Raw genomic sequence first — 57,671 nt, 5'->3', positions numbered from 1 at the left:
CATCAGGTTATCCAGCACCAATCGGTAATCGCACTTGGCATAGATGGTGCGGCCATCGCCGGCCCAGGCCGGGTCGTGCGCCCAATGCAGGTCGGGGATGAGCGCGGTGTCGGCCTGCGCAGGGTCGCCCGGCCAGATCCACACGTAGCGGTGCTTCTCGGCCACCGGAAAACTGCGCACGCAGGCGGACGGGTTGATGGTCTCCTGCGAGGGCATGTGCACGCAGCGGCCCTGGGTGTTGTAGACCAGGCCGTGATAGCCGCACACCACATCGTCGCCGCGCAGCTTGCCCATCGACAGCGGCACCAGCCGGTGCCAGCAAGCGTCTTCCAGGGCGACCACTGCGCCGGCCGTGGTGCGGTAGACCACCACTTCCAGGTTGCAGACCTTGCGTGGCGTCAGGGCGTGCTTGATTTCGTGGTCCCAGGCGACGGCATACCACGCGTTGAGGGGAAACAGCGGCTTGGACTGGGACATGACCGTGACTCCTGGGGTTTTTGTATACAACCTGGGATACGAATCGACGCACTGCGTCGGCCGGCAACCAGTTAGCGCGCATTCCAGCGCTGGCGTCTGCTTGCGAGCGAAGTTATGTATACACCGGAGACAATGTCGGAGCGTTATTGCCAGATGGAAATTGTGCGATTATCGAATTCAATCGCCGATAATCGTATTGACCGCGCTGTTCGGCCGGCTCTACCGTGGCTGCACGTTCGCAGCGCGGGGTGGTGCCATGGTCGAAATCGTCTCCCTGAGAGATGCGGTGTCCCACCTGATCGCCGACGGCGATTGCGTGGCGATGGAGGGTTTCACCCATCTGATCCCGCATGCGGCCGGCCATGAAGTGATCCGCCAGCGCAAACGCGAGCTGCGTCTGGTGCGCATGACACCGGACCTGATTTACGACCAGCTGATCGGCGCCGGCTGCGCATCGGCGCTGCGGTTTTCGTGGGGCGGCAATCCGGGGGTCGGCTCGCTGCACCGGCTGCGCGATGCGGTCGAACACGCCTGGCCGCAGCCGCTGCAGATTCGCGAACATAGCCATGCCGACATGGCCAACGCCTACGTGGCCGGTGCGTCGGGTCTGCCATTCGCGGTGCTGCGCGGCTATGTCGGTTCGGACCTGCCGCGCGTCAACGACAGCATCAAGTTCCTGCAATGCCCGTACACCGGCGAAACGCTGGCCACCACGCCGGCGGTGAACCCCGATGTCACGGTCATCCACGCACAGCAGGCCGACCGACGCGGCAACGTCTTGCTGTGGGGGATTCTTGGGGTGCAGAAAGAGGCGGCACTGGCCGCGCGCAAGCTGATCGTGACGGTGGAAGAAATCGTCGACACGCTCGACGCGCCACCCAACGCCTGCATCCTGCCGCGCTGGGTGGTCGATGCGGTGTGCCATGTGCCTGGCGGGGCGGCGCCGTCGTACGCGCATGGCTACTACGCCCGCGACAACCGGTTTTATCTGGCCTGGGACGCGATTGCGCGCGACCGCGCGCGTTTCCAGGCATGGATCCAGACGCATATTCTGGATACCGACGACTTCGCCGCATTCATGCGCGTGTATGAGCACTCGCAGCAGCAGGTGGCCGCATGAGCGCGTACAGCACCAACGAAATGATGACCGTGGCCGCGGCGCGCCGCCTGCCCGATGAGGCGGTGTGTTTCGTCGGCATCGGTCTGCCGTCCACCGCGGCCAATCTGGCCCGGCTCACGCATGCGCCGGATGTCACCTTGATCTACGAATCCGGCCCGATCGGCGCACGTCCGGACGTGCTGCCGCTCTCGATCGGCGACGGCGAGCTGGCCGAAACTGCCGACACCGTGGTCTCCACGCCGGAGATCTTTCGCTACTGGTTGCAGGGCGGCCGGGTGGATGTCGGCTTCCTGGGCGCGGCGCAGATCGATCGCCACGCCAACCTCAATACCACCGTGATCGGCGATTACGCCGCGCCAAAGACGCGGTTGCCCGGCGCCGGTGGCGCGCCGGAAATCGCGGCCAGCGCCAAGCAGGTGTTCATCATCATGCGGCAGTCCAAACGCAGCTTCGTGTCGGTGCTGGACTTCATCACCACTGTCGGGCATCTGGACGGTGGCGATGCGCGCACGCGTGCCGGCCTGCCCGGCACCGGCCCCACCGTGGTGGTCACCGACCTGTGCGTGATGGAGCCTGATGCGGTGACCCGCGAACTCACCGTGACTTCGCTGCACCCGGGGATCAGCCGCGAACAGGTCAGCGCGGCGACTGGCTGGCCGATCCGCTTTGCCGACGACCTCGCGCAGACCGCACCGCCCAGCACCACGGAACTGCAGGCATTGCGCGCGCTGCAGGCGCGTACCGACGCCGCACATGGCACCCACTCGGCGGGAGCGGAGGCATGAGCGAGGTCTATCTGATCGACGGCATCCGCACGCCCATCGGCCGTTACGGCGGCGTGCTGTCCAGCGTGCGTGCCGACGACCTGGGCGCGGCGCCGATTGCCGCGTTGCTGGCCCGTCATCCGCAGCTGGACCCGGCCGCCATCGACGACGTGTATCTGGGCTGCGCCAACCAGGCCGGCGAAGACAATCGCAATGTCGCGCGTATGAGTCTGTTGTTGGCGGGCCTGCCGAGTTCTGTGCCGGGCAGCACGCTCAATCGCCTGTGCGGTTCCGGGTTGGATGCGATCGGCACGGTGGCGCGCGGCATCCGCGCCGAGGAACTGGGCCTGGCGATCGCCGGCGGTGTCGAGTCGATGTCGCGCGCTCCCTGGGTGATGGGCAAGGCCGAAAGCGCCTTCGCCCGCACCCAGCAGCTGGAAGACACCACCATGGGCTGGCGCTTCATCAACCCGCGTCTGCAAGCCGCCTACGGCACCGAGTTGATGGGCGAAACCGCCGAGAACGTCGCGCAGCGCCATGCCATTTCGCGCGAGGATCAGGACGCTTTCGCATTGCGTAGCCAGCAACGCGTGGCCGCCGCGCAGGCGGCCGGTTTCTTCGATGCGGAGATCACCTCGGTGCCGGTGGCCGCACGCAAGGGCGGCGATGCTGTCACCGTCGAATACGACGAAGCGCCGCGCCCGAATACCACCGCCGAGATGCTGGCCAAGCTCAAACCGGTGTTCCGCCAGCCCGGCAGCGTGACGGCCGGCAATGCGTCCGGCATCAACGACGGTGCCGCCGCGTTGTTGTTGGCGTCCGCGCAGGCCGTGCAGACGCATCGGTTGACCCCGCGCGCACGCGTGCTGGGTTTTGCGTCGGCAGGTGTCGAGCCGGCCTACATGGGCATGGGTCCGGTGCCGGCCACGCAGCGTCTGTTGGCGCGGCTGAACTTGCGCATCGAGCAGTTCGATGCGATCGAACTCAACGAAGCCTTCGCCGCGCAGGCCCTGGCGTGCACGCGTGCGTTCGGGTTCCCCGACGATGCCGCGCATGTCAACGCCAACGGCGGCGCCATCGCGCTCGGTCATCCGCTCGGCATGAGCGGCGCGCGGCTGGCGCTCACCTTGCTGCGGCAATTGGAGGCGTGCAACGGCCGGCTCGGGCTGGCCAGCATGTGCGTCGGTGTGGGGCAGGGTGTGGCACTGGCGATCGAGCGCCTGTGAGCCAGCCCACTGCAACCACTGCGCCGCCACCGCACACCTACACCGCTTGACCATGCCGCAGTGCGGCGCAGGGAGATCTCACGATGCGCGATGCCCCCGATGATTCGACACTTGCCGACCCGCTGCTCGGCTACCGCCGCACCCGGCCGGGCACGCAGCCGGCCTATCTGCATCCGGCCTACGCCTCAACCGCCTTGCGCGGGCCGACGCACGCGCCCATCGATATCCCGGCCACGCTGTCGGAAGTCACCGGCCCGCGTTTGGATCGGCTCACCCTGGGCGAGCATGCTGCCGACCTCACCGCAGGGTTCAGTGGCGAGCCGCTGGGCGAGCGCATCATCGTTTCCGGCCACGTGCTCGACGAAAACGGCAAGCCGGTGCGCAACAGCGTGGTGGAAGTGTGGCAATGCAACGCGGCCGGCCGTTATCAGCATGCTGGCGATCGTCACGACGCACCGCTGGACCCCAACTTCCGCGGCACTGGCCAGGTGCTCACCGATGAGCATGGCCGCTACGTCTTCAAGACCATCAAGCCGGGCGCGTATCCGTGGCGCAATCACTACAACGCCTGGCGGCCGGCGCACATCCATTTTTCGCTGCATGGCGATGGCATCGGGCAACGGCTGATCACCCAGATGTATTTCCCGGGCGACCCGCTGCTGGCGCACGACCCCATCTACAACTGCGTCGACGATGCGCTGGCGCGCGAACGCATGGTGTCCAGTTTCGACTGGGAAAACGCCATCAGCGAATATGCCCTGGCCTACCGCTTCGACATCGTGCTGCGCGGCCGCAAGCAAACGGTCTGGGAGTGAATCGATGAGCCTGCACGCAACCCCTTCGCAAACCGTCGGCCCGTATTACCGGCTTGGGCTGGAACCGCTGTATCGCGACCAGCTCGCACCGGCGCAGGCCGCCGGCACGCATGTGCAGATCAGCGGCTGCGTCTTCGATGGTGCCGGCGTCCCGGTGGCCGACGCGGTGCTGGAACTGTGGCAAGCCGATGCCGCCGGTATCTATGCGCATGCCGCCGACAGCCGTTACCAGACGCACGACGCCAGCTTCGATGGCTGGGGCCGGGTGCCGACCGATGCGCAGGGGCGTTTTAGCTTCAGCACGGTCAAGCCGGGCTCCGTCGCCGGGCCGGAGGGCACGCCGCAGGCTGCGCATTTGAGCGTACTGGTGTTCATGCGCGGGCTGTTGCGGGGCGCATCGACGCGCCTGTACTTCGCCGATGACCCGCAGCTGGGCAGCGACCCGATCCTGGCGCTGGTGCCGGCCGCGCGCCGCGCCACCCTGCTGGCCCAGCCATCCGGCAATGGTGCCTATGCCTGGGATATCCATATGCAAGGCGACACGGAGACCGTGTTCTTCCGCTATTGATCCGTAGATCGGCGTACGTGCCGCACACGGCGGCCCGTGTCTGCACGTGCGCCGCTGGCCTGGCCAGGCGGCATGCAGCGCCGCGCACGGCAGCATGGCAGGTGCACAAGCGCACATCGGGGTGCCCAAGGCACGCATGCAAACCAGGCGTGCACGCTGTCACCTTCGCCCGCTGCGACCGCGCTGCGGGCGCTACGCGTATTGCCCTAACGTCTAGTTGGCACCCCCGTGCTTCGGTGCCATGCTGCCGGCACGCCAAGAGATGCGATGCATGAGTGCGACGTCTTTGTTGTTGGGATCCTTGTTTGGCGAGCCTGCGTGCGACGCATTGTTCAACGATGCGGCGCGTGTGCAGGCCATGCTGCACTTCGAATCCGCGCTTGCCCGCGCGCAGGCGCAGTGCGATGTCATTCCTGCCGAAGCTGCCGCGTCCATCGCAGCGGCCTGCGATGTGCAGCACTACGACATGGCCGCCTTGGCGCAGGCCACCGCGCTCGCCGGCAACCCCGCCATTCCGCTGGTCAAGGCGCTGACCGCGCGCGTCGCTGCGCACGATGCTGCGGCCGCGCGCTGGGTGCACTGGGGGGCCACCAGCCAGGACGTCATCGATACCGGCAGCGTGTTGCAGCTGCGTGCCGCGCTCGATTTGCTGCTGCCGCGCCTGCAGCGTCTGTGCGACACGTTGGCGGCGTTGGCCGCACGCGAGCGCGACACCGGTCTGCCCGGGCGCACCTTGTTGCAGCAGGCCGTGCCGGTGACCTTCGGGCTCAAGGTGGCCGGCTGGCTGGATGCCTTGCAGCGCGCGCATCGGCGCCTGCACGCGTTGCGGCACGACGCGCTGGTGCTGCAATTCGGTGGCGCGGCCGGCACCTTGGCCTCATTGCAGGCGCGCGGCCTGGACGTGGCCCAGGCGCTTGCCACCACCCTGGCGCTGCCCTTGCCTGCGTTGCCCTGGCACACCGCACGCGACCGCATCGTCGAGGTTGGCTGCGCGTTCGGCCTGCTCGCCGGCACGCTGGGCAAGATCGGCGGCGATGTGGTGCTGCTGATGCAATCGGAGGTCGGCGAAGCGTTCGAGCCTGCGGCGGCCGGCAAGGGCGGCTCATCGGCGATGCCGCACAAGCGCAATCCCGTTTCCAGCGTGGCGGCGGTTGCCGCGGCCACCCGCGTGCCCGGGCTGATTTCTACCTTGTTCAGTGCGATGGCGCAGCCGCATGAGCGTGCCGCCGGGCAGTGGCATGCCGAATGGGACACCTTGCCGCAAATCGTGTGCCTGACCGCCGGCAGCCTGGCGCAGATGCAGGCCTGCCTGGCCGAGTTGGAACTGGACCGCACGCGCATGCGCCAGCACCTGGACAGCCATGGCGGCGTGCTCTACGCCGAGGCGGTAGTGTTCGCGCTGGCCCCGCAGCTCGGCAAGCCGCAGGCGCACGCGCTGGTCGAACAGGCAGTGGCGCGTGCGCAGGCGCAGCAGCGGCATCTGCGCGAGGTCCTGGCAGAGGACGCGCAGGTGAGCGCGGTACTCACGCACGCGCAACTGCACGCGGTGTTCGATAGCGATAGCTGGCGCGGCATGTCCTCGGTCTGGATCGATCGCGTACTGGCCGCCTCTTCCTCCCGTTGACGGTGCTTCGATGGCTTATCTGCAATTGCCCACGCATCGCCTGCATTACCGTCTGGACGGCACCGACGGGCGACCCTGGCTGACCTTCTGCAATTCGCTCGGCACCGACATGCACATGTGGGACGTGCAGATCGAAGCCTTCGCTCCGCATTACCGCATCCTGCGTTACGACCGCCGAGGCCATGGCTATTCCGACTCTCCGCCAGGCCCCTACAGCGTGGCCGACCTGGGACAGGACGTGCTGGCGCTGTGGGATGCCTTGCAGATCGAGCGCAGCGATTTCTGCGGGTTGTCGATCGGCGGGCTGACCGGGCAGTGGCTGGGGCTGCATGCCGCGCAGCGGCTGCGCCGGCTGGTGGTCTGCGCCACCGCGCAGAAGATCGGTAGCACCGCCACCTGGGAAACCCGCATCGAGCAGGTGCGCAGCGAAGGCCTGCCGATGCTGATCGATGCCACGCTGCAGCGCTGGTTTACCCCGGAATTTTCCATCAGCCACGCGCAGCGCCTGGACATGATCGCCGCCGCCTTCGTCTCCACCTCCCCGGACGGGTATATCGCCTGCTGCCAGGCGGTGGCCGAGGCCGATTTCCGCGGCGCGCTGGATGGGCTGAACCTGCCGCTGCTGGCCCTGGCCGGCGACGACGACCCGGTGTGCCCGCCGCCGGACCTGCGCGAGATCGCCTACGCCGCGCCCGACGGACATTACGCCCAGGTACCGGGCCGCCATATCTGCAATCTGGAATCGCCGGCCGCGTTCAACGACGCGGTGCTGGGGTTCCTGCAAGCCGACTGATCTTTTCCGTATGACGAGGACGCCCCATGCACGAAGACGAACGCTATCAAGCCGGCCTGCGCGAACGCCGCCGTGTGCTGGGCGAAGCGCATGTCGAGCGCTCGCTGGCCGCACGCACCGAGCTCACCACCGAGTTTCAGGACCTGATCACCCGTTACGCCTGGGGCACCATCTGGACCCGCGACGGCCTGCCTGCGCATACCCGCTCGTTGATCACGTTGTCGATGATGGTCGCGTTGGGCCACGACGAAGAATTCAAGCTGCATGTGCGCGCCGCGCGTAACAACGGCGTCACCCCCGAGCAGATCAAGGAAGTGCTGCTGCAGGCGGCCATCTATTGCGGCGTCCCGGCGGCCAACCACGCCTTTGCGCTGGCCAAACCGATCCTGGAAGAACAGGCTGCCGAGACCTGACGCGGCCCGCATCGTCGTTTCCGTGTCTGCCTGCCATGCCGCGCAGCGTGCCCAGTCCACCGCGCCCATGACGAGATGCCGCATGACGTTCCGACCCGCCTACCTGCTCCTGCTGCTGTTGATCTCGCTGGCTGCCGGGGCACAACCGCAGCCCGGGCCCGGCACCCAGCTGGCGCAGGTGCGCGCCGACGATGGTCAGGCACTGGCGGTGTGGTCGCGCGTGCCGGCGCAGCCACGTGGCGCGGTACTGCTGGTGCATGGCCGCACCTGGAGTTCGCTGCCCAACTTCGACCTGCAGGTGCCGGGCGAAGCGGCCGATTCGCGCTCGGTGCTGGCCGCCTTCGCACAGGCCGGGCTCGCCGCCTACGCGGTGGACCTGCGCGGCTACGGCGGCAGTGCACGCGACCGCAGCGGATGGAACACGCCCGACCGCGCGGTGCGCGATGTCGCGCAGGTGCTGGCCTGGGTTGCCCGGCAATACCCGGGTCTGCCGCCACCGGCCTTGATTGGCTATTCCAACGGCGCGCGGGTGGCGCTGCTGGTCGGCCAGCAACACCCGCAGGCGGTGTCCGCGCTGGTGCTGTACGGCTTTCCCGACGATGTCGATGCACCGCCCACCGACGCGACAACACCTGCCCAGCCTTTGCGCGCACGCACCACCGCCACGGCGGCCGGCGAGGATTTCATCACTGCCAACGCGGCGCCCCCTGGCGTGCGTGCGGCCTACGTGTCGCAGTCGCTTGCGGCCGACCCGGTGCGCACGGACTGGCACGCGATGGCGCAGTTCGCGTTCCAGCCCGAGCAGGTCACGACGTTGCCGGTGCTGCTGCTGCGCGGCGTCGACGATCCCATCGCCACACAAGCGGATAACGCGCATTTGTTCGCACGCCTGGGCAGCCAAGACCGTAGCTGGATCACCTTGCCGCACGCCGATCATGTGGCGCATGTGGAAGACACCCACGCGGCCTGGGTGGAGGCGGTGGTGGGCTTCCTGCGTCGGCCGCGCTGAGCCCTGACGCGGGTGGCGGGTGCGTCGGGTGCATTGGGAGGGTGCAGGAGCACGCGACCAACGCGCTGCCTGCTGCATGCGAAGCAATGACATGCAGCTGTGCGCGAGGCGCACGTCACGCTTGTGTGCGGGACCCAGGCCACTCACAGCCCGAGGGTCTCAGCCGCTTCACTCAGGATCGAGACTGTTACAGCGCTCAAGACGCGCCGCACGCGCTAACTCAGCAACGCCCCCAAGCGCTGCGCCGCCAGCTTCAACGGCTCCAGCAACTGCGTCTGCATGGTTTGCAGGCTGACGCGCCCGGCCTGCGCACCGATATTGAGCGCGGCAATCACCTCGCCACGCAGGTTGCGCACCGGCACCGCGATCGAGCGCAGGCCGATTTCCAGCTCCTGGTCGGTCAGGCACATGCCTTCGCGGCGCGCGCGCGCCAGGACCTCCAGCAGCGCTGAGGCCTGGGTCACCGTCCGGTCGGTGCGCGGGCGCAGCGTGGTGCGCTCCAGGTAGGCCTGCAAGGTGTCGCCGGGCAGGGCCGCCAGCAGCACCCGGCCCATCGAGGTGCAATAGGCCGGCAATCGCGTGCCCGGGCGTAGCCCGATCGACATGATCCGCACCGTCTCCGCGCGCGCCACGTACAGCAGGTCGTCGCCGTCCAGTACGCCCAGCGAGCAGGACTCGTGCAGTTGGTCGCGCAGCCCGTCCAGCACCGGCTGGGCCGCCGCGGTCATCGCCGAAGACGCCGCATACGCGCCGCCAATCCCCAGCACGCGCGGCAACAACACATAGCCACGGCCCTGCTCGCCGACATAGCCCAGCTTGGCCAGCGTATGCAGCACCCGCCGCACCGCCGCGCGCGAGATGCCGGTTTCCAGGCTGATCTGCGACATGGTCACCTCGCGCGGGTGCTGGGCGAACACGCTCAGTACCACCAGCCCGCGCCCCAGCGAGGTCATGAAGTCCGGGTCGCCCTGGGCGGCGGCAATCTGCTGCATCAACTCGTATGGCAGGCCGCGCTCGCTCCCGGTCGCGGCGATGGCGGCGGGACGTTTGCGGCGGCTGGCGGTGGGCTCGGGCATCGGATCGCGCGTCAGGCAGGTCCACGCATGGTAAGCGCTCGCGCCAATGCCTGCTTCCGGTCGCACTGTGCGCCTCGCATGTAAGCACTTCATCCTGCTTGCCGCATAATCGCTGCCGACTTGTTTCGGATCGGTCCCCCTCGTCCATGAAAACCCCCAAGGGCCTGCAGCCGCTGATCGACGACGGTGTCATCGACGAAGTGTTGCGACCACTGAAGAGCGGCAAGGAAGCCTCCGTCTACGTGGTCAGCGCCGGCGCCGACATCCTGTGTGCCAAGGTCTACAAAGACATGGCGCAACGCAGCTTCCAGGCGCGCGTGCAATATCAGGAAGGCCGCAAGGTGCGCGGCAGCCGCCAGGCGCGCGCGATGGGCAAGGCCACCAAGTTCGGCCGTCGCGAAGCCGAGACCGCATGGAAGAACACCGAAGCCGACGCGCTCTATCAATTGGTAGATGCTGGCGTGCACGTGCCCAAGCCGCGCGGCTATTTCCATGGCGTGCTGCTGATGGATCTGGTCACCGACGCCGCCGGTCACAGCGCACCACGGCTGGGCGAAGTGGAGCTGGAGCCGGAGCAGGCGCACGCGTTCCATGTCAGCCTGATCGGCGATGTGGTCAAGATGCTGTCGCTGGGTCTGGTGCACGGCGATCTGTCCGAATACAACGTGCTGGTCTCGCCCGACGGCCCGGTGGTGATCGATTTCCCGCAGGTGGTCAGTGCCGCCGGCAATAATGCCGCGCGCGACATGCTGCTGCGCGATGTGCACAACTTGCGCGACTGCCTGGGCCGCTTCGCTCCGGAGCTGCTGGACACCCACTACGGCGAAGAAATGTGGGCGCTTTACGAAAAGGGTGAGTTGCGCCCGGACAGCGTGCTCACCGGCCGCTTCAAGTTCGACACCAAGCGCGCCGACGTGCGCGCCATCCGCGCCTCCATTGAAGACGCGCGGCAGGAAAACCTGATCCGCCAGCAAGGCCGCGAAGCCGCCGCCGAAGACGACGACTGATCGCTGCGTGCGCCACACGGCGCATTGCCTTGCTCGGCGGCCGCCGGCCGGTGGCACGGGGCCAGCCGTGGCACGGGCTGTACCTGTCCAGACGCGCGCGCATTGATGGGATTGAAGCGACGCGAGCCGGGGTGCGTCTAGAAGACGGCACTGCGATGAGGCGCGTTGCTGCTTCATGCCCCGCACGGTCTGCGCACGCGGCATGCGGTTGCGCATCCACGCGATGCAACGCAGCAATCGGCATTGCAGGTGGTCGCGTGCATGCCCGCAAGATGTAACGCGTTGCAGGTCAGAACCCTTGTGTATCAAGCCAGCACCGGCCTGCCCAGGCGATCGCGCGTCATTCGGCCAGGTAGTTATTTCATTTAATGGTTATTTAAAATAAGTATCAGGCAAACTCGGTAGTCCTCCACTGCCAACGAGACCGCCATGTTCGATCCCGATGTCGTTCGCCTGTTCGCTGTTCTTCAGCAGGCCGCCCAGCCGCCGATGGAAACGCTGCCCCTGGCAGACGCACGCGCAATGATGCGTGGGCTGGGCGCGCAGCTCGGCTTTCCGGTGCTGGAGATGGCGCAGGTGCGCGCCGTGCAGGCCGACACCGCTGTTGGCAAGGTGCCGCTCCGGTTGTATCGGCCGCCGGGCCTGAGCGACGCGCCCGCGCCAACCTGCGTGTTTGTGCACGGTGGCGGCGGCGTGGTGGGCGATCTGGAGTCGCATGACGATGTGTGCCGACAGCTCGCGGCACGCGCCGGTTGCCAGGTGCTGGCCGTCGATTACCGGCTGGCTCCCGAGCACCCCGCGCCGGCCGGCGTGGAGGACGTCATCGCCACTGTGCAGTGGCTGGCCGCGCATCCCGAGCAGGTCGGCGCAGATCCACAGCGGTTGGCGGTGGCCGGCGACAGCATCGGCGGCGCGATGGGTGCCGCCGCTGCAGTGGCGGCACGCGATGCCGGCATTGCGCTGCGCTGTCAGCTGTTGCTGTATCCGCTCACAGACGCACGCGAAGACAGCGGCGAGTATCCGTCCCGCACGATCAATGCCGACATTCCACCGCTGACCCGGCAGGCCACGCAGTTTTTCAACCAGCATTTCATCAAGGATCCAGCTATCGCCCTGGATTGGCGCGTCTCGCCGCTGCTTGCTCCGGATCTGAGCGGCGTTGCGCCGGCGCTGATCGTGCTGGCCGAGCGCGACGTTCTGCACGACGAAGGCCTGCGCTATGCCGAGCGCCTGCGCGCAGCCGGTGTCGAGGTCAGCGTGCACACCTTTCCCGGCATGGTGCACGGCTTCATCCATATGGCCAGCATCATCCAGGCAGCCGACAAGACCGTGGACCTGTTTGCCGAAATGCTGCGACAGCGGCTGTTGCCGGTGTAATCCGGCGTATTGCCGAGGTGTCGGCAATACGCGCAGCATCGTGGCGGGTTGGCGCACGGTGCGGATGCAAACGCGCTGCCGCTTCGGTCCACGCGAAGAAACTCCGGCGCGATCCGGCACTCGGTGCCGGTGCGCTACCGCGGCGTTTAGAAGTTGAAGCGCAACGTCGTCATCAATACGTGGTTTTCGCGGTCCACTGCACGCGTATTGACGAACTGGTTGAGATAACCAACGTCCATATTGGAAATGGCGTTGAATTTCCAGTTGATGCCGACGAAGACGCGGTTTTGGTCGATACCGCGGCGCGCACCCCATTGCGTCTGATCGAGATTGACGAACAGCTCGTTGAACAGCACCCAGGACAGTTGCGGACTGAATCCGCTCGGGCGGGTGGCGCGGATCATTTGCCGCACGCGGTAGCCCTCATCGCTGAAGTCTTCGCGGTGGCGCTGCTCCAGACGGGTGCGGCTGGTGATGCTGATCTCGGCGATCGGATCGAACTGATACTGAAACTGTCCCCACCAGCGATTTTCGCGGTTGGACGGCTGACCGGCCGGATGGCTGATGATGGTGTCATACCCCATCCAGACGCTGGCCTTGGGGTTGAGCCGGTAAAATACCGCAGGGCGAAGGATCAATTGATCGAACTGCTCGCCTTCCTCGCGCCAGCGCGGATGAATATCCATGCTCCAGTAAAGGTTCTCGACCGGCAATTTGCCCTGGGCGTAGATACTCAACCAATATCGGCCATCTTCTTCGGTATTGGCATGGGCGGTGGAGATACTTCCCAGCAGTAAAAACAGAACAGGACCGGCGATGCGAAACGTTGCGGTCCGTAGCGTGCCAAATGCGTTCATTTAGTGAAATGTGTCGGCGTTGGCAAATCATAGCAACATCTATCGCGTTTCCATCGACCGTCTGGTCCACCCGTAACGCCTCTGTTCGGCTGGGGCTTCGCTAATCGGGATACGCCATCGCTTCAGTGCATTCACTGGCAAGGTGTGCAGGCCTGGAGCCAAGTGACATGTCTGTGTTTGCCTTCTGTGAGACCAGGCCGATACGCCGACATCGCCAGCCCTGGGCTGCTCTGCAGTGACTGGCGGTCGATAGCCAGGCCGACAGCGCAACGCAATGTCTCAGGGCGATGCAGCGTCGTTGGAGAGCATCTGCCGAAACAAGGTGTCCAGGGCATCCGAACGCCCGCTGCCGGCCGGCAGCTGTGGCTGCGCCGTGCCCATGCGGTCGAGTTCTGCTTCGATAAAATCGCTGATCACCGCAATCCGTGGTCCATCTTCCACTTCTGTGGAGATGCGCTTGAGCGCCAGCAAACGCTCGATTTCCTCGCGCAGGTCTCCACTCGGCAGCAGTTCGTCCAGCAGCAATTCAAATGCCATCGGCGGCATGTCCTGGCGGCGCTCGATCCACTGACATGCCAGAATCGGGCGCAAAACGTACAGATATTTCTTGGTGCGAATCCGTTCACCGCGCAGGTAGCCGCGATAGTTGCTCTTGGCCATGTTGAAGTAATGCCACCAGGTGCCAAGCGGTGAATAGAAGTGCGTGGCGATCGCCCGCAACTGCTCGACAGCAACCGGATCTTGCCGATACACCACCGGCGAATGCAGCCATTCCAGCAGCGTCGGATTGGACTTGGAGACCAACCGCAGTGCCTTGCGCAGGTCCCAGCCGCTGACATCCAGATCGTCGGAGATCGGCAGCTCGATCACGTCGCGCTGCGGCTCGCCGGGACCGGTGCTTTCGTTGACGCTCAGATACCAGTCGCGCCGATGGACGTAGACAAAGCGTGCGTCGTAATCGCTGTCGGGCGACGAAAATCCCCAGCCGCGGCTGCCCGATTCGCACGCCAGCAGAATGCGGACCTCATGTTGCTGCTCGATCTCGCGCAACGCCGCCAGCACTGCCTCGCGTTTGTCCGCTGCGATGGGATGGATGTCCATGGGGTCGCTGTCCTTGTGCATGACGTGCCCCAATCATAACCAGCTCACGCAGATGCAGCCCGGCACACGACCAGATCATGCAACCTTGCTACGCCGCGCGCGTTCCAGATGCACCAGCAGCAGCGAGATCGCTGCCGGGGTCATGCCGGGAATGCGTTGTGCCTGGCCGATGTGTTGCGGGCGCACGCGTTCGAGTTTCTGCTGTACTTCGATCGACAGACCGCGCACGCCGGCGTAGTCGAAGTCTTCCGGGATCGGCGTATTTTCCTGGCGTTGCTGGCGTGCGATATCGTCGCGCTGGCGATCCAGATAACCGGCGTACTTGACGCTGATTTCGACCTGTTCGGCCACCTGCGTATCGTCCACGCCCGGCCCCAGTGTCGGCACGCGCATCAGCGTGGCGTAGGTGAGTTCCGGGCGCTTGATCAGGTCCAGCACATTGGTTTCGCGGCTAAGCGACACGTTCAGCGTTTGCGCTACTTCGCGCCCCAGTGCATTGCCCGGCGTCGCCCACAGTGCCGACAGGCGTGCGGTCTCGCGTTGCACCGCATCCTGCTTGGCCGAAAAGCGCGCCCAGCGCGCCTCATCGACCAGACCCATCGCGCGGCCCACCCCGGTCAGGCGTGCATCGGCATTGTCTTCGCGCAGCTGCAGCCGGTATTCGGCGCGGCTGGTGAACATGCGATACGGCTCGGTGGTGCCGTGGGTAATCAAATCGTCCACCAGCACGCCCAGGTAGGCCTCGTCGCGGCGCGGCGACCAGGCCGGCAGCCCCTGCACATGGCGGGCGGCATTGAGGCCGGCCAGCAGGCCTTGCGCGGCGGCCTCTTCGTAACCGGTGGTGCCGTTGATCTGTCCGGCAAAGAACAGCCCGCCGACCGCCTTGGTTTCCAGCGAGGCCTTGAGCCCGCGCGGGTCGAAGAAGTCGTATTCGATCGCGTAGCCGGGGCGGGTGATATGCGCCTGCGCAAAGCCGTGTATCGAGCGTACCAGCGCCAGCTGCACATCGAACGGCAGCGAGGTGGAAATGCCGTTGGGATAGATCTCGGTCACCTCCAGGCCTTCGGGTTCGACGAAGATCTGGTGGCTGGTCTTCTCGGCGAAGCGCACCACCTTGTCTTCGATCGACGGGCAGTAGCGCGGGCCGATGCCTTCGATCTGCCCCGAATACAGCGGCGAGCGGTGCAGTGCGCCGCGGATGATGTCGTGAGTCTGCTCGGTGGTGTGTGTGATCCAGCAGCTGACCTGGCGTGGGTGGTCGCTGACCTGGCCCATGAACGACATTACCGGCAGCGGGTCGTCGCCGGGTTGTTCGGCCATGACGCTGTAGTCGAGCGTGCGCCCGTCGATGCGCGGCGGGGTACCGGTCTTGAGGCGGTCGATCGCGAACGGCCGCTCGCGCAGACGCGCGGCCAGCGTGGTGGCCGGCGGGTCGCCCATGCGCCCGGCCGCGTATTGGGTTTCGCCGACATGGATCTTGCCGGCCAGGAAGGTGCCGGCGGTCAGCACCACCGCCGGCGCCTCAAAGCGCAGCCCGGTCTGGGTGATGACTCCGCGCACGCTGTCGCCTTCGGCGGCGCCGTTGTGGATGATCAGATCATCCACCGCCGCCTGGAACACGGTCAGGTTGGGCTGTGCCTCGACGATGCAACGGATGGCGTTGCGGTAGAGGTTGCGGTCGGCCTGGCAGCGGGTAGCACGCACAGCCGGCCCCTTGGACGCATTGAGCGTGCGCCACTGGATGCCGGCCAGATCCGCCGCATGCGCCATGGCGCCACCCAGCGCATCGATCTCCTTGACCAGATGGCCCTTGCCGATCCCGCCGATGGCCGGATTGCAGCTCATCGCGCCCACCGTCTCGATGTTGTGAGTCAGCAGCAAGGTGCGGGCACCTGCGCGCGCAGACGCCAACGCGGCCTCGGTGCCGGCATGGCCGCCGCCGATCACGATGACATCGAAGCAATAGAAAGAGTCGGACATGGGCGTGGACTGATCAGCAGAGAGAAGGAAAACGGCCGCAGAAGTATCGACTGAAGCGCCGCGATGGTCACTAAATCGTTAAATATGTGATGCAAGTCACATTTTAAGATAGTGACCCTCAAGTTGGCACGTTCCGTGCGGATATCCCTACTGCACCTATCGTGGCATTGCGACATGGGCGCAAAGGCTGGAATTGGAACAGGGGCCAGCCGCGCGTGCGATGGGGTAGCGTAAGGGTCGGTAGTCGGGGGACTGCCGACCCTTATTTTTTTCTGCGATTCCGGCAACACCTGCACGCTTTCTCGATCATTGCGCGGCTGCAGGCACTGCGCGTCCTGATGCGCCTGCGATCCTCGATCTACAAATGCATAAAGCCCCGGCATGCCGGGGCTTTATGCATTGGAGGCGCCGATATCCGACAGGGCCGGAACAGGGGGGATCCAGATTTCCCTGTCGGACATCGACATAAGTCGGTCAGTGGGGCGGGCCGGGTCATAACATGACGTGGCGGGTCACACAGAGCACCTAGCTTGCGACCAAGTGCCGACTGAACGCAAGCCCCCAATGTCGCCATTTGTGGGGCACGTCGCAGTCAGCGTGTCATGGGATTTGCTGGCGGCTGTTGCGTGGCGCTGTCTGGCGCTGGATCTCGCGAATCACACGCGGCGGCGCGCCGATCCGTGCCGGTGGCCGCGCGGGCGGTGCACCCGTCGCCGGTGGCGAATTGGGACGCTGCGGACGTGGGCCATTCGGGCGCGGGCCGTTGTTGAACGATCCGTTCGGACGCGGCGGGCGGTACTGCGGGCGGCGATCGTTTTGCCGGTAGTAATAGCCGCCACCACGGTAGACCGGATACACCGGGTAGTCGTACAGCCCGATCGCACCGGCACCATACGGGGCGCCGTAGAGGCCGCCGTAGTTGTAGGGCGAGTATCCCGGCGGATAGCGATACTGCACAGCAGGCGCGCCACGGTAATAGCCGCCCGACCCGCCCCCGGTGTAGTCGTAAGTTGCGCAGCCGCCCAAGGCCAATAGCCCGGCGGCGAAGATCAGACGGAATTTCATGGATGGTGCCCTCCTGCAACCATGATCTCACTTTCGAACCGCTGCATTGAATCGGTCCTTAACTGTGCCGCAATGTGGCGCTTTTTCATCGATCCAGCATGCGCAGGCGGTGTGCGTGCGAGCCGTGAAGAGTGAGGCGATACGTTAATCTTGCAGGCATGATCGACACGGTCCCTCTTGCCCATTCAGATGTCCTGCAAGCCGCCGCGCGCATTGCGCCGCACTGCGCGACGACACCGTTGCTGACCTCGCACCGCCTGGACGCACTGTGCGGTGCGCAGCTGTTCTTCAAGGCCGAGCACCTGCAGCGCAGCGGCGCGTTCAAGTTCCGCGGCGCCTGCAATGCGGTGTGGTCGCTGCCTGACGACGTGGCACCGCGCGGCGTGGTCACCCACTCGTCCGGTAACCATGGCGCGGCGTTGGCGCTGGCCGCTCGTACGCGCGGTATCGGCTGTCATGTCGTGGTGCCCGAAGGTGCGGTTGCCGCCAAGCTGGCCAATATTTCCCGGCATGGCGCCACGTTGTGGCGTTGTGCGCCGACCATCGCAGCACGCGAGCAGCTGTGTGCCCAGGTCCAGGCCACCAGTGGCGCGACTCTGGTGCATCCGTACACCGATCCGGCCGTGATCGCCGGCCAGGGCACGGCCACCTTGGAGTTGCTGCATCAAAGCGGCGGGCTGGATGTGCTGCTGGCGCCGGTCGGCGGCGGCGGGCTGGCGGCCGGTGCGGCGTTGGCGCTGCGGTCTGCGCCGGGCTGTGCGCTGATGCTGGCCGAGCCGAGCGGGGCGGCCGACACCGCGCGCTCGCTGGCGGCTGGGCAGCGCCTGGTCGACTTCGTGCCCGACACCGTCTGCGATGGTCTGCGCGGCACCCTGGGCGCGCCGAACTTTACGTTGCTGCAGGCGGCCGGCGCGCAGGTGATCACGGTGGACGATGCGGCCGTGGTGCAGGCGATGCGGCTGATCTGGCAGCTGCTCAAGCAGGTGGTGGAGCCGTCTTCGGCCATCACGCTGGCGGCGGTGCTGGCCGAGCCGGCGCGGTTTGCCGGGCGCAGGGTCGGGCTGATCCTGTCCGGCGGCAATGTCGATCTGGACGCACTGCCGTGGGCCGCGGCGTGAGCAGGCGTGCGCGCGGACTCGGCCTGTGGGGCTGGGGCTGGCGGTTATGCATGCTGGCGCTGATCTGGCTGGTGGCGGTGGCTGGCTGGATCGTCTGGGTCGGCGACCGCGATCAGGCCGCGCCGGCGGACGTGATCATCGTGCTGGGCGCGGCGGCTTACGACGCGCGCCCGTCGCCCGTCTTCGAAGAACGGATCCGGCATGCGCTGGATCTGTACGAGCAGGGCTATGCGCCGCGGCTGTTGTTCACTGGCGGCTTCGGCAATGGCGCGCGGTTTTCCGAGTCGCAGGTGGCACGGCGCTACGCGCTGCGCCACGGGGTGCCGCCGGAAGCGATCGTGATCGAGACGGTCTCGCGGACCACCCGGCAGAACCTGGAACAGGCGCGCATCTTGATGGCCCGTCATGGCATGCACCGGGCGATCATCGTCAGCGACCCGCTACACATGGCGCGGGCGCTGCGGCTGAGCCAGGAGCTGGGGGTGGATGCGCTGGCCTCGTCCACGCCGAGTACGCGCTTTCGCAGTTTCCACACCAGCTGGCGCTTCCTGCTGCAGGAGGTTTACTTCTTCCACCGCGATCTGGTGGTGCAGGGCCCCTGAAACGGCTGCGTGGCATCGGGCGGCATCGAGCTGGCGATTCAGCCAGTCGGCGCGATGGCGCGTCGCGGTTGCACGAGCGCCTCGCCGCGATGGATCGGCACCGGGCGTCAGCGGTGCATGGTGTGGTGGTGTGCGCTGCGCGCAACGGCGCGGCCGTCGAGGTAGGGGAACGCCTGTGATGCAGTCGGACGCTGACCGCGTCTCAGCGCGCACGCAAAACCCGCTCTATGATGCGGCTTTCCCAGCGGCAGGTTCGAGCATGAGCGAGAGCAATCGGCAACACGCCATCGGCCTGGTCCAGGCCTATTACGCCGCCTTCAATCGCGGCGATTGGGACGCCATGCTGGCGTTCCTGGCCGAGGATGTGGCGCACGACCTCAATCAAGGCGCGCGCGAGATCGGCCGCGCGGAATTCGCGGCCTTCCTGCAGCGCATGAACGACAGCTACCGCGAGCAGTTGCGCGACATCGTGATCACCGCCAACGACGACGGCACGCGGGTGGGGGCCGAATACGTGGTGCACGGGGTTTACCACACCACCGACGAAGGCCTGCCCGATGCCAACGGCCAGACCTATGTGCTGCCAGGCGGTGCGTTCTTCGATGTGCAGGACGGCGCGATCACCCGCGTCACCAACTATTACAACCTGCAGGAATGGATTGCGCAGGTGTCGCGCTGAGAGCGTCGATCGGCATGCGCTAGACCTGTGTAGGAGCGCACCCGGGCGCGATGAAGCGTTACCGGGAATGCCTCGTCGCGCCCAGGTGCGCTCCTACGCGGGTGGTCGGGCGTTACAGCCGCACGATACCGATCACCACCAGGATGAAGATGCTCCACTTGAGCACCTGGTACAGCGGGTTGTTGCGCTCTTTCAACGCTTTGGCTTTCAGGCGCGCCGCGTAGAAATACCGAAACACGCGGTTGATGCCGCCTGTCTTGTCGCCGTCCTGATTGGGCGATGCGCCGGCCGACAGCAGGCTGCGGCCGACGAAGCGATTCAGCGCCGACGCCCAGCGCCAACGCATCGGGCGTTCGATATCGCAGAACAGGATGATGCGGTCCTGGTCGGTGTCATTGCGCGCATGATGGATATAGGTCTCGTCGAACATGGTCCACTCGCCGTCGCGCCAACTGTGGCGCTGGCCATCGACGTCGATGAAGCAGCGGTCGTCGTTGGGCGTGGCCAGGCCCAGGTGCAGGCGCATCGAGCCGGCGAACGGGTCGCGGTGCGGGCGCAGCTCGCTCCCCGGCGGCAGCTCGGCGAACATCGCCGCTTTCACCGTGGGGATGGACTTGAGCAACGCGGTGGTCTGCGGGCACAACTCGGCCGCCGACGGGTGCGCGGTGCCGTACCACTTCAGATAGAAGCGCTTCCAGCCGCGGCGGAAAAACGAGTTGAAGCCGATATCGGTATAGCCGTCGGCGGCGCGGATCTTCTGCATCTGCTGCAACGCCACCGCTTCATCGCGGATCACCGGCCAGTTGGCGCGCAGCGGCGCCAGCTCGGGGAATTCCTTGCCCGGGTCGATAAACGGTGTGGTCGGCACGCGCGAACACAGGTACATCAGCGTGTTGATCGGCGCCATGAAGGTGGAATGGTCGAGCAGCTGCCGGCTGAGCCGGTGCCGCACGCGACCGCGGTAATGGATGTACAGCGCCGACGCGATGAACAGCGCGATGAGAAGCCACTTCAACATGGGGGAAACCGTTTGGGGGCGGGGGTCGCTTGGGGCGGGGACCAGAAGCGGGTAGGCCAGCACAGGATCGCGGCACTTTATTAATGAATTCTACCGGCAGTCACTACAAAGCCCGCCGGCGCAGCATCGGCGTCGGCGCAATGCTGTGTATCACCGGCACAGGCGCGCGGCGGCGGGCGATGTGCACCGCAGCGCGGTCAGTCGATGCGGCGGCGGATCGGGATGGAGGACACCGGCACGCTGGCGATGTCCTGGCCGCGCTCGCGGATGGGCGCGCCCGGTGCCGGTGCCCAGGCGTGCGCGTAGATCACTTCCCAGGAACTGGGCAGGGTGCCGTCCGGCCGCCGTAACGGTTCGTAAGCGGCGCTGGCAGCGGCAAAGCGGCCACGGCCGGTCAGCGTGGCGCGGCGGTTGCTGAGCGCATTGGTCGCGCCCATCGCACGCAACTCGCGCATCAGCGCGGGCAGGTCGTTATAGGTGAGCGTGAACAGGTCGCGGTCCAGCACCGGGTCGCGGAAGCCGGACATCAGCAAGGCATCGCCGAATTGCGCGATCGGCGGGAAGCGGCTGACGTGCGGGGCGGTGTCGGCCTGGGCGAAAGCGTCGCGCAACTCGATCAAGGTTTCCGGCCCGAAGGTGGAGCACAACAGCAGCCCGCCCGGCCGCAGCGCGCGGCGGAACCCGGCGAACACTGCCGGCAGGTCTTCCACCCACTGCAGGCACAGGTTGCTGAAGATCACATCCACGCTGCCGTCGGCCACCGGCAGCGCGCGCGCATCGGCGCAGACCTGCGCGAACGGCTTCCACCAACCGGCGGCCTTACGCGCCTGGCGCAGCATCGGCATGGCCTGGTCGAGCGCGATCACCTGCGCCTTGGGCCAGCGTTTCTTGATCGCGCCGCTGGCGTGGCCGGGGCCGGCGCCGACATCCAGCACCACCTTGGGCACCTGCTCGCCCAGGTAATCGAGCGATTCGAGCAGGCGCGTTTCCACTTCGCGCTGCAACGCGGCGGCGGCGGCATAACTGTTGGCGGCCCGCGCAAAGGCGCGGCGGACGTGGCGGGGATCGAAAGTGCTGTTCATGACGACGCTATTGTCGCCCGTGGGCGCGGCGGAGGGAATCGATGCGTGGTGTGGCGTGGCAATCGGCCTGGAGAACTCTGCGAGCGGTCGCTCTGCCAGCGACTGCGTGGCGACCGCAATGAACTAGCAATGTGTTTCGACAAGCCGAGTCGTGGCCGAACACAACCGCGACGTCGTCCGCGGTTGCCACAAGCTCCGCATGGCCGGTGCGCTAGAACGTGCCCGGATAACTGCCGCCGTCGATCAGCAGGTTTTGCCCGGTGATATAGCCGGCCTGCGCGCTGCACAGAAACGCGCAAGCCGCGCCGAATTCATCCGGCTCGCCGAAGCGCCCGGCCGGGATGGCGGCCTGCTTGCGCGCGGCGACCGCCTCGGCGGTACTACCTTGCTGTTGCGCGATGGCGGCGAAGTTGCCGCGCAGGCGGTCGGTGGCGAACTGGCCGGGCAACAGATTGTTGAGCGTGACGTTGTCGACCACCGTGCTGCGCGCCAGCCCGGCAACGAAGCCGGTGAGGCCGGCACGTGCGCCGTTGGACAGGCCCAGGATGTCGATCGGCGCCTTCACCGCACTGGAGGTGATGTTGACGATGCGGCCGAAGCGGCGCGCACGCATGGCATCGACGGTGGCGCGGATCAGTTCGATCGGCGCCAGCATGTTGGCGTCCAGCGCGCGCAGCCAGTCCTCGCGTTCCCACTGCCGGAAATCGCCCGGCGGCGGGCCGCCTGCGTTATTGATCAGGATGTCGACCTGCGGGCAGGCTGCGAGCGCTGCGGCGCGTCCTTCCGGTGTTGCGATATCGGCCACGACACTGCGCACGTCTCCGGCGCCGGGCAGTGCGCGTAACGCATCGGCGGCTGCGTCCAGTGCAGCGCGGCCGCGTGCGGCGATCACCACGTTGACGCCTTCGCGCGCCAACGCGCGGGCGCAACCCAGGCCCAACCCTTTGCTGGCAGCGCAGACCAATGCCCAGCGCCCGGCGATTCCCAGATCCATGCGATGTGTCCTCGATCAGCGAAGTCGCATGATCGGCGATCTGCTCACGGCACGGACGCAACGAAGCGTTGCAACGCCTCGGCTACCTGATCGGCGTGGCCGAGAAACGGAGCGTGACCGCCGCCGGCGATGGTGAGCGCCTGCGCGTGTGGCGCGAGCGCGGCGGCGGCGTGCATGCCGGCGGCCGGCACCAGCCGATCGCGTTGCCCGGCAATCCACAGACTAGGGCGCGCCAGCTGCGGCAATGCGCGGCGCAGGTCGGTACGTTCGAGCAGGCGCAAGCCGTGTTGCAGGGCGTCGGCCGCCGGCTCGCCGCGTGCGGTGAGCGTTTCGCGCAGGCTGCGCAGTTCGGCGCGCGCATGCGCCGAGCCCAAGGTATCCAACGCCAGAAAACGCTCCAGGGTGCCGCGGTAATCGCGCGCCAGGTCTTGGCCGAATTGCACGAACACGTCGCGCTCGACCGCATCGGCCCAGTCGGCACCCCGCACAAAGCGCGGCGTTGCCGCGATCATCGCCAGCCCACGCACCTGCGGTTGGGTGGCGGCGGCATGCAAGGCAAACAGGCCCCCCAGCGACCAGCCCACCCACACTGCCGGCGGCGTGGCCGCGGCAATCGCGGCGACCACGTACGGCAAGGCCAACGGCGTGGTGTCGTCATGACTGAAACCGTGCCCGGGCAGATCGACCAGATGCAGTTGGTAGTGCGACGACAGTCGCTCCACCAGCGGTGCGAACACGCCGCCGTGCAACGCCCAACCGTGCAGAAGAACCAGCGCAGGCCCGTGGCCGATGACATCGATATGCATGCGTGGATTGTCGCCGATTGGCGCGCGCTCAGCGTGCCGCGTGTGTGCGCACTGCGCTGATCGCAGGCGCCAGCACTGCCCATTGCTGGCGTGCATACCGGCGCCAGCACCAACGATCCGGCCAACGCCAGCGACGCGCGCGCTGTGTGGCGATCGCCGCTGCCAACCAGTCGTGATCGAAGCCCTCCCACACACCGGCCACGCTGCGCAGATTGCCGATCAGCGCCGGGTGCACCTCGTGCAGCAGCATCGTGCGCAGTTGCGGCAATGTAAACGGCGAGGCGGCCAGGATCCGGGCAATGCGCGCGTGGTCGCCATCGCACGCGCTGTCCAGATACAGCAGCGACAGCGCCTCCCAGACGCGGCGTTGCGCCGGCGTGGCGGTTTGCGTCTCGGGCGCGGTCATTGCCATGTCAGCGGACTTGTTCCGAGTGACTGCCCGCGTGGACGCTGCGGTATCGGCGCGGAGCTGTCGACACTCGGGTGGCTGCGTTCGAGTCGAAGCGCTGCCGCAGTGGGTTGATCAGGCGTGCGGTGAGGTGCCGTGCGCCCAAGGCCGCCAACGCAGGGTTGCATGCAGTCGGCAGGTGCGCTTGGACAGTGCGCACGCATCGAACCATTCGCGCGATACATCGAGCGTCCGGGCGCCGGCCGCGTCGGTCCGGCGTTGCGCACGAGCGCGCTGCCGGCAACGGTTTAGAGCAGCGAACAAAACGACTTTGCTCACCGCCAGGCGGGCGTGGGCAGTGCTCGGTGCGACATGGTCCACGCGTACACTCCGGTTTTTCCGCGCCGTCCACACCCACCTGACGACTGCTCGCTACGTTGTGTTAGCCGCTCTTAAGCGGACGCGCGCAGTGGCTGCCGGCTGACCACGTCGCGCGCCTGCACGATCGCCTCGATCAATGCTTGCACTTGCTGCGGCGTATGCAGCGCCGACAAGGTCACGCGCAGGCGCGCCTTGCCTTCGGGCACGGTGGGCGGGCGGATCGCGCCGACCATGAAACCGGCCTGTTCGAGTGCGGCCGACATCGCCATCACCGTGGCTTCCTCGCCGCATAGCAGCGGCTGGATCGGCGTGTCGGAGGCCATCAGTTCGAACCCATGCCGGCGCGCGCCATCGCGGAAGTTGCCGATCAGTTCGACCAGACGCGCACGCCGCCAATCGTCGCGCCGCGCCAGCCGTACCGCAGCCAGGGTGGCGGCTACCTGCGCCGGCGGCAGGGCGGTGGTGTAGATGTACGGGCGCGCGGTTTCGGCCAGATGGCGGATCAGCGCTTCTTCGCCGACCACGACCGCGCCGTAGCCGCCGAGCGCTTTGCCCAGCGTCACCAATTGCAGCGGCACTTCGGCAACGCCCAGGCCTGCATCGGCGACGCAGCCGCGCCCCTGCGGGCCCAGCACGCCCACGCCGTGCGCATCGTCGACATAGAACAAGGCCTCCTGCATGCGCGCCACCAGGCTCAAGGCACGCAGCGGCGCCACATCGCCATCCATGCTGAAAACGCCATCGCTGGCCAGCATCGCCGCGCCCTCGGGGGCGCCCTTGAGCTGGCGCATCGCGCCTTCTACATCCAGATGCGGATACCGCCGCAGCCGGCAGCCGGCCAGGCGCGTGGCGTCGAGCAGGCTGGCGTGGTTGAGCCGGTCCTGCACGCAGACATCGTCCTCTTCGCTGAGCAAGGCTTGCTGCACGGCCAGATTGGCGATGAAGCCGCTCCCGAACAGCAGCGCCGACGGGTAGCCCAGCCACTCGGCGATTTCGCGCTCGAGCGTTTCGTGTGCGGTGTGGTGGCCGCAGATCAGATGCGAGGCGGTCGCACCGGCGCCATCGCGCGCGGCGGCGTCCTGCAGGGCGGCAACCACTTCGAACTGTTGCGACAGGCCCAGATAGTCGTTGGAACAGAAACCGGTCAGCCAGCGGCCGTCGATCTCCAGCCGTACGCCATCGCGGCGGCCGACCTGGCGGCGCACCCGCACCCGTTCCTGGGCGACGCGCAACTTGCGAAGCGACGAAATCCGTTCGTGCAGATCGGGGCGAGCCATGAGGGAGTTCGACAACGAAAGAAGGGTCGCTAGCGTAGCGTGCCGCGGCCTCATCGCCCAGCCGGCACCGACGGCCGGTGGGGGCGGGTTGGCTGCCCGGTGAGCTTGGGCTGCCAGTCATGACGGTTTACTGCCGCGCCTGGCCCTACTGCGGTCAGCAGGGCCGGGCGCAGTGCAGGTTCATCCTTGGACGGCGTGCGCCGTCGTCACGCTGCGTGCTCACACGCCGCGCCGCGGGTGATGTCCGCATGCACCGTGCCGGGGTGATCGTGGTCGGCGGCGTCGACGGTGATCTGCATCGGGCGCAGGCCCAGGCGCTGGAACAGGGCCTGGTCGCGCTCGGTGTCCGGGTTGCCGGTGGTCAGCAGTTTTTCGCCGTAGAAGATCGAGTTGGCGCCGGCCAGGAAGCACAGCGCCTGCAGCTCGTCGCTCATCGCCTCGCGGCCGGCGGACAGGCGCACCATCGACTTGGGCATGACGATGCGTGCCACCGCGATCATGCGCACGAACTCGAACGGGTCCAGTTGCTGGGTGCCGTGCAGCGGCGTGCCGGGGACCTGCACCAGCTGGTTGATCGGCACCGAGTCCGGGTGTGCCGGCAAGGTGGCCAGCGCCAGCAGCAGGCCGATGCGGTGCTCGCGGGTCTCGCCCATGCCGACGATGCCGCCGCAGCAGGTCTTCAGGCCCACATCGCGCACGTGCTCCAGGGTGTTCAGGCGGTCCTGGTACTGGCGGGTGTGGATGATGGAATCGTAGTAATCCGGCGCGGTGTCCAGATTGTGGTTGTAGTAATCCAGCCCGGCGTCCTTGAGCGCGCGCGCCTGGCCGGCGTCGAGCATGCCGAGCGTGGCGCAGGTTTCCAGGCCCATGGCTTTGACCTCGCGGATCATCGCGGCCACCTTGGGGATGTCGCGCTCCTTCGGCGAGCGCCACGCCGCGCCCATGCAGAACCGCGAGGCGCCGGCGGCCTTGGCCTGGCGTGCCTTGGCGACCACTTCTTCGGTTTCCATCAGCTTTTGCGCGGTCACGCCGGTGTCGTAGCGCTGCGCTTGCGGGCAGTAAGCGCAATCTTCCGGGCAACCGCCGGTCTTGACCGACAGCAGCGTGGAGACCTGCACCTGCGCCGGATCGAACTGTGCGCGGTGCACGCTGGCCGCGTGATGCAGCAACTCGGGGAACGGCAGATCGAACAACGCCTGCAGCTCTTTGCGATCCCAGTCATGGCGTACGACAACAGACATCGGAGTTTCCTGACAGTCAGCGGCTTGGAAGCCAGGCAGTCTGGTGAGCATGGAAGAGGCTGTCAACTTTGAAGAGGTGGGGTCGGTTTACAGGTGGCCGCAACGGGTGTTGCGCCTGCTGCTGCCAAGCCTGTGCCTGGTCTGCGCGGAAGCGGGCATGGCCGATTGCGATCTGTGTCCATCGTGCCGGGCCGCATTGCCGGAGCACGGCCATGCCTGTCTGTGTTGCGCCACCCAACTGTTCGCCTCCGATGGGGTGGCACTGTGCGGGCAGTGCCTGCAGCAGATCCCGCCGCTGCAGCGCGTGCATGCATGCTTTACCTATCGTTGGCCGGTGGACGGGTTGCTGCGGCGCTTCAAGTTCCATCAGGACCTGGCGGCAGGGCGACTGCTCAGCGAATTGATGGCCAGGCGCTGCGCACGGTTGCCGCGGCCGCAGGCCCTGGTGCCGGTGAGCCTGCATCGGCAGCGCCTGCGTCAGCGCGGTTACGACCAAGCGCTTGAGCTGGCCAAACCGCTGGGCCGCGCGCTGCGGTTGCCGTGTTTGCCGTTGCTGCGCCGCGTGCGTGCGACGGCGCCGCAATCCGAGCTGGATGCCGTCGAGCGCCAACGCAATCTGCGCGACGCCTTCATCGCACGCGGCGCCTTGCCCGCACATGTGGCGCTGGTGGACGACGTGATGACCACCGGCGCCACGCTGCACGCCGCAGCGCTGGCCTTGCGACGCGCGGGCGTGCAGCGGGTCGATGCCTGGGTGTGCGCGCGGGTGCCGTGAGGGTGTGGCTGGGAGCGATCTGTGGTTGAGATGGCCGGGGGGCTGAGGCAAGGCTGCGGTAGGTGGTGGCAAGCTAGGTCAACGACGGGGTCGGGCGGGCTGGCGCTTTGCCGCTCTGTGCGGCTGATAAGCGCGTTACGCGTTCTCGCTTCGCTTCAGGTGCGGTGGTCAGGTGGGTGCTGTTCTTTTAGCGCGACGCTGCCCTGGGTTCTCGGGTAGCAGGCGGGCGTTCTTTTCACTCGGTGAGCGCGATCACAGGCGAAGACGCGAGTGTCGGTGGACTGCTGTCGCGCTTAAAACGCTTAAAACAGGGGCGAAGTGAGCCGAGGCCACTCGCAGATGCTGATGCGAGTGCGGGCTTGTTGCATCGGCCCGTACCCTCACCCCAACCCCTCTCCCGCAGGAGAGGGGCTTGTCGCCTGCGGAATGGCGCTCAGCACTTTGGACCTTATCTGGACAGGTCGGTGCGGGTTCTATCAGCGCGGTTGTGGAAAGAGATCGCCTGCTCGGAAAGCCTGGCGCACAGCCTTTAGCGTCTCCCAAACCCCAAACCCCAAACCCCAAACCCCAAACCCCAAACCCCACAGCCCAAAGCCCACACCCCGAATTACGAATCCCAAACTACGAATCCCCAATCCCCGCTGCTAACGCACCGCCGCCGCGATCCCGACAAAGATCGCCAGACCCACCCAGTTGTTATGCAGGAAGGCGCGAAAGCAGGGGCCGCGTTCGCGGTGGCGGGCGATGCGGAATTCGTAGAGCACCAGCGCCGCCGCCACGCCCAGGCCCGCCCAGTAGGCTGCATCCAGGCCGGCGCGCAGTCCGACGGCTGCCAGGGTCGCAAACATCGCCGCATAGAGCGCGCCTTGCGCCAGCAGGTCGTACTTGCCGAACAGAATGGCGGTGGACTTGCTGCCCATGCGGATGTCGTCGTCGCGGTCGACCATGGCGTACCAGGTGTCGTACGCGGTCGCCCACAGGATATTGGCTGCATACAACAACCAGCCCAGCAACGGCACGCTGCCTTGTACCGCCGCAAAGCCCATCGGGATGCCCCAGCCGAACGCCATGCCCAGGTAGACCTGCGGTAGGTGGGTGTGACGCTTCAGATAGGGGTAACTCGCGGCCAGGAACACGCCGGGCACGCTCAGTGCCACGGTCAGCCAGTTGAGGCTGAGCACCAATGCGAACGCCACCAGCATCAGCACCACGAATACCCACAGCGCTTCGCGCCCGGACACCGCGCCGGTGGCGAGCGGGCGCGACTTGGTGCGCTCTACATGCGGGTCCAGCCAGCGGTCGGCGTAGTCGTTGATCACGCAGCCGGCCGAGCGGGTCAGCCAGACCCCGGCGGTGAACACGAACAACGTCCATAACGGTGGCATGCCGTCGGCTGTCAGCCACAGTGCCCACCAGGTGGGCCAGAGCAGCAGCAAGCTGCCGATCGGGCGGTCGCCACGCACCAGTTTCCAGTATTGCCCCAGCCGCTCGGACCACGTCAGCGCGGGCGCTGCGGGTGCCTGTTCGAAACCATGCTTGCTCATGCTGCAAAGGGTAGCAGCGCGCCCTGGATGCGGCCATCTGGATGCGGCCATGCACGTGCCGGCTGCAAGAACTCCGGTCAACACGGGGACATGCATCTGCGGTCGGAACTGGGGCGAAGCACCATGTGCGTGAGGCTCGGTGGCTGCGTCGGGTGTCGGCTGCTCCGGGGAGGGCGTGCGCTCCGCATGAGGGAGTCTGCGGAACACATTGGACAGCTCCCGCCGGGCGGTCTGCGGACGCCAGCGGCCCAAGGCATCACGCGGGTGGCACGGGTTCTGGCATAATGCGCGGCCAGGCGCTCGTAGCTCAGCCGGATAGAGTAGTGGCTTCCGAAGCCATTGGTCGGGGGTTCGAATCCCTCCGGGCGCACCAGATCGCATCGTTCGGCCCGCTGCAGTGGCATTCCATTGCAGCGGGCCGAAGTCGTTTCTGGGGTCAGGTCTTACGGTTTCTAAGCGCCTTTGCGTCGCAAGTGACGCTGCATGTCGCCAGTGCTGGTGTCGAAGTTTGTGATGTTCTGTCCCGGCAGCGCGGATGCACCGCTGCGAAGCCGGACGTTTACCTCGCAGCGCTAGTGTGGGCCGATGTCATCGTGTGTGAGTGCTGATGGCCTTCGCTTAGTGCGCCTGTGAGCGCCATGCGAGGCGTCCATTGCGGACTGCGCTCAAGCCTGCGGCGAATCGCTCCCACGTCATGTGTCGAAGAACGTGGTGCGCCGAACAGGCCTCGACGCTGGACTCACTCAGACACTGGGCTCACGCAAAGGCAGGGCGCGTACGCCCTGCCTTTGAAGCGAATCAGAGGCTGTCCGGTGCCGGTGCGGTGGCCCTGGCGTGCTGCTTGCCGCGCGCGTGTTCGATGGCGGTGCGCAACTTGCGGGCCGCGCCGGTGACGGCGGAGGCGGTGGTTTCGGCGCTATTGGTGGCAGCGATCGGCGGCAAACCGGCGACGTGCGCTTCGATACTGCAGGTTCGATCCGCTGCGCCGCCGCGTTGGCCGTTCTCGTCGCGCAAATGCACTTCGACGCGGGTGATGTCGTTGGCGAAATGCGCCAGCTGGGCGGTGCAGGTCTTCTCGACATGCTGCACGACGGACGGGTCATGCGGCACGTGCTTGTCGGTCTGGATCTGAATCTGCATGGAGTTCTCCTTCGCGGTCATCCGCTGCGTCTGCCGCAGCGGTGACCTGATTCTGCGACAGCGCACTGTTGCCGCGAGGTGACAAGCCGCACAACGTTCATGCGCAGGTTTGGATGCGGGGATGCCACGTCACATGCGGCTGCTGGCGTGATAGCTGCCTTTGCTGACGAGCCGCCCATTGCGTCTTGCCATTGCATATTGGCGAGCTCTGCCAGCCTGAACCCGGCTGGCAGTGGCGATCGGCTGCGCTGTAGGCAGTGGCTTAAGATGCCGGCACCGCGGTGGTCCGCGCCTGTCCGATGCCTGCCTGTGTCCGAATTCCGAGTTGTTCGAAGTACTCCGTGGGGTGTGGTGCGGCGTCTGTTGTTGCTGGCCGTGCTGTGGACGGTCTGCGTGGGCGCGGCGGCGGCGCAGGACGAGGACAAGCAGCTGGAGAGTACGAAGACCCAGCTGGACAGCATGCAGCAGGTGGTGACCAAGGCCGACGCGGGCATGGACAAGGCCGATACCGAGCAGCTCGTCAAGCTGACCGATGACGTCACCGGCACCCAGCGGAAGGCGCAGGACCTGGTACGCATGTTGGAGCAGCCGCTCAAAGATCTCGATGAGCGGCTGAGTGGGCTTGGTGTCCAGCAGGACAACGAACTGGCCGACCTGTCCAAACAACGCAGATCGCTGACCAAAGAGCGCGATCAGTTGAAAGCCGAGTTCGACCGGGCCACGCTGCTGGTCTCCAACGCCAAGGACCTGGCCGATCGGCTCGAACGCGAGCGGGTGCAGCGCTTCAGCGTCAAGCTCTCGACGCGGGTCGCCTCGCCGCTGTCGCCTGCGTTGTGGGGCCAGATCACACAGCAATGGCCCGACGATCGTGGCCGCCTGCAGGCGCTGTCCGGCAAGGCGGTGCAGGTGGTGCAGGCGGGAACCGCAGCCAACGGCGTGGGTGGGTTGATCACCGGTGCCTTGGTCGCGTTGTTTCTGGCACTCCCGCTGCGTATTTTCCTGCGCCACCTGGGGCGCCGTTACGCGGCCTCGCGTGCGCCGGGCGGACGCCTGAGGCGCTCCGGGCTGGCGCTGTGGTTCCTGTTGGTCGGCACCCTGAGCCTGGGGGTGGCGGCGTTCGTGCTGGCCGAAAGCATTCGCGCGTTGAGCGAGCTGCCAGAGGATTTCGATCAATGGCTGACCGGGTTTGTCGCCATCAGTGTGGTGGCAGCCTTCGTCGGTTCGCTCAGTGCCAGCCTGCTGATGAAACACCAGCCCAGCTGGCGCCTGTTTCCGCTGGACGATGCCACTGTCGATCGCCTGCGCCTGCATTGTCTTGCCACTGCGGCAGTGATCTGGTTCAGCGGTATGGCGATGAAAACCAACGAGGTAGCCGGCAGCAGCGGCGCGCTGCTCACGGCCACCGACGCGCTGGCCGCCTTGCTGTACGCCGGCTTGATCCTGTCGGCATTGGCTGGCTTGAGCCTGTCGTTACGCGCGCATGCGGCCAATGCCGGCGTGGCCGATCCCGATAGCGATGCGCCGCCGCCGGTGGTGTCGCGCGGTGGCGGTTTTATCGTGCTGATCCGCCTGTTGGGCCACCTGGCGGTGATCTTCGCGTTGATCGCGGCCTTGTTCGGCTATCTCAATCTGGCCTTGTTCGTAGAGCGGCAGATCATCTGGATCACCTTGGTGTGCAGCCTGCTCGGCTTGCTGGTGATCTTTGCCGACGATCTGATGACCTGGTTGTTCAAGCCGGATGGGCGCTTCAGCCGCGCGCTGTCGCACGCGCTCAGCATCGGGAGCGGACGCCTGGTACAGCTGGGCTTGCTGATCTCGGCGGCGGCGCGGGTGTTGCTGGTGCTGTTGGGCATTGCGGTGCTGTTGACGCCGTATGGCGCCAACATCAACGTGGTCACCGACTGGGCGGAGAACATCGCGCACGGCATCCCCATCGGCAAGGAACTGGTGATCACTCCCGGCGATGTGTTCCGGGCGCTGTGCGTGTTCCTGCTTGGCATGGGACTGGTGCAAGTGGTGCAGCAGTGGCTGCTCAATACCTATTTGCCCAAGACCGAGCTCGATGACGGGGCGCGCAACTCGATCAGCACGGTGGCGCGCTATCTGGGCTGGTTGATCGTAGTGGTGTGGGGTCTGACCGCATTGGGTCTGGATCTGAAGCGGCTGGCTCTGGTGTTGAGCGCATTGTCGGTGGGTATCGGTTTCGGTTTGCAGGCGATCACGCAGAACTTCGTGTCGGGGTTGATCCTGTTGGCCGAGCGGCCGGTGAAAATCGGCGATTGGGTGCGTATCGGCGACCAGGAAGGCGATGTGCGCAAGATCAGTGTGCGTGCGACCGAAATCCAGGTCGGCGATCGCTCCACCCTGATCGTGCCGAATTCGGAATTGATTACCAAAAGCGTGCGCAACATGACCCTGTCCAATCCGATGGGGCGGGTGCAATTGCAGTTCTCGGTACCGCTGGAAACCGAAGTGGCGAAGGTGCGCGACATGCTGCTGGAACTGTTCGCCGAGCATGCCAAGGTGCTGGCCGAGCCGGCGCCGTCGGTATTCATCGACTCGCTGGCCGGCGGCCATGTCAACTTCAATTCGTTCGCCTACGTGCGCAGCCCGCGCGATTCGTATGGCGTGCGCAGCGAGCTGTTCTTTGCGTTGTTGCAGCGGATGGAGACGGTGGGGATTGCGCTGCAGTCGCCGCAGGAAATCCGCTTCAGTCGTGCCGGGGTGGCGGTGGCACGCGATGGTGGCGAGGACGCGTCGTCAGCGCCGCAGTGATGCGGCGTGTGCACCCCGCCTAACGTGCGTGACGTAGACGTGCGTCGGCATGTGTTGGACATCGCCGGTAACGCTGCATCGCGCGCCAGCGCGCTCCTGCGAGGCGAATGCGTTTGGCAGCACTGCTGCTTTACGAACGGTCGGCCACCGGGGTGTCCTTGACCAGTGCCAGATCGTCGACGCTGACATCTTCGGTGTAGTCGAGCCAGGCGCGAATTTCCAAGTCTTCCACCGCATGCTCCAGGCCCACCGGCATGCGGATGCGTCCGGCGGCATCGGGCACCACCCATTGCTGGGCCAGTATCACCTTGCGCTCGGACGACACCGCTTCCACCCAGAACGCGCGGGTAGGGCGACGCTTGGCGTAGAGCTCGAGCATGTAGCTGCCGGCAGCGGTCTTGCGCGCGGATTGGGTGAGCATGATCGGCTGACGCACGCGCGGGCGCGGACCTTGCGGGGTGGCATCCAGGGGCGCATCGACGGCGATGCCGCGGGTCAGGTCCGGGTCGCGGTAGAGCTTCATGTTTTGCTGGCGATCGACGACCAGCGCGCACCAGTCGCCATCGGCCGAGCCGTCCTCGAATGCGGTGCAGCGGTCCACGTAGGCCAGCGTGCCCTTGCTGTGAGTGCGGTCGAACTGGCGCGAGGTGTTTTCCAGATACACCGTTTTCAGATGGGTGTCTTCGTCGTATTCGAGCAGCACCGGCGGGCGCACCTGTTGCACGCCCACCACCATATCGCCATTGCCGTTGACGCGCAGCATGCGGGTGCTTTGCCCGGTCCAGAGCGTGCGCGCAAAGGCGAGATAGCGCGGGTAATCCTTGCCGCTGTCGCGACTGGCGGCGACGCTGGCGCTGGGCGGTGCATCGCTGGCAAGCAGGGAGCGGCCGAAGCCCAGGGTGCGCATGCCCGGCTCAAGCAACTGCAGTAGCGTGGCACCGGAATCGAGCGTGCTGCCTGCGCGCGTGAGCACCTGTTGCGGCGCGATGCCCTTGCCGAGAAACAACAGCAGGTTTTCGCGTTTCTGATGGGCCAACACATCGCTCAGATCGTTCGGCATGGCCAGATGATCGGACGCGATCACGATGATGGTGTTGTTGCCGTAGCGACTGTTGCGGATGCGCGCCACCAGCTCGCCGATCAGGCGGTCGCTGCACTTGATCGCATGCAACAGACCGATGTCGCCCAGCGCGCTGTCGTAGCGCTGGCCCTTGCACGCCAGCGGCAGGTGGCCGGCCGGGTGATGGGTGTCCATGGTCAGCGTGGTCAGCATGAACGGTTGGCCGGCGCGCGACAGGGTCTGGAAGCTGTCCCAGGCATCGTCCAGCAACACGTCGTCGTGTACGCCCCATGCGGAAAAGTGCTTGGGCGCTACGCCTTTATCGCGGAAATGCTGCACGTCATCCACCACGTCGAAGCCATGGCTGGACAGGAAACGGCCCTTGCCGGCAAAGCTGGCATCGGCACCGCCCACGTAGTGATTGCGGTAGCCCTGATCCTTGAGATAGTCGCCCAGGCAGCGCGCTTCGGGCAGGAACATGCCCATGCGATCCATGCTGTTTTCATCGCCGGGTGCGGTGGTCAGCGGCACGCCGCACATCGAGGCCACCATGCCGGCGATGGTCCACCCGCTGCCTTCGGTGGAACTGAGATTGCGTACGTCCACCGCTTCGGTGGCCAGCGCGCGCAGGTTGGGCATCAGGCCCGGAAACACCGACTCATCGAAGTAGGTGCGCTCCAGGCTCTCGCCGTAGATCCAGACGATGTTCTTGCGCTTTTGCAGCGGTTGCAGCGGCACCTGATATTCCGGCACCACCGTGGCGTAATCGACCGGACGCAACTGGTAGTACAGCCGTTTGCCATCGCGATACAGCGGGCTCAGCGCGATGCTGACCAACAACATCGCCACGAACGATCCGAACACCACACCGCCGCCGCGCGGGCGGCGGAAACGGCGCACCTTGACCAGGATGAGCGGGCTTAATGACAGCAGCAGCATGCCGATGAACACGGCGATGTAGCCGGAAAAGTCGCTGACGCCGGCGCCGTCCATGTCTGCGCGCAGGTGATAGAGCGTGGCCGCATTGACGCCGTCGCCGCTGAGCCGGTCGATCAAGCCCCAGGCGCTGAGCAGCAGCAGCAACAGCGACAGCAAGCCGGCTTTGAGCCAGGCCAGACGCGGCGAGGCGACCAACAGCCACAGCAATAGCAACAACGAGAACAACAACATCCAATGCATGCGCAACGTCCGTGGGGGAATGATGCGAGCGCGTACCGGACGCCTTGCTCGCCATGTCCTGTGCGCCACCTGCAATGTGACACCCGGATGACGGACTATGCCGCGCTGAAGCTGACTGAAATGTTTGTTGCGTTTGGATGTGGGTTTAGAGCGGCAAACAACACGTAGCGAGCAGTCGTCAGGTAGGTGTGGACGGCACGGAGGAACCGCAGTGTACGAGTGGTACATGCCGCACCGAGCGCCGGCTGCGCCCGCCTGGCGGTAAGTACAGTGGTCTTGTTAGCCGCTCTTAATGCTGTGTTCGATGCGGGTGTATGCATCCGCATGGAGTGTTGTTTGGGTGTGCTGTGGGGGCGGTGCGTGCGGTGTTGATTCAAGGCAGTCGCACTGGGTGCTGGCAAGGTAATTTGGCAATGCGCTGTGCGTGACGCATCTGTTGTGCGTGGTCACGAATGGCGGTGGATGATCGAGATCGGCCGATTACGTCGGGTTCGGTCTTCACTGATCGATGCAATCGGTCATATCGTTAGCGGGAGCGTTTGCGTCTGTTTGCGTCAGCGCGTCGTTGAGGGCGATGCGGGGTTTGCGTCACGCCGTCGAGGCTTGATGCATGGGCTCGATGAGCGGCGTTGCCCCGTACCCTCACCCCAACCCCTCTCCCGGTGGGAGAGGGGCTTTGTCGAATGGGAGCGCGCTGACTCGTCGGCCCCTATCTGTGCCCGCGCTCTTCGCGTGCGCGGACGCGGCGGTCGAATAGCAGTGCGCTGAGCACGATGCCAAGGCCCAGCACGACGCCGAGCAGAAACAGCACCATCGCAATGGCTGGATAGCCCCACAGTTTCAGGCCGGTTTCGATGCGCATCATCTGCGCCGAGGCCATGATCAGCGCAGCGGTGACGATGCCGGCTGCAACGCGGTTGGCAATCTTTTGCAGGCTTTCCATCAGATGCGATTCTTCCAGCCCGGTGACACGCATCTGCAGGCGGTTTTCCGCGGCCAGCGACAGGATCTCGGACATGCGGCGCGGTCCTTCGCGCACCAGATGCTGCAGTTCCATCGCTTCGCTGGCCAGGTTGGCGGCGGACAGCGATTTTTTCAGCCGCGCGCGCATCACATGCTGCAGGTGGCGTTCGACGATGCGGCGCGTGTCCAGGTTCGGCGACAACGCGCGGCACACGCCTTCCAGATTCAACAGGGTCTTGCCGAGCAGGCTCAGCTCAGGTGGCGTGCGCAGTCCGTTCGCGGTGGCGATACGCACCAGATCCAGTACCACGCGGCCTTCGGAGGTGGTGTCGTGCGCGGCATAGCGCGCGATCATCTGCCCGGTTTCGCGCTGGTAGCGGTCTTCGTCGTAATCCTCCAGGCGCGTGCTGAGCGCGATGGTCTCTTCGGCCACTTCTTCGCCGCGCCCGTCGACGGCGGCAAACAGCAACTTGAGCAGGCGCTCGCGCAGGCGCGGCGGTACATGCGCCACCATGCCCAGGTCGAAGATGGCCAGCCGCCCGTCCTGCAAGACACGCAGGTTGCCCGGATGCGGGTCGGCATGGATTTCGCCATGCACGAACATCTGATCCAGATAGCCCTTGACCAGCTCCGCCGCCAAATTATCCATCGGCTGCTCGGTGCGACGCAGGCCGGAGATCTTGTCCACGCGCACGCCTTCGGCCAGCTGCATGGTCAGTACCTTGCGGCTGCTCAGGTCCCAGATCGGTTGCGGTATCCACAACAACGGAAACGGCTTGAGATGTTTGCCGAAGCGCACCAGGGTTTCGGCTTCGTCTTCGTAATTGAGCTCGGCGCGCAGGGTCTTGCCGAATTCGCCCAGCCAGTCGGCAAAGCGTACGCGGCGGCCGATGCCGGTGAGCCGGTCGGCGGCGGTGGCAAAACTCTTGAGGACATCCAGGTCCGAGCGCACTTGCGCGGCGACTTCAGGTTTTTGCACCTTGATCGCCACCGGTGTGCCATCGCGCAACGCGGCCCGATGCACCTGCGCCAGCGAGGCGCAGCCCAGCGGCACCGGGTCGAAGAACGAGAACGCTTTGTTGACCGACACGCCGAGTTCTTCTTCGATGATCTGGCGGATGCGTTCCACCGGCACCGAGCTGGTGTTTTCCTGCATGCGCTCCAGCGCGGTGGCGAACTCCGGCGGCACGATGTCCGGGCGCGTGGACAACATCTGACCGAGTTTGACGAAGGTGGGGCCTAGCGATTCCAGGTCGGAGACGAACTGGTCGGGCGTGCCTTCGGCCGGCACCTCGTACTCGTTGATGGCGGCCGGATCCAGATTCATGCCGGCAAACACACCCGACCCGCGGTACCGCAGCAACAAGCGCAGGATCTGCGTACGCCGGCTCATGCCGCCCACCACGGCCTGATCGGCCGGGTGCGTTGCCGGAGCCGGTGTGCGGTGCGGGTCATTCGAACTCAAGGCCATCTCCGGGGCGTCATGCGAGCAGCGAGTGTGGCCAGCGCGGGGTCGTCAGCCGGTGAATCCGGGTGCGCAGTGACAGCGTTGCGAGCGCTGCCGATGCCTGCGCTGGCACGTGTCCGGCCTGGGCTTGGCAGTGCCGGCAACCGCCCGGCAACGGCATGCAACGACCGCACAATGGCCTGCCATCACCCCATGCGGGCGCAGGATCGGCGAGAATTCACGCCTACTCACGCACGACCACCCTCGAAGGACCTCCGCATGGCCGGTGCCAGCCTGTTTACCCTGCTCGACGACATCGCCACCCTGCTGGACGACGTTTCCATCCTGACCAAGGTTGCGGCCAAGAAAACCGCCGGCGTGCTGGGCGACGATCTGGCACTCAACGCGCAGCAGGTGACCGGCGTCAGCGCCGACCGCGAGTTGCCGGTGGTCTGGGCAGTCGCCAAGGGGTCGCTGGTCAACAAGGTGATCCTGGTGCCGGCGGCGTTGGCGATCAGCGCGCTGGAAGCCTGGCTGCGCGGACGCGGCTACAACGTGCCGCTGGTGATGCCGCTGATGATGATCGGCGGCGCCTACCTGTGCTTCGAAGGCGTGGAGAAGCTGGCGCACAAGTTCCTGCACGACGCGGACGAAGAAGCGCAGCGGCATGCCGAGCGCACCCGCGCGCTGGCCGACGAACAGGTCGATGTGGTGGCGCTGGAAAAGGACAAGGTCAAGGGCGCGATCCGCACCGACTTCATCCTGTCGGCGGAGATCATCGTGCTGTCGCTAGGCGTGGTGGCCGGTGTGTCGTTCGGCCAGCAGGTGGCAGTGCTGGTGGCGATCGCGCTGGCGATGACCATCGGCGTGTACGGCCTGGTCGCGGCGATCGTGAAGCTGGACGATCTGGGCCTGTACCTGACCCAGAAGGGCGCGTCGCTGGCGGCGCTCGGCCGCGGCATTCTGGTGGCCGCGCCATGGTTGATGAAGTTCCTGTCGGTGGCAGGCACGCTGGCGATGTTCCTGGTCGGCGGCGGCATCCTGGTCCACAACATCCCAGCGTTGCACCACCTCGTCATGGATCTGGCCAAGTCGGCCGGCGGCATGGGCTGGCTGGTCGAAGCGCTGGGCAACATGGTGGTCGGCGTGGTCGCCGGTGCGGTGGTGCTGGGAGCCGTGATGTTGTTCCAGAAGCTGCGCGGGAATAAGGCCGCGCACTGATCTTGTCTTGGAGCGGCTACCAGAACGTAGTGAGCACTCGTAGGTGAGTGCGGACGGCGCGGAGGAACACGGAGCGGACGAGTGGACCATGCCGCACCGAGCACTCACCGCATCCGCCTGGCGGTGAGCACAGTCGTTTTGTTAGCTGCCCTAATCTGCGCTGATCACCCGATTCTTGCCCGCGGCTTTGGCGTCGTACATGGCGCGGTCGGCGCGGCGCACCAGCTCGTCCTGGGTTTCGTCGGTATGGCGCAGCGCCACGCCTGCGCTGAAGCTGATGAAGATCCGCACGTCTTCGTGCAGCAAGGAGCGCTGCGCCATGGCACGTTGCAGGCGGATGACCGCCGCGCTGGCCTCGAAGATGGTCGAGTCCGGCAGCAGCAGCACGAATTCTTCGCCGCCGAAGCGGGCAATGGCATCGGTGGTACGCAATACTGCCTTGGCCACATCGACGGTGTGGCGTAGCGCGGCGTCGCCGCCGGCGTGGCCGTGGGCTTCGTTGAGGCGGCGGAAGTCGTCCAGGTCCAGCATCGCCACGCACAGCGGCTGGCCGCTGCGTTGGGTGCGCACTGCTTCGCGCTGGAACAGTTCTTCGAAGCCGCGCCGGTTGAGCGCGCCGGTCAGCTGGTCTTCGCGCACCAGTCCGGCGACTGCGTTGAGTTCCTGTTCGAGCGAGGCGATGCGTTGTTCGGCGTCTTCGACCTGGCGGCGTGCGGACAGCAGTTCGTCGCGCGCGGCCAGCGCCTGGGCCTGGACCCCGGCGGTGTCCTGCAGCACGTCCTGCAGCAGGCGGTTGAGGTCGGGAATGCTGCGAGCGTCGCCGATCGCCTGCGAATAGCCGGCAACGCGGTCGTGATACTCGCCGGTGCTGGTGGCCATGCCGTCGAGCCGGTCGACGAAGGACACCATCATTTCGCGCATGGCGCTCTTGGAATCGGCAATGCCCTGCTTGAGCAGGCCCTGCTTGTAGATCACCTCGCGCAGGGTACCGCGCGCCTGCTCGATCGATTCCACGTCCAGCGGGCCGGCCAGCAGCTGCCGCACCACCGAGATCTGGCCCTGCAACCAGCTGCGATCGTCGAGGAGTTCGCCGACGTTCTCCAACAATAGGTCGAACAAGCCGAGCAAAAGGTTCTGTTGTTCGCTGGCATCCTCGGCGCGCAGGCCGATCTGATGGCTCAGTTCGCGCAGTCGCTGCTCCAGCGTGATCAACTCGTGCCCGGGGCGCCAATGGCGCAGTGCCGAGGCCAGGGTCTGGGCTTCTTCGGCCAGCTCGGGGCTGCGTTGCAGCAGGGTGGCCAGGGCGTTGCCCAGCGCGTGCCGCAGCAGGTCGCGCAGCTGTTCGGCTTCGGTGCGGCCTTCGGCAATGGAGTCGCCGATATCGATGGTGCGGATGTATTTGTCGATCAGCTGGCGCAGCGTGCGGCCGTAGCCTGGCCAGTCGCCGGCCGCGTAGGCCGCGCTCAGGCGTACGCCCATGTCGCCCAGCTCACCGTGCAGGCTGGCGATGCCTTCGGCGAACGCCAGCAGCAGTGCCTCGGGATGCGCTGCATGCGAAAACAGACGAACGAGCATCGCGGTGGCGGCCGCCGGATCGTGCGCGCCGGACTTGGTCTTGGCGGGAACCAGCTGATGTGCCGCCAGCCCCGGCGCGGCATGCGCGCTGCCGCGCACGCTCGGCAGCGCAGCGACCGGGCGCGCGGTGTCCGTGCCGCCCCAGGGCAACAGACGGCGCAGCCCGCCACGCGGGCGGCTTGGAAGGTCAGGCTGGTCGGTCATGCCAGGTCTCGAAAGGTCGACGTGCTATCGCTGGTTATCGGCGCGTACGCGAGTCGCTTGAGCAGACCGGACCGGATGGCGCACTCCGCAGCATGCATCCAATCGCGACGCCGCGATGCGATGCATGACGCGAACATGGGCATGAACAAGTTACACAGATGACGACGAGCGCAGCCGCACTCTCCCGCATTCGGTGCATCTCAGTGCCTATGCACCGATGCGGGGATGTCATCGCACTGCAATGCATCGCTTATGCCTGCAGACCTGCGCAACTGTGCGTAAAGGAATGTGGGCTGTCGCAGAAAAGTCAGCACATGTTCACGCATATTTTATTTGTACGGGGTGTAGATTCATCACCAAGGACAACGTGGAGTACGCGCGTGGTCCCTGCTCCTCATTCGTAGCATGTCGTCTGGCCACATCGGCAGACGATGGTTTTCGCTTCGCCGTTTTCCGTCTCCACCCACTTTACGACGGACGTTTAGATGGTTGCCACGATGCCGCTTCACGCCAGCACTGCACGCTTAGAGCGCAGCACGATGATCCCCACGCTGAAGAAAAGCGGGCGGCCGCGTGATGCACGCGGGCGTTTCATTCGCCATCACGAGCGATTGCCGGTGTCGCTGGCCGATACGCGTGGTGCGTTGTTCGTGGTGTCGGAGATGGCCGACTTCGTCAAGGCTGGCGGTCTGGGCGATGTCGCGGCAGCACTGCCGCGCGCGCTGCGCCATCGCTACGACGTGCGTGTGTTGATCCCCGGCTACCGCGCGGTGCTTGAGCGCGCCGGCAAAGTCGAGATCGTTGGCCGCGTGTTGGCGCATGCCGCGCTGCCGGCCTGCGACATCGGCCGCATCGTGCAGTCCGATGGCTTGCCGATCTACATCCTGTTGTCCAAGGAACTGTTCGAACGCGATGGCTCGCCGTATGTGAGCACCAGCGGTTCGGAGTTCGAAGACAACGCGATCCGCTTCGCCACCTTGTCGCATGCCGCCGCGCAGATTGCCGCCGGTCATGCCGGCCTGGGCTGGAAGCCGCGCCTGCTGCATCTCAACGACTGGCCGTGTGCGCTGGCGGCCGGCTACGTGCGTTGGTCCGGCGGCACCACCCCGTGCCTGCTCACCATCCATAACCTGGCCTACCAGGGCCTGGTGCCGTATTCGATGGCGTCCGCACTGGGCATCCCGGCCGAGCGGGTGGCCGAGCTGGAGTTCTACGGGCAGATGTCGTTCCTGCGTGGCGGTATCGTCAATGCCGACCACGTCAACACCGTCAGCATCAGCTATGCCAAGCAGATCACCGGCCCGGCGCAGGGCTGTGGGCTGGACCGGCTGCTGGCCGGCCGCGCTGCCAAGGGCGCGCTGACCGGCATCGTCAACGGCATCGACGCCAGCTGGGACCCGCGCACCGACGTCCACCTGGATTCGCACTTCAGCGTGAACCAGTGGCAGGGCCGGCAGGCCAATGCCGCCCAGGTGCGCAAGGCTTTCGGGCTGCGCGACAGCACCGGGCCGTTGTTTGCGGTGGTGTCGCGGCTGGTGCATCAGAAGGGCCTGGACCTGATCTGCGAGGTTGCCCCGCAGATCGTGGCGGCCGGTGGCCAGATCGCCGTGATCGGCGGTGGCGAGCCGGAGATCGAACAACAGGTGGCCGAGTTGACCCGCCGGTATCCCGGCCAGGTCGGTGCCTTCATCGGCTTCGAGGAAGGCCTGGCGCGGCGCATGTTCGCCGGTGCGGACTTCCTGCTGATGCCGTCGCGCTTCGAGCCTTGCGGCCTGAGCCAGATGTACGCGCAGCGCTTCGGCTGCCTGCCGATCGCACACGCTACCGGTGGGCTGATCGATACCGTGGACGACGGCGTCACCGGTTTCCTGTTCCAGCACGCCAGCGTGGAAGCCTTGCGCCGCTGCCTGGAACGCGCGTTCCGCACCTTCCGGCTGCCCAGCCTGCTGTCGGCGATGCGCCGCGCGGCCATGCTGCGGCCCAGCGGCTGGGATGTGGCCGGCAAGAAGTATCTGTCCCTTTACGAACGCACCGCCGCAACCGCACCTGCGCTTGCGACGGTGTCATGAGCGAACGGTTGGGCGTGCAAGGGCAGGGAACGGAAGGCGAGGCTGTGACCACGGAAGGAGTGTCTGATAGCGCGCTTGCCTTACAGGCGCTGGCCGACGGAGCGCCGACCGACGCGTTCGCGGTGCTGGGCCCGCATCTGCAGGCCGATGGCCGCCGCCGCGTTCGGGTGCTGGCACCCGGCGCCGAGGCGATGGGCCTGATCGATCCACGCGGCAAGTTGCTGGCGCGCATGCAGGCCGGCGCAGTCGATGGCGTGTTCGAAGGCGAGCTGGCGGTCGATGGCCCGTATCGGCTGCGTATCGTCTGGCCGGACGTGGTGCAGGAGATCGAAGACCCGTACGCGTTTGCCCCCACCCTGGACGAGTCGCTACTGCTGCAGATCGCCACCGGCGACGGGCAGGCGTTGCGCAGCACGCTGGGCGCACAGCATCTGCGCTGCGACGAGGTACCGGGCGTACGCTTTGCGGTCTGGGCGCCACACGCCCAGCGCGTGGCCGTGGTGGGCGACTTCAATGGCTGGGAGGCGCGGCGGCATCCCATGCGTCAGCGTCTGGGCGGCTTCTGGGAGCTGTTTCTGCCGCGTGTGGAAGCCGGCGCCCGCTACAAATACGCGATCACCGCCGCCGATGGCCGTGTGCTGCTCAAGGCCGACCCGGTCGCGCGCCAGAGCGAGCTGCCGCCGGCCACCGCTTCGGTCGTGCCTGGTGGCGCCGCGTTTGCGTGGACCGATGCCGAGTGGATGGACAAGCGTGCGGTGCAGGCATTGCCGGCGCCGATGTCCATCTACGAGGTACATGCCGCTTCGTGGCGCCGCGATGGCCACAACCAGCCGCTGGACTGGCCCAGTCTGGCCAAGCAACTGATCCCGTATGTGCAGGAGCTGGGCTTCACCCATCTCGAGTTGCTGCCGATCACCGAGCACCCGTTTGGTGGCTCTTGGGGTTACCAGCCGCTGGGCCTGTATGCGCCGACTGCCCGTCACGGCAGCCCGGATGGTTTTGCGCAGTTCGTCGATGCCTGCCACCGTGCCGGCATCGGCGTGATCCTGGATTGGGTCAGCGCGCACTTTCCCGATGATGCGCACGGCCTGGCGCAGTTCGATGGCGCCGCGCTGTACGAGCATGCCGACCCGCGCGAAGGCATGCATCGCGACTGGAATACGCTGATCTACAACTACGGCCGTCCGGAAGTGACCGCCTACCTGTTGGGCAGCGCGCTGGAGTGGATCGATCATTACCACCTCGACGGCCTGCGCGTGGATGCGGTGGCCTCGATGCTGTACCGCGATTACGGCCGTGCCGAAGGCGAATGGGTGCCCAACGCGCATGGCGGCCGCGAGAATCTGGAGGCGGTGGCGTTCTTGCGCCAGCTCAACTGCGAGATTGCCGCGCGTTATCCGGGCGTGCTGACCATTGCCGAAGAATCCACCGCCTGGCCCGGCGTGACCGCGCCGATCAGCGACGGCGGGCTGGGCTTTACGCACAAGTGGAACATGGGTTGGATGCACGACACGCTGAGCTACATGCAGCGCGATCCTGCCGAGCGCGCGCAACACCACAGCCAGCTCACCTTCGGCCTGGTGTACGCGTTCTCCGAACGCTTCGTGTTGCCGCTGTCGCACGACGAAGTGGTGCATCGCACCGGCGGCCTGCTTGGGCAGATGCCGGGTGACGACTGGCGCCGCTTCGCCAACCTGCGTGCGTATCTGGCACTGATGTGGGCGCATCCGGGCGACAAACTGGTGTTCATGGGCGCCGAATTCGGCCAGTGGAGCGATTGGAATCACGATCAGTCGCTGGATTGGCATCTGCTCGACGGCGCGCCGCATCGCGGCGTGCAGCAACTGGTGGGCGATCTCAACGCCACCTTGCGCCGCGTGCCGGCGCTGTATCGCAGCACGCATCGCGCCGACGGCTTCGACTGGAGCGTGGCCGACGATGCACGCAATAGCGTGCTGGCCTTCATTCGTCACGACCCCGAAGGCGGTACGCCGCCGTTGCTGGCGGTGAGCAACCTCACCCCGCAACCGCAGCACGACTACCGCGTGGGCGTTCCGCGCGCCGGCATCTGGCGCGAAATCCTCAATACCGACAGTGCCCGTTACGGCGGCAGCAACCTCGGCAACAGCGGTCGTCTTGCGACCGAGCCGATGGGCATGCATGGGCATACGCAACGTCTGCTCCTGACTCTGCCGCCGCTGGCCACGATCTACCTGCAAGCGGAGAAATAACAATGAACCAGCGCAACGACATCATCCCGGCCTGGGGCGCATGGCCAGCGGGTGAGGGACAGGTGCGCTTCGCGCTCTGGGCACCGGACGCAACGCGCGTGGAAGTGGTGTTCGACGACGGCACGCGTAGCGCGCTGCAGGCCGGGCAGGACGGATTCTTCACCGCCACCCTGGCCTGCGCGGCAACTGCGCGCTATCGCTACAGCGTCGATGGCGGCGAGCCGGTGCCGGATCCAGCCTCGCGCTGGCAGCCCGATGGCGTGCACGGCCCCAGCGCCGTGCAGCCCACCGATAGCTACCGCTGGAGCAACACGCAGTGGCAGGGCCGTCCGTGGGACGAGGCGGTGATCTATGAGCTGCACGTGGGCACCTGCGGCGGCTATGCCGGCGTGCAGGCGCAGTTGCCGCAGCTGGCCGCGATGGGCATCACCGCCATCGAGCTGATGCCGTTGAGCGCCTTCCCCGGTGCGCACAACTGGGGCTACGACGGCGTGCTGCCGTATGCGCCGGCCGACGCCTATGGCACGCCCGACGCACTCAAGGCGTTGATCGATGCTGCGCACGGCCACGGCCTGATGGTGTTGCTGGACGTGGTCTACAACCACTTCGGCCCGGACGGCAATTACCTGCACAGCTATGCCGGCCCGTTCTTCAATGCAGACAAGCCCACCCCGTGGGGCGCGGCGATCGACTTCCACAAGCCGCCGGTGCAGCGCTATTTTCTCGATAACGCATTGATGTGGTTGCACGAATACCGCTTCGACGGCTTGCGCCTGGATGCGGTGCACGCGATCACGCCCAATGCATTTCTGGACACCTTGCGCGAGACCGTGGAGAGCAGCCTGCCGTCTGGCCGCCACGTGCATCTGGTGCTGGAAAACGAGGCCAACCAGGCCTCGCAACTGCAACGTGGCTACACCGCGCAGTGGGACGACGATTTCCACAACGCCTTGCATGTGTTGCTGACCGGAGAGGCCGAAGGCTATTACGCCGCCTTCGCCGACAAGCCCACCGAGCATCTTGCGCGCGTGCTCGGCGAAGGCTTTGCCTATCAGGGCGAGCCGGACCCGCGTGGCCACGTGCGTGGCGAGCCCAGTGGTGCGTTGCCGCCGTACAAGTTTGTGGTGTTTGCGCAGAATCACGACCAGATCGGCAACCGTGCGCGTGGCGAGCGGCTGACCGTGCTGGTCGCGCAACCGCGCTTGCGCGCAGCGTTGGCGTTGACCGCATTGACGCCGATGATTCCGCTGTTTTTCATGGGCGAGCCCTGGGGTGCGACGCAGCCGTTCCTGTTCTTCACCGACTTCGGTCCGCCGCTGGATGAGGCGGTGCGCGAAGGGCGGCGTCGCGAGTTCGCGCACTTTGCCGCGTTCGCGGATGAAGCGCAGCGCGCCACCATTCCCGACCCCAATAGTCATGCCACCTTCGCCGCCTCGCGATCGCCGATCGGCGATGCAGCGCACGGCGACGGCGCGCAGTGGGCTGCGTGGTTCACCGCGCTGCTCGCCGTGCGTCGGCAGTGGTTGGTGCCAGGCCTTGCCGACGCGCGCGCGGTGCGTGCCAGCGTGCTGGCCGATGGCGCGCTCACCGCCACCTGGGAGCTGCCGGGCGGGCTGTGGCATATCGCCTTCAACGTCGGCAGTGCAGCCGTGCCGTTGCCACCACTGCGCGGGCGCGTGGCGTTTGCCGAAAACGTGAATATCTCCGCGCAGCAGTTGCCGGTCGACAGTTTCATTGCCTGGCATGAGGACCGCTCATGAGTACGAACACCTTGCACACCCTGGCCGCCGCGGCCGGGGTGATGGTGGAGTGGGTGGACGCCAGCGACCAACCGCGGCAGGTCTCCGAGCAATCGGTGCAGGCGGTATTGACCGCCCTCGAATTGCCATCGGCCACTGCCGCACAACGCGAAGACAGCCTGCGACGCTGCAAGGCGCAGGCAGATGAGCCGGCAGTGCTGCTCACCGTGCAGGTGGGCGCGCCATTGCCGTTGCGCGTTGCCGCCAATGCGAGTGGCCGCTGGACCGATGACAACGGCAGCACCGAAGAAGCACGTGCGGATGCGCAGGGGCAATTGCTTGCACCGCAGCGTTTTGGTTATTGGACGCTACAGATCGGTGCGCTGACCCAGCAGGTGGCAGTCGCGCCGCACCGCTGTTTCAGCGTGGCCGATGCCTGCGGCCAGCCGTCGCCGCGTGCCTGGGGCATGGCGCTGCAGGTGTATTCGGCCTGCAGCCTCGATGATGGTGGCATCGGCGATGCTGCCGGCGCTGTCGATTGGCTGCGGCACGCGGCGCTGGCTGGCGCCGATGCGCTGGCACTGAGCCCGGTGCATGCCTCGCGCCCGATCACCGGTGGTTACAGCCCGTATTCGCCGAGTGACCGACGCTTTTTCGATCCCTTGCATGCCGCACCGGTCCGCGTGTTGGGCGAACTGGCGCTGGAGGCGATCGACGAGATCGCAGGCCTGCGCCAGCGCTTCGACACGCTGCACACCAATGCATTGATCGACTGGCCTGCCTCGGCGCAGGCCAAGTGGGAGCTGTTGCGCCATCTGCATGCGCGCGTGGCGCCGGATCATGCCGATCTGCTCGCCTTCCGTAACGCAGGCGGTGCAGCGCTGGACGGATTCGCACGCTTCGCCGCGCAGGATTATGGCGACAACGATCCGCAGCTGCATGTGTTCACCCAATGGCTGGCAGCGCGCAGTTGGTCCGATGCGCAGCGCGAAGCGCACGAGCGCGGCATGAAGATCGGCCTGATCGCCGATCTGGCGGTGGGCTTCGACCCCAACGGTGCCGAAGCCGCTGCCGCCGCAGAGACGGTGTTGCGTGGCCTGGTGTTGGGCGCGCCGCCGGATGCCTTCAATGCCGATGGCCAGCACTGGGGCATCGGTGCGTATTCGCCCACCGCATTGCGACGCAGCGGGTTTGCGCCGTACATCGCGCTGCTACGCGCGGTGCTGCGCGATCGTGGCGGGATCCGCATCGATCACATTCTTGGCCTGTTGCGGTTGTGGGTGGTGCCCGAGGGTGCCGGCTCCAACGAAGGCGCCTATCTGGCATACCCGCTGCACGATCTGCTCAATCTGCTGGCGCTGGAATCGTGGCGTCACCGCGCCATTGTGATCGGCGAAGATCTGGGCGTGGTGCCGCCGGGCATCCGCGAAGAACTCTCGCGCCGCGGCGTGATGGGCATCGATGTGCTGATGTTCACCCGCGACGAAGATGGTGCATTCATCGCGCCCGGCTTGTGGCGCCCGGATGCGGTAGCCACCACCACCACCCATGATCTGCCCACGCTTACCGGCTGGCGCGCTGGCCGTGATATCGACTGGCGTCGCAAGCTCGCGCTGATCAAGCCTGAGCAAGCCAGCGACGACGCAAGCCACCGTGCCAAGGATGTCGCGCGACTGGATGCGGCGGTGGAGCACGTCGGCCTGTCCAGCGACGATGCGCTGCTGGGCGCGCTGCGGTTTACCGCCAGCAGCGTGTCGCCGCTGGCCTTGCTGCCGGCCGAAGACGCACTGGCGCTGGACGAACAACCCAATCTGCCGGGCACCGTCGAAGTCCATCCCAACTGGCGTCGACGCCTGCCCGATCCCTTGCCGCATGCGCGCCTGACCACGGCGCTGCAGGGCTTTGCCGAGGCGCGTCGCGTCGCGGCCGTTTCGGAACCACAGTCATGATCGATCTTCGCGCCACCGCCCGCCTGCAGCTGCATGCCGGCTTTACCTTGCACGATGCGCTTGCGCAGGTGCCGTACTACGCCGGCCTTCGCATCAGCCATCTGTACCTGTCGCCGATCGGTACTGCGGTGCCGGGCTCCACGCACGGCTACGACAATATCGACCCGTCCGTGGTCAACCCGGAACTCGGAGGCGAAGCGGCGTTGATCGCGTTGTCGCAGGCGGCGCGCGAACACGGCATGGGTCTGATCGCCGACATCGTGCCCAACCACATGGCCACTCACGCGCAAAATGCCTGGTGGTGGGATGTGTTGCGCAACGGCCGCAGCGCCAAGCATGCCGACTGGTTCGATATCGACTGGCGTGCGCCGGGTCGCGATGGAAAGCTGTGGCTGGCAGTGCTGGACCGCCCGTATGCCACCGCGCTGGCCGACGGCTTGATCACGCTGGTGATCCAGGACGACGGCAGTGCCGCACTGGCGCATTACGACCAGCGTTACCCAATTCGTCCGCAGACGCTGGAGATTCCGGAGCCATCCGCACGGGCGCAGTGGCTGCGCGACTACAACGACGGTGCCAAGCGTGGCGATGGCCGCCTGCACAAGGTGATCGAACGCCAACCGTATCGGTTGAACTGGTGGCGGGTGGGCAACGACATGCTCAATTATCGCCGTTTCTTCGACATCACCTCGCTGGTGGCGTTGCGGGTCGAGCTGCCGGCGGTGTTCGATGCGGTGCATGCGCTGCCGCTGCGGTTGGTGGCCGAAGGGCACCTGGACGGCCTGCGCATCGACCATGTGGACGGCCTCACCGACCCCACCGGTTACGTGCGCAAGCTGCGCAGCCGGCTGGATGTGGCCGGGCGCACGCGCGGGCTCAAGCCCGGCACGCTGGGCCTGTATCTGGAAAAGATCCTCGCCCCCGGCGAGCATCTGCCGGCTGACTGGCCCTGCGATGGCACCACCGGTTACGACTTCATGGACCAGGTCGGCGGCGTGTTGCACGACGCGGCCGGCTTCAAGCCGTTGGCGCGTGCCTGGCAACGCGTGAGCGGACGCAGTGGCGACTTCGCGCAGGAAGAACGCGCGGCCCGCGATGAAATCCTGCGCGGCCCGCTGCAGACCGAATTCAATCGCGCCGTGGGTGCGTTGTCGGCACTGGCACGCCTGGACCCGCCAACACGCGAGTTCAGCCCGCAGATGCTGGCACGCGGTCTGTGCGTGCTGCTGCGCTGGTTCCCGGTGTATCGCACCTATGCCGGTGCCAAGGGCGTTACCGGCAGCGAGGCAGAGCGCCTGCGCAGCACCGCCGCGCATGCCCGCGACGGCATGCCGGAGTCGATCGTTGCAGCGGTCGACGCCATCGAGCGCTGGTTGCTGGACGATGCCGGTGCCGACCGCGCGCAGATCGCCTTGCGGCGCATCCTGCGCCGCCGCGTGGAGCAGCTGTCCGCACCGCTCAATGCCAAGTCGGTGGAAGACACCGCGTTCTACCGGCACGGCGTGCTGTTGTCGCGCAACGAGGTCGGCAGCCATCCGACCCACTTCGCCAACGAGGCCGCCGAGTTCCACGCGCAGAATCAGCAGCGCGCCAAGCACTATCCGCGCGCGCTGCTGGCCACTGCCACCCACGATCACAAGCGCGGCGAAGACCTACGCATGCGGCTGGCGGTGCTATCCGAGCAGCCGAAGTGGTGGGTCGAGCAGAGCGCCCAGTTCGATGCCCTGGCCCAGACGCTGGAATCGCCGGCGCTGGCCGGTGGCGACCAACAAATGCTGTGGCAGACGCTGGTGGCGGCCTGGCCCATCGGGCTGGGCGCCGATCAGGCCGAGCCGCTCGCCGGCTATGCCGAGCGCGTGGCGCAGTGGCTGCTCAAGGCGGTGCGCGAAGCCAAGCTGCATACCAGCTGGACCGATGGCTCGGCCGAGTACGAACAGGCCGTGCAGGCCACCGTGGAGCAGGTGCTGAGCAGCCGTGCCGGGTTGCCGCTACGCCGCGCGCTGCTACGTGCCAGTAACCACATCGCCGCGGCCGGTGCGCGTAATTCGCTGGTGCAAACCACCTTGCGCCTGACCGTGCCCGGTGTGCCCGACCTGTATCAGGGCACCGAGGGCTGGGATCTTTCGCTGGTGGATCCGGACAACCGCCGCCCGGTGGATTACACACAGCGGCAGCAGTGGCTGCAGCAGGCGCGCGACTTCAACACCTTGCTGCGCAGCTGGCGCGATGGCGCAGTCAAGGCGCGTCTGACCGCTGTGCTGCTGCAGCTGCGCAGCGAACATCCGGCGCTGTTTGCGAAGGGCGACTACCAGCCATTGAACGTCGCGGCCAGCGGTGCTGCGCAGGTGCTGGCGTTCCGTCGTCAGTACCGGGGCCAGTCGTTGGTGGTTGCGGTCACCCGGCTGGGCGCCGGTGCGCACAGCGAAGGCGATCTGCCGTTGCTGGTGCCGCCGGCCACTTGGGGTCAGGCGTCGTTGGCATTGCCGGAAGCCACATACCGTAATGTGCTCGACGGCAGCACGCTGCAGCCGCAGCGCGGCCGCGTGGCCCTATCCACGGTGTTTGCACGTGCGCCGGTGGCAGTGTTGTTGACCCCGTAATCGACCTTGAGGGAAATGTACGCAATGAATGACACGGAACGGCAAGCGCGGCTTCGCCAGTTGGCACAGGAGATCTGGGAGGCCGAAGGCCGCCCGGACGGGCATGCGCACCGCCACTGGGCAATGGCCGAGCGGCTGGTGGATGCCGAAGAACGCGCGGCCGAGCAGTCCGCCGAGCACGCGGCCACGCCGATCACTGCGCGCCAGTAACGCGGTGTCTGCCACCTTGCACGGGTTGTGCTGCGCGCTCCTGCAAGCGTGCACAGCCCGCCGCAGCCGCACACCGCGCACTGTCTTGAGTTCACCGTTTTAAGGAGTTACCGATGGCCACTCGCAAGTTCACTCAGCGCTCGCGCATCCGCGAAGGCCGTCCCAACCCCCTCGGCGCCACCTGGGACGGTTTGGGCGTCAATTTTGCGCTGTATTCGCGCAATGCCACGCGCGTGGAGTTGTGCCTGTTCGACGAGCGTGGCCGCGAGCAGGAGCGCATCGCGCTGCCCGAATACACCGATGAGGTCTGGCACGGCTATTTGCCCGACGCCCGCCCCGGTCAGCTGTATGGCTACCGCGTGCATGGGCCCTACGCCCCCGAGGCCGGGCATCGCTTCAACCACAACAAATTGCTGCTTGATCCGTATGCCAAGCAGATTGTCGGCGAACTCAAATGGGCGCCGCATCTGTTCGGGTACACCATTGGTCACCGCGACAAGGACCTGAGTTTCGATCGCCGCGACAGTGCGGCATTCATGCCTAAATCCGCGGTGATCGACCCGGCCTTTACCTGGGGCCAGGACCGCCCGCCGCAGACGCCCTGGAACCGCACGGTGATCTACGAAGCGCACGTGCGCGGGTTGAGCATGCTGCACCCGGCGGTGCCACCGGAAGAACGCGGCACGTTCTCGGCGCTGAAGACCGACGAGCTGATCGACCACATCAGCTCACTCGGCGTCACTGCGGTGGAACTGCTGCCCGTGCACGCGTTCGTCGACGACCAATACCTGCTGGAAAAAGGCCTGCGCAATTACTGGGGCTACAACACGCTCGGGTTCTTTGCGCCGCAGGGCCGCTACATGTCCACGCGCACCGTGGCCGAGTTCAAGCAGATGGTGGCGCGGTTGCACCACGCCGGCCTGGAAGTGCTGCTGGACGTGGTCTACAACCACACCGCCGAAGGCAACGAGCTGGGGCCGACGCTGTCGTTCAAGGGCATCGACAACGCCAGTTACTACCGCCTGGCCGACGATCGCCGCTTCTATATCAACGACACCGGCACCGGCAACACCTTTGACCTGACCAACGTCGGCGCGCTGCGCATGGTGATGGATTCGCTGCGTTACTGGGTGCAGGAAATGCACGTGGACGGCTTCCGCTTCGATCTGGCCAGCATCCTGGGCCGCGAGCGCTACGGTTTCGATCCGTCGGGCAGCTTTCTGGATGCGGTGCGGCAGGACCCGGTGTTGAGCCAGACCAAGTTGATCGCCGAGCCGTGGGATATCGGTCCCGGCGGCTACCAGGTCGGCAATTTCCCGCCGGGTTGGGTGGAGTGGAACGACAAGTTCCGCGACAACGTGCGCGCGTTCTGGCGCGGCGATGGCGGACAACTGGCCGAGTTGGCCACGCGTCTGACCGGCTCTGCCGATCTGTTCGATCACAGCGGCCGCCGGCCGACCGCGTCGGTCAATTTCGTCACCGCGCACGACGGGTTCACCCTGCGCGATCTGGTCAGTTACGAGGGCAAGCACAACCTCGCCAACGGCGAAGACGGCAGGGACGGCAGCGACCACAATATCTCCGCCAATTATGGCGTCGAAGGCGAGACCAACGATGCGGCGATCAAGCAGCTGCGCCGTCAACAGATGCGCAATCTGCTCGCCACCTTGCTGCTGTCGCAAGGCACGCCGATGCTGTTGGCCGGCGATGAATTCGGCCATAGCCAGAACGGCAACAACAACGCGTATTGCCAGGACAACGAACTGAGCTGGATCGACTGGACGGCCGCCACCAAGGCTGCCGCTGCCGATCAGGCCGCGTTCGTGCGCCGCTTGATCCGCATCCGTCAGCGTTACCCGTTGCTGCATCGCGCACGCTTCTTCGACGGCAAGTTCGACGAAGCGCTGGGCTTGCGGGATCTCACCTGGCTGGCGCCCAACGGCACCGAGATGGACGAAGCCGGTTGGCACGACCCGGAAGCGCGTGCGCTGATGCTGCGTCTGGATGGCCGCTCGCCGACTACCGGCCTGCGCGAAATTGCCGCCAACGTCACCTTACTGATGCTGATCAACGCCGCCTCCACCACTGTGTCGTTCACGCTGCCGGCCATGCACGACGAACACTGGCGCGTGCTGGTCGACACCGCACGTCATGGCGGCCGCGTGGTGGCCGGCGGCAGCGAGTGGAAGGCGCCCGCGCACTCGCTCACCTTGCTGGCAGTGGAGCGCGACCGCGTGATCAGCAGTGCGCGCATCGTCTCCGAAGGTGGGCGTTGATGAGCGGAGTGGCCTGATGGATGTGTTGTTGGCAGGGGCGACCGGTCTGGTCGGGAAACAGGTGTTGCAGCAGCTGCTCGCCGATGCGCGCTGCACGGGCGTGGTGGCGCTGACGCGTCGCCCGCTGACGCAGATCCATCCCAAACTGCGCAACCAGGTGATCGATTTCGAGCGCCTCGACCACTGGATCGCACCGCGTATGGAATCGGCCATCTGCACGTTGGGCAGCACCATGAAACAGGCTGGTTCGCGCGACGCGTTCTATCGCATCGACCACGATTACCCGCTGGCCCTGGCGCGCGCTGCCTGCGCGCAGGGCACCTCGGTGTTCGTGCTGAACTCGGCGGCCGGAGCAGATGCGCAATCGCGCATCTTCTACAACCGCGTCAAGGGCGAACTGGAACGCGATCTGCGCACGATCGGCTTCCCCTCGCTGACCTTCGTACGCCCTGGGCTGATCGGCGGCGAACGCGAAGAACGCCGCACCGGCGAACACCTCGGCAGCCTGGTGCTGGGCGCACTCGGCCCGATCCTGCCACGGCGCTTCCGCATCAATCCGGCCGAGCGCATTGCCGCCGCGATGGTCACCGCCGCGCTATCGCCCGCGCGTGGCGAGCATAGTGTGGAGGCGGTGGAACTGGCTGGCTAACGCTAGGCGTCTGCCTAGGCCATGATAACGCTAAGAGGACAATGGTGCCGTCAGACTCGTAGTCGTAGCAAATCTCTAAGAGTCCGTTTGAAAAATCGGGTGCTTTGCAGAGATGCAGCGGAGCCCGGGTTCCTGATAACCTTGCTTGGTCCGCGACAAGTTCGCCAAAAGGAAACGGCTATGCATTTGTTGATGAAAGGGACTTTGGTTTTGTTGGTTGGCGCATTGTGCAGTTGCACCGCGCCTTCAGGCAGCGGTGGAAAAGAGCCGCAAGCGTCAACATCGCCTTTAGCAGCTGCGAGTTCAGCAAAAATTCGGGAAATCCTGGTGGTGACCAAGGGAAGTGGGGCCACAACCCATAACCGGTCCGAGCCGGTGGGTCCTGACTCACCGATTTCAGTCACAGTGTCAGTCACCTATTCTGGGTCTGACGTGCCATCTATTTCGCTTCGGTTGATCGATCTAAAGAATGGTCAGGTGCTAGGTGAGCAGGTTCAACCGGTAGCCGTTAATAGTGATTCGGTGCACTTCGAGTTTAAGCCTACTCAGCCCTGGTCTGAGGGGCGCCATTTGTTAGAAGCGCGACTTGGTAAGACTGGGAAAGTAGTTCAGCGCGAGTTTGACGTGGTGCAAAGCCAACCCGCTGCTGCTGCCGAAGTCGACGCTAAATCTTAATGTGTGTCGTTTGCTAGGTCTTCCAGTGCATGCAGGAATGCATGTAAATCCTTTTGTTCTTCCGCAGTCAGCGAGATGGGTGTGCCACGCGCAAGACTTCGGTAATAGATCTCGCGTTGGATCGCCTCTTCAAGGCTTCGAACGCTGCCATCATGCATATACGGTGGCGTGCGGGTGACATTGCGTAGCGTTGGTGTTCGATAGGCCGCCAAGTCATTGCCTTGGCCGCTGATTGCAAACCGTCCCAATGCGGCCATGTTCGCGTCTGACAACACTAGCTCCGCTACCGGGACACCCTGCTCGCGCTTCGTTCTAAAGGATTCAATGGTAGTGCTGACTCGTCCAGCCATCCGATCCATTCCGACGTTGGAATGGTGAAACCGGTTGTCTGTGAAAGCGGCCGGTGCGCCCTTCAATGCATGGCATGAGGAGCATTCGGCTTTCCCACGGAACACATCCAGGCCGCGGCGCTCTGCCGTTGTCATGGCAGCAGTATTCCCCGCGACAAAAGCATCGTAGCGGCTGCGGCCAGTGGTCACAGAAGCCAGGTACGCCAAGATGGAACTGGAGATGCGCTCCTGATCGACACGCTCATCGCCAAATGCCGCTTTAAACCGTGTTCGGTAGTCCAGCTTCTGTGACACCGCCTCGATCACCACACTCATATCGGGTTGAGCCATTTCGGCCTGATTGGTGAAGGCCGCTACCGCTGCTTGGTCCAGCCGCTCCTCGCGGCCATCCCAGAAGAAGTGAGTGAAGTGAGGAAGGTCCAACAAGCTCGGCACGTTCCTGGTGCCGGTCCGTTGGCCATAGACGGTGGGGACCGCGACGTCTTGGGCAAACGCCTTGCTGGGGTCATGGCATGAGCTGCAGGCCAGGGTCCGACCTGCACTGAGAGTTGCGTCTCGGAACAAAGTCTCACCCAAGTCCGCTTTGGCTTGATGGCCTTTCCTTTGATCCAGATCCAATCGGGCCAGCCAGCTCACTCCCAACAAAGGAAGGGCGACGGCCAAGAAGAGAGAGATGATGATCTTTCGCGACATTTTTCTTGATTTCAAAGATTGAACAGAGTATGAATACCAGCCACAAAAATCTAGCCCCGAGCTGACCGCTCGTTGGATCAAAGGAAGCCTCATGGATGGGCGATTGACCTCGCATCGCGAGCAAGCAACGGACGTGCGTGGGTCTATGAAGGCTCCACTAGGCTTCTGGCGCGCAGGTAAATTACTCCTGCTGACGTTATTGATGTTTTTGTCCGTGGCGTCCTCAGCCACCAACTATGTCTATGACAGCAGCGGCAAACTGGTTGCCGTCAGTGACGATGTTGGATCTAGTGCTCGATACATCTACGACAGCATAGGCAATCTACTCACAGTAGATCGATTCGCTGCAGGTCAGTTGGCAATCTTTACCTTCAGTCCGGGACGTGGCGCTCCAGGCACGACCGTCAAGATCAAGGGCCAGGGCTTTAGTACGACCGCCACGCAAAATGCGGTTAAGTTCAACGGTGTGGTGGCAACGATTGTAGCCGCGACCGTCAACGAGCTAACCGCCACTGTTCCCGCTGGCGCCACCACTGGGCCCATTTCAGTTGCGGTCGGCGCCGCCGTAGCCGCAAGTCCTGGCAATTTCGTCGTTGATGCCGCTGCTGCGGTTCCCACGATCACATCTATTGCTCCTACTCTGGTGGCAGTCGGCGAGCAGGTTACGATTGCGGGTAAACAATTGTTACCTGTCGTAGGGCAGACCTCGACGTTGCTCAACGGACGGGCGGTCGCTACATCAAGTTCGTCTAATACGCAGATCGTTTTCCCAGTTCCGCCCAAGGTGGGCAGCGGCAAGGTTACGATTGTTACGCCCTACGGTTCGGCCGCCAGCAGTCAGGACGTGGTGGTGGCCCCTACAGGTGTTGAAACCGCAAATATCGAGTCTGTGAAGCGACTAGCGCTTAATGCTGCCGCGCAGACCTTGGCAGTCAACGCAACTGGGAAGGCAGTTGCTGTGTTGTATGACGCCGCTGTGGGAGATTTTCCAAGCCTGCAGTTCAGCGGTCTGGGGGCAGTGACACTCGAGTACACCGCGTATGGTCCAACGAATATCAGCATTGCTTCTGGCTCGGCTTCAGCGGCAAGTCCAACTGTCCACTTGCCGAGGATTTCGATTGGCGGAACCTACTTGCTGCTATTGCGTCCTTCCAGCGCGCCTGCCACTTGGAAGCTGGCTATAGAAAGAGCGCCATCATTGGTCGTCAATGGCGCTGCGTTATCGCAATCGCTCTCTTCTGTGGCACAGGGCAAGCGATTTTTGGTCAGCGCTACAGCGGGTCAGAACCTGGGATTTGCACTCAGTGATCTGGTGCTGCCCAATGCCTCGTACGTGTACCTGCGCATCAACAAACCTGATGGCAGCTATGCAGCTGATCAATACTGCTACGCCAACAACAACGGTTGCCAGATCAATTTGTTTAACACGGTAACCGGTACCTACAGCGTCGTCGTCGATGCGCCTTACAACGGCGACCAGACGATGAGC

The 57,671-nt window shown here is 65.7% G+C and carries 46 protein-coding genes, 1 tRNA gene and 3 other RNA genes (1 of these 50 running past the window's edge); 29 read left to right on the top strand and 21 right to left on the bottom strand.

The window, feature by feature from the left end; genetic code table 11:
• Positions 1–477: the beginning of an aromatic ring-hydroxylating dioxygenase subunit alpha gene (locus RQH86_RS11935; protein WP_055853391.1), read on the bottom strand. It extends 600 nt beyond the left edge of the window; the window shows 477 of its 1,077 coding nt (coding positions 1–477); it begins with the start codon at positions 475–477; the stop codon falls past the left edge of the window.
• Positions 478–733: 256 nt separating this feature from the next.
• On the opposite strand from RQH86_RS11935, the gene RQH86_RS11930 reads away from it, so the two are divergent.
• From RQH86_RS11930 to RQH86_RS11890, 9 genes are all read left to right on the top strand, one after another.
• Positions 734–1,597, top strand: coding sequence for a CoA-transferase (locus RQH86_RS11930; RefSeq protein ID WP_311239531.1), 864 nt, complete (start codon positions 734–736; stop codon positions 1,595–1,597).
• Positions 1,594–2,382, top strand: a complete 789-nt coding sequence (locus tag RQH86_RS11925) for a CoA-transferase subunit beta (protein WP_311239532.1) — start codon at positions 1,594–1,596, stop codon at positions 2,380–2,382. Before RQH86_RS11930 ends, RQH86_RS11925 begins: the two co-directional genes overlap by 4 nt.
• Positions 2,379–3,587, top strand: coding sequence for a 3-oxoadipyl-CoA thiolase (gene pcaF, locus RQH86_RS11920; protein ID WP_311239533.1), 1,209 nt, complete (start codon positions 2,379–2,381; stop codon positions 3,585–3,587). The genes RQH86_RS11925 and pcaF overlap by 4 nt, the downstream gene beginning before the upstream one ends.
• A gap of 83 nt (positions 3,588–3,670) precedes the next feature.
• The gene (pcaH, locus tag RQH86_RS11915; protein ID WP_311239534.1) at positions 3,671–4,402 is read left to right on the top strand and encodes a protocatechuate 3,4-dioxygenase subunit beta; all 732 of its coding nucleotides are present in this window, start codon (positions 3,671–3,673) and stop codon (positions 4,400–4,402) included.
• A gap of 4 nt (positions 4,403–4,406) precedes the next feature.
• On the top strand, positions 4,407–4,970 hold the full coding sequence (pcaG, locus tag RQH86_RS11910; RefSeq protein WP_311239535.1) for a protocatechuate 3,4-dioxygenase subunit alpha: 564 nt from the start codon (positions 4,407–4,409) through the stop codon (positions 4,968–4,970).
• A 271-nt stretch (positions 4,971–5,241) separates the two neighbouring features.
• On the top strand, positions 5,242–6,594 hold the full coding sequence (locus RQH86_RS11905) for a 3-carboxy-cis,cis-muconate cycloisomerase (protein ID WP_055853947.1): 1,353 nt from the start codon (positions 5,242–5,244) through the stop codon (positions 6,592–6,594).
• Between the two features lie 10 nt (positions 6,595–6,604).
• Complete coding sequence (gene pcaD, locus RQH86_RS11900) at positions 6,605–7,387, top strand: 3-oxoadipate enol-lactonase (protein ID WP_055853379.1); 783 nt, start codon at positions 6,605–6,607, stop codon at positions 7,385–7,387.
• Positions 7,388–7,413: 26 nt separating this feature from the next.
• Positions 7,414–7,800: a 4-carboxymuconolactone decarboxylase gene (gene pcaC / locus RQH86_RS11895; RefSeq protein WP_055853377.1), complete on the top strand. Its 387-nt coding sequence runs from the start codon at positions 7,414–7,416 to the stop codon at positions 7,798–7,800.
• 82 nt (positions 7,801–7,882) lie between these two features.
• On the top strand, positions 7,883–8,809 hold the full coding sequence (locus RQH86_RS11890) for an alpha/beta fold hydrolase (RefSeq protein ID WP_311239536.1): 927 nt from the start codon (positions 7,883–7,885) through the stop codon (positions 8,807–8,809).
• A 215-nt stretch (positions 8,810–9,024) separates the two neighbouring features.
• Here RQH86_RS11890 and RQH86_RS11885 read toward each other — a convergent pair whose 3' ends face one another.
• Positions 9,025–9,885 (bottom strand): IclR family transcriptional regulator C-terminal domain-containing protein, encoded by an 861-nt coding sequence (locus tag RQH86_RS11885; protein ID WP_115528165.1) that lies wholly within the window; start codon positions 9,883–9,885, stop codon positions 9,025–9,027.
• Between the two features lie 146 nt (positions 9,886–10,031).
• Here RQH86_RS11885 and RQH86_RS11880 point away from each other — a divergent pair, with 146 nt between their 5' ends.
• Both RQH86_RS11880 and RQH86_RS11875 read left to right on the top strand, forming a co-directional pair.
• Positions 10,032–10,892: a PA4780 family RIO1-like protein kinase gene (locus tag RQH86_RS11880; protein ID WP_115512800.1), complete on the top strand. Its 861-nt coding sequence runs from the start codon at positions 10,032–10,034 to the stop codon at positions 10,890–10,892.
• 429 nt (positions 10,893–11,321) lie between these two features.
• Positions 11,322–12,269, top strand: coding sequence for an alpha/beta hydrolase (locus tag RQH86_RS11875; protein WP_311239537.1), 948 nt, complete (start codon positions 11,322–11,324; stop codon positions 12,267–12,269).
• A 146-nt stretch (positions 12,270–12,415) separates the two neighbouring features.
• Here RQH86_RS11875 and RQH86_RS11870 read toward each other — a convergent pair whose 3' ends face one another.
• From RQH86_RS11870 to RQH86_RS11855, 4 genes are all read right to left on the bottom strand, one after another.
• A complete protein-coding gene (locus RQH86_RS11870; RefSeq protein ID WP_055853367.1) occupies positions 12,416–13,126 on the bottom strand; it encodes a DUF2490 domain-containing protein in 711 nt (236 codons plus the stop codon).
• A gap of 279 nt (positions 13,127–13,405) precedes the next feature.
• Positions 13,406–14,227, bottom strand: a complete 822-nt coding sequence (locus RQH86_RS11865; protein ID WP_115561047.1) for a nucleotidyltransferase domain-containing protein — start codon at positions 14,225–14,227, stop codon at positions 13,406–13,408.
• A 75-nt stretch (positions 14,228–14,302) separates the two neighbouring features.
• Complete coding sequence (mnmG, locus tag RQH86_RS11860) at positions 14,303–16,207, bottom strand: tRNA uridine-5-carboxymethylaminomethyl(34) synthesis enzyme MnmG (protein WP_311239538.1); 1,905 nt, start codon at positions 16,205–16,207, stop codon at positions 14,303–14,305.
• A 600-nt stretch (positions 16,208–16,807) separates the two neighbouring features.
• Complete coding sequence (locus tag RQH86_RS11855) at positions 16,808–17,272, bottom strand: hypothetical protein (RefSeq protein ID WP_055853363.1); 465 nt, start codon at positions 17,270–17,272, stop codon at positions 16,808–16,810.
• 158 nt (positions 17,273–17,430) lie between these two features.
• Between RQH86_RS11855 and RQH86_RS11850 the strand changes: the two genes are divergently transcribed.
• The 3 genes from RQH86_RS11850 to RQH86_RS11840 all read left to right on the top strand — a co-directional run bounded on the left by RQH86_RS11850 (position 17,431) and on the right by RQH86_RS11840 (position 19,671).
• Positions 17,431–18,390 carry a pyridoxal-phosphate dependent enzyme gene (locus RQH86_RS11850; protein ID WP_115512796.1) on the top strand — a complete coding sequence of 320 codons (960 nt, stop codon included), beginning with the start codon at positions 17,431–17,433 and terminating at the stop codon, positions 18,388–18,390.
• Positions 18,375–18,992, top strand: coding sequence for a YdcF family protein (locus RQH86_RS11845; RefSeq protein WP_115584297.1), 618 nt, complete (start codon positions 18,375–18,377; stop codon positions 18,990–18,992). Before RQH86_RS11850 ends, RQH86_RS11845 begins: the two co-directional genes overlap by 16 nt.
• A gap of 259 nt (positions 18,993–19,251) precedes the next feature.
• Positions 19,252–19,671, top strand: coding sequence for a nuclear transport factor 2 family protein (locus tag RQH86_RS11840; protein ID WP_311239539.1), 420 nt, complete (start codon positions 19,252–19,254; stop codon positions 19,669–19,671).
• A gap of 112 nt (positions 19,672–19,783) precedes the next feature.
• Here RQH86_RS11840 and lpxO read toward each other — a convergent pair whose 3' ends face one another.
• The 5 genes from lpxO to RQH86_RS11815 form a co-directional block, all read right to left on the bottom strand.
• Complete coding sequence (gene lpxO, locus RQH86_RS11835; protein WP_311239540.1) at positions 19,784–20,689, bottom strand: lipid A hydroxylase LpxO; 906 nt, start codon at positions 20,687–20,689, stop codon at positions 19,784–19,786.
• A 197-nt stretch (positions 20,690–20,886) separates the two neighbouring features.
• Entirely contained in the window at positions 20,887–21,771 is an 885-nt protein-coding gene (bioC, locus tag RQH86_RS11830) for a malonyl-ACP O-methyltransferase BioC (RefSeq protein ID WP_055853352.1), read from the bottom strand.
• A 211-nt stretch (positions 21,772–21,982) separates the two neighbouring features.
• Positions 21,983–22,765, bottom strand: coding sequence for an SDR family oxidoreductase (locus tag RQH86_RS11825; RefSeq protein WP_115561052.1), 783 nt, complete (start codon positions 22,763–22,765; stop codon positions 21,983–21,985).
• A 44-nt stretch (positions 22,766–22,809) separates the two neighbouring features.
• Positions 22,810–23,571 (bottom strand): pimeloyl-ACP methyl ester esterase BioH, encoded by a 762-nt coding sequence (gene bioH, locus RQH86_RS11820; RefSeq protein ID WP_311239541.1) that lies wholly within the window; start codon positions 23,569–23,571, stop codon positions 22,810–22,812.
• A 28-nt stretch (positions 23,572–23,599) separates the two neighbouring features.
• Positions 23,600–23,983, bottom strand: a complete 384-nt coding sequence (locus RQH86_RS11815) for a hypothetical protein (RefSeq protein WP_311239542.1) — start codon at positions 23,981–23,983, stop codon at positions 23,600–23,602.
• A gap of 348 nt (positions 23,984–24,331) precedes the next feature.
• On the opposite strand from RQH86_RS11815, the gene RQH86_RS11810 reads away from it, so the two are divergent.
• Positions 24,332–24,407: non-coding RNA, sX9 sRNA (locus tag RQH86_RS11810), on the top strand.
• A 4-nt stretch (positions 24,408–24,411) separates the two neighbouring features.
• Here RQH86_RS11810 and bioF read toward each other — a convergent pair.
• Positions 24,412–25,617, bottom strand: coding sequence for an 8-amino-7-oxononanoate synthase (gene bioF / locus RQH86_RS11805; RefSeq protein WP_055853344.1), 1,206 nt, complete (start codon positions 25,615–25,617; stop codon positions 24,412–24,414).
• Between the two features lie 206 nt (positions 25,618–25,823).
• The gene (gene bioB, locus RQH86_RS11800) at positions 25,824–26,858 is read right to left on the bottom strand and encodes a biotin synthase BioB (RefSeq protein WP_115561056.1); all 1,035 of its coding nucleotides are present in this window, start codon (positions 26,856–26,858) and stop codon (positions 25,824–25,826) included.
• 49 nt (positions 26,859–26,907) lie between these two features.
• Between bioB and RQH86_RS11795 the strand changes: the two genes are divergently transcribed.
• Entirely contained in the window at positions 26,908–27,633 is a 726-nt protein-coding gene (locus RQH86_RS11795; protein ID WP_193553172.1) for a ComF family protein, read from the top strand.
• 644 nt (positions 27,634–28,277) lie between these two features.
• On the opposite strand, the gene ubiA is transcribed toward RQH86_RS11795, so the two are convergent.
• A complete protein-coding gene (gene ubiA, locus RQH86_RS11790) occupies positions 28,278–29,177 on the bottom strand; it encodes a 4-hydroxybenzoate octaprenyltransferase (protein WP_311239543.1) in 900 nt (299 codons plus the stop codon).
• Between the two features lie 296 nt (positions 29,178–29,473).
• Here ubiA and RQH86_RS11785 point away from each other — a divergent pair.
• Positions 29,474–29,550, top strand: a tRNA-Arg gene (locus RQH86_RS11785).
• Positions 29,551–29,975: 425 nt separating this feature from the next.
• Here the strand turns inward: RQH86_RS11785 and RQH86_RS11780 are convergent.
• On the bottom strand, positions 29,976–30,317 hold the full coding sequence (locus RQH86_RS11780) for an HPF/RaiA family ribosome-associated protein (RefSeq protein ID WP_055853941.1): 342 nt from the start codon (positions 30,315–30,317) through the stop codon (positions 29,976–29,978).
• Between the two features lie 351 nt (positions 30,318–30,668).
• On the opposite strand from RQH86_RS11780, the gene RQH86_RS11775 reads away from it, so the two are divergent.
• Complete coding sequence (locus RQH86_RS11775) at positions 30,669–33,092, top strand: DUF3772 domain-containing protein (protein ID WP_311239555.1); 2,424 nt, start codon at positions 30,669–30,671, stop codon at positions 33,090–33,092.
• A 130-nt stretch (positions 33,093–33,222) separates the two neighbouring features.
• On the opposite strand, the gene RQH86_RS11770 is transcribed toward RQH86_RS11775, so the two are convergent.
• From RQH86_RS11770 to RQH86_RS11760, 3 genes are all read right to left on the bottom strand, one after another.
• Positions 33,223–35,331: a phosphoglycerol transferase I gene (locus tag RQH86_RS11770; RefSeq protein WP_311239544.1), complete on the bottom strand. Its 2,109-nt coding sequence runs from the start codon at positions 35,329–35,331 to the stop codon at positions 33,223–33,225.
• A gap of 152 nt (positions 35,332–35,483) precedes the next feature.
• A non-coding RNA gene (locus tag RQH86_RS11765) (sX9 sRNA) lies at positions 35,484–35,559 on the bottom strand.
• A 481-nt stretch (positions 35,560–36,040) separates the two neighbouring features.
• The gene (locus RQH86_RS11760) at positions 36,041–37,765 is read right to left on the bottom strand and encodes an AarF/UbiB family protein (protein WP_311239545.1); all 1,725 of its coding nucleotides are present in this window, start codon (positions 37,763–37,765) and stop codon (positions 36,041–36,043) included.
• 255 nt (positions 37,766–38,020) lie between these two features.
• Here RQH86_RS11760 and RQH86_RS11755 point away from each other — a divergent pair, with 255 nt between their 5' ends.
• Positions 38,021–38,962 (top strand): DUF808 domain-containing protein, encoded by a 942-nt coding sequence (locus tag RQH86_RS11755; RefSeq protein WP_115561061.1) that lies wholly within the window; start codon positions 38,021–38,023, stop codon positions 38,960–38,962.
• Between the two features lie 14 nt (positions 38,963–38,976).
• Here the strand turns inward: RQH86_RS11755 and RQH86_RS11750 are convergent.
• Positions 38,977–39,052: non-coding RNA, sX9 sRNA (locus RQH86_RS11750), on the bottom strand.
• A gap of 60 nt (positions 39,053–39,112) precedes the next feature.
• Positions 39,113–40,741 (bottom strand): GGDEF domain-containing protein, encoded by a 1,629-nt coding sequence (locus RQH86_RS11745; protein ID WP_115561062.1) that lies wholly within the window; start codon positions 40,739–40,741, stop codon positions 39,113–39,115.
• A 485-nt stretch (positions 40,742–41,226) separates the two neighbouring features.
• On the opposite strand from RQH86_RS11745, the gene glgA reads away from it, so the two are divergent.
• The 9 genes from glgA (at position 41,227) to RQH86_RS11700 (ending at position 55,139) form a co-directional block, all read left to right on the top strand.
• Entirely contained in the window at positions 41,227–42,810 is a 1,584-nt protein-coding gene (glgA, locus tag RQH86_RS11740; protein WP_311239546.1) for a glycogen synthase GlgA, read from the top strand.
• Positions 42,807–45,041 carry a 1,4-alpha-glucan branching enzyme gene (locus RQH86_RS11735; protein ID WP_311239547.1) on the top strand — a complete coding sequence of 745 codons (2,235 nt, stop codon included), beginning with the start codon at positions 42,807–42,809 and terminating at the stop codon, positions 45,039–45,041. Before glgA ends, RQH86_RS11735 begins: the two co-directional genes overlap by 4 nt.
• Before the next feature lie 2 nt (positions 45,042–45,043).
• Complete coding sequence (treZ, locus tag RQH86_RS11730; protein ID WP_311239548.1) at positions 45,044–46,801, top strand: malto-oligosyltrehalose trehalohydrolase; 1,758 nt, start codon at positions 45,044–45,046, stop codon at positions 46,799–46,801.
• A complete protein-coding gene (locus RQH86_RS11725; RefSeq protein WP_311239549.1) occupies positions 46,798–48,729 on the top strand; it encodes a 4-alpha-glucanotransferase in 1,932 nt (643 codons plus the stop codon). Before treZ ends, RQH86_RS11725 begins: the two co-directional genes overlap by 4 nt.
• A complete protein-coding gene (gene treY / locus RQH86_RS11720) occupies positions 48,726–51,329 on the top strand; it encodes a malto-oligosyltrehalose synthase (protein ID WP_311239550.1) in 2,604 nt (867 codons plus the stop codon). Before RQH86_RS11725 ends, treY begins: the two co-directional genes overlap by 4 nt.
• Before the next feature lie 24 nt (positions 51,330–51,353).
• Positions 51,354–51,539 (top strand): DUF2934 domain-containing protein, encoded by a 186-nt coding sequence (locus RQH86_RS11715; RefSeq protein WP_055853319.1) that lies wholly within the window; start codon positions 51,354–51,356, stop codon positions 51,537–51,539.
• A 113-nt stretch (positions 51,540–51,652) separates the two neighbouring features.
• On the top strand, positions 51,653–53,815 hold the full coding sequence (glgX, locus tag RQH86_RS11710) for a glycogen debranching protein GlgX (RefSeq protein WP_055853318.1): 2,163 nt from the start codon (positions 51,653–51,655) through the stop codon (positions 53,813–53,815).
• Positions 53,816–53,831: 16 nt separating this feature from the next.
• Positions 53,832–54,464, top strand: coding sequence for an NAD-dependent epimerase/dehydratase family protein (locus RQH86_RS11705; RefSeq protein WP_311239551.1), 633 nt, complete (start codon positions 53,832–53,834; stop codon positions 54,462–54,464).
• A 180-nt stretch (positions 54,465–54,644) separates the two neighbouring features.
• The gene (locus RQH86_RS11700) at positions 54,645–55,139 is read left to right on the top strand and encodes a hypothetical protein (RefSeq protein WP_311239552.1); all 495 of its coding nucleotides are present in this window, start codon (positions 54,645–54,647) and stop codon (positions 55,137–55,139) included.
• Here RQH86_RS11700 and RQH86_RS11695 read toward each other — a convergent pair.
• Positions 55,136–56,182, bottom strand: coding sequence for a cytochrome c peroxidase (locus tag RQH86_RS11695; RefSeq protein WP_311239553.1), 1,047 nt, complete (start codon positions 56,180–56,182; stop codon positions 55,136–55,138). The genes RQH86_RS11700 and RQH86_RS11695 overlap by 4 nt on opposite strands.
• A gap of 91 nt (positions 56,183–56,273) precedes the next feature.
• Between RQH86_RS11695 and RQH86_RS11690 the strand changes: the two genes are divergently transcribed.
• Positions 56,274–57,671, top strand: a 1,398-nt coding sequence (locus RQH86_RS11690) for an IPT/TIG domain-containing protein (RefSeq protein ID WP_311239554.1), incomplete at its 3' end; no start/stop codon positions are given.

It is taken from the genome of Xanthomonas sp. WCS2018Noco2-27, from assembly GCF_031843525.1.
In the GTDB taxonomy this organism is placed as follows: Bacteria; Pseudomonadota; Gammaproteobacteria; order Xanthomonadales; family Xanthomonadaceae; genus Xanthomonas.
The sequence above is the reverse complement of the archived record's forward strand: the minus strand, read 5'-3'. Positions and strand labels throughout refer to the sequence as shown.

Bases quoted from the DNA above. Each gene is read 5' to 3' on its own strand.
- RQH86_RS11930 (WP_311239531.1), top strand. From the start codon at position 734: ATGGTCGAAATCGTCTCCCTGAGAGATGCGGTGTCCCACCTGATCGCC.
- RQH86_RS11925 (WP_311239532.1), top strand. From the start codon at position 1,594: ATGAGCGCGTACAGCACCAACGAAATGATGACCGTGGCCGCGGCGCGC.
- pcaF (WP_311239533.1), top strand. From the start codon at position 2,379: ATGAGCGAGGTCTATCTGATCGACGGCATCCGCACGCCCATCGGCCGT.
- pcaH (WP_311239534.1), top strand. From the start codon at position 3,671: ATGCGCGATGCCCCCGATGATTCGACACTTGCCGACCCGCTGCTCGGC.
- pcaG (WP_311239535.1), top strand. From the start codon at position 4,407: ATGAGCCTGCACGCAACCCCTTCGCAAACCGTCGGCCCGTATTACCGG.
- RQH86_RS11905 (WP_055853947.1), top strand. From the start codon at position 5,242: ATGAGTGCGACGTCTTTGTTGTTGGGATCCTTGTTTGGCGAGCCTGCG.
- pcaD (WP_055853379.1), top strand. From the start codon at position 6,605: ATGGCTTATCTGCAATTGCCCACGCATCGCCTGCATTACCGTCTGGAC.
- pcaC (WP_055853377.1), top strand. From the start codon at position 7,414: ATGCACGAAGACGAACGCTATCAAGCCGGCCTGCGCGAACGCCGCCGT.
- RQH86_RS11890 (WP_311239536.1), top strand. From the start codon at position 7,883: ATGACGTTCCGACCCGCCTACCTGCTCCTGCTGCTGTTGATCTCGCTG.
- RQH86_RS11885 (WP_115528165.1), bottom strand. From the start codon at position 9,885: ATGCCCGAGCCCACCGCCAGCCGCCGCAAACGTCCCGCCGCCATCGCC.
- RQH86_RS11880 (WP_115512800.1), top strand. From the start codon at position 10,032: ATGAAAACCCCCAAGGGCCTGCAGCCGCTGATCGACGACGGTGTCATC.
- RQH86_RS11875 (WP_311239537.1), top strand. From the start codon at position 11,322: ATGTTCGATCCCGATGTCGTTCGCCTGTTCGCTGTTCTTCAGCAGGCC.
- RQH86_RS11870 (WP_055853367.1), bottom strand. From the start codon at position 13,126: ATGAACGCATTTGGCACGCTACGGACCGCAACGTTTCGCATCGCCGGT.
- RQH86_RS11865 (WP_115561047.1), bottom strand. From the start codon at position 14,227: ATGGACATCCATCCCATCGCAGCGGACAAACGCGAGGCAGTGCTGGCG.
- mnmG (WP_311239538.1), bottom strand. From the start codon at position 16,207: ATGTCCGACTCTTTCTATTGCTTCGATGTCATCGTGATCGGCGGCGGC.
- RQH86_RS11855 (WP_055853363.1), bottom strand. From the start codon at position 17,272: ATGAAATTCCGTCTGATCTTCGCCGCCGGGCTATTGGCCTTGGGCGGC.
- RQH86_RS11850 (WP_115512796.1), top strand. From the start codon at position 17,431: ATGATCGACACGGTCCCTCTTGCCCATTCAGATGTCCTGCAAGCCGCC.
- RQH86_RS11840 (WP_311239539.1), top strand. From the start codon at position 19,252: ATGAGCGAGAGCAATCGGCAACACGCCATCGGCCTGGTCCAGGCCTAT.
- lpxO (WP_311239540.1), bottom strand. From the start codon at position 20,689: ATGTTGAAGTGGCTTCTCATCGCGCTGTTCATCGCGTCGGCGCTGTAC.
- bioC (WP_055853352.1), bottom strand. From the start codon at position 21,771: ATGAACAGCACTTTCGATCCCCGCCACGTCCGCCGCGCCTTTGCGCGG.
- RQH86_RS11825 (WP_115561052.1), bottom strand. From the start codon at position 22,765: ATGGATCTGGGAATCGCCGGGCGCTGGGCATTGGTCTGCGCTGCCAGC.
- bioH (WP_311239541.1), bottom strand. From the start codon at position 23,571: ATGCATATCGATGTCATCGGCCACGGGCCTGCGCTGGTTCTTCTGCAC.
- RQH86_RS11815 (WP_311239542.1), bottom strand. From the start codon at position 23,983: ATGGCAATGACCGCGCCCGAGACGCAAACCGCCACGCCGGCGCAACGC.
- bioF (WP_055853344.1), bottom strand. From the start codon at position 25,617: ATGGCTCGCCCCGATCTGCACGAACGGATTTCGTCGCTTCGCAAGTTG.
- bioB (WP_115561056.1), bottom strand. From the start codon at position 26,858: ATGTCTGTTGTCGTACGCCATGACTGGGATCGCAAAGAGCTGCAGGCG.
- RQH86_RS11795 (WP_193553172.1), top strand. From the start codon at position 26,908: ATGGAAGAGGCTGTCAACTTTGAAGAGGTGGGGTCGGTTTACAGGTGG.
- ubiA (WP_311239543.1), bottom strand. From the start codon at position 29,177: ATGAGCAAGCATGGTTTCGAACAGGCACCCGCAGCGCCCGCGCTGACG.
- RQH86_RS11780 (WP_055853941.1), bottom strand. From the start codon at position 30,317: ATGCAGATTCAGATCCAGACCGACAAGCACGTGCCGCATGACCCGTCC.
- RQH86_RS11770 (WP_311239544.1), bottom strand. From the start codon at position 35,331: ATGCATTGGATGTTGTTGTTCTCGTTGTTGCTATTGCTGTGGCTGTTG.
- RQH86_RS11760 (WP_311239545.1), bottom strand. From the start codon at position 37,765: ATGGCCTTGAGTTCGAATGACCCGCACCGCACACCGGCTCCGGCAACG.
- RQH86_RS11755 (WP_115561061.1), top strand. From the start codon at position 38,021: ATGGCCGGTGCCAGCCTGTTTACCCTGCTCGACGACATCGCCACCCTG.
- RQH86_RS11745 (WP_115561062.1), bottom strand. From the start codon at position 40,741: ATGACCGACCAGCCTGACCTTCCAAGCCGCCCGCGTGGCGGGCTGCGC.
- glgA (WP_311239546.1), top strand. From the start codon at position 41,227: ATGGTTGCCACGATGCCGCTTCACGCCAGCACTGCACGCTTAGAGCGC.
- RQH86_RS11735 (WP_311239547.1), top strand. From the start codon at position 42,807: ATGAGCGAACGGTTGGGCGTGCAAGGGCAGGGAACGGAAGGCGAGGCT.
- treZ (WP_311239548.1), top strand. From the start codon at position 45,044: ATGAACCAGCGCAACGACATCATCCCGGCCTGGGGCGCATGGCCAGCG.
- RQH86_RS11725 (WP_311239549.1), top strand. From the start codon at position 46,798: ATGAGTACGAACACCTTGCACACCCTGGCCGCCGCGGCCGGGGTGATG.
- treY (WP_311239550.1), top strand. From the start codon at position 48,726: ATGATCGATCTTCGCGCCACCGCCCGCCTGCAGCTGCATGCCGGCTTT.
- RQH86_RS11715 (WP_055853319.1), top strand. From the start codon at position 51,354: ATGAATGACACGGAACGGCAAGCGCGGCTTCGCCAGTTGGCACAGGAG.
- glgX (WP_055853318.1), top strand. From the start codon at position 51,653: ATGGCCACTCGCAAGTTCACTCAGCGCTCGCGCATCCGCGAAGGCCGT.
- RQH86_RS11705 (WP_311239551.1), top strand. From the start codon at position 53,832: ATGGATGTGTTGTTGGCAGGGGCGACCGGTCTGGTCGGGAAACAGGTG.
- RQH86_RS11700 (WP_311239552.1), top strand. From the start codon at position 54,645: ATGCATTTGTTGATGAAAGGGACTTTGGTTTTGTTGGTTGGCGCATTG.
- RQH86_RS11695 (WP_311239553.1), bottom strand. From the start codon at position 56,182: ATGTCGCGAAAGATCATCATCTCTCTCTTCTTGGCCGTCGCCCTTCCT.